Below are 57,671 nucleotides of genomic sequence, written 5' to 3'. Positions count from 1 at the left end.
ACTCGCATGGCTCGAACAACCCGTCCCTGCTGAAGGCGCGCCAGCCGTACCTGTGCAGCCAGTGCCACGACTTCACGCAGCATCCGGGCAACCCGTACAGCGGCCGCGGCCTGCCGACGACTGCCGGCGGCACCGCACCGGCCCAGCAACTGCTGCTCCGCTCCTGCGCAAGCTGCCACACGCAGGTCCACGGCACCAACCATCCGTCCGGCGCACGCTACACCCGCTAATCGCGAAGGAGAAAGAACATGACCACCAAGTTTCAACCGCGTCTGGTACGCACCATCCTCGCGGTTTCGATTGCAGCCATCGGTACGGCCGCCTGGGCGGAAGACGATGAAATCCGTGAACTGATCACCCCGACCAGCACCGTCGAAGTCGGCATGGGCTGGGTCTCCGACGACAGCTTCAAGTTCGGTGATTACACCGGCCTGAACCGTTCCGGCGCCCACCTGATCGGCAACGTCGAGCTCAACCGCCGCTTCAACGACGGTCCCGGCTACTTCATGCTGAATGCACGTGACCTCGGCCTGAATTCGCGCAGCCTCAACATCGAGACGGGCGAGCAGGGCAACTACGGACTCCGTCTCTCGTACGACGAGATCCCGAAGCTGTTCTCGGACTCGTACCAGACGCCGTTCCTGAACCCGGGCAGCACCAATGTGCTGCTGCCGCCCGGCTTCGTGCGCGGCGCCGCCACCACCAACATGACCACGCTGAACGCGAGCATGCGTCCGTTCAACGTCGAGTCCAAGCGCGAAGCGGTTGGCCTCGGCTTCGCCAAGCAGTTGCCCAAGGGCTGGGATGTGGACCTGCGCGTCAAGCGCGAGCACAAGGACGGCAACCGCTTCATCGGCGCCGTCATCGGCAACAGCGGCGGCAATCCGCGTGCGGCCATCCTGCCGGAACCGGTCAACTACACGACCGACGAGATCGAAGCGCTTGCACGCTACACCGACAAGCAGCTGCAGATGCAGTTCGGCTACTACGGTTCGTTCTTCCGCAACCAGAACAACGCCCTGACCTGGGCCAACCCGTTTGCCTCCTCGGTGTGGGTTGCGGCGACGACGCCGGGCGTGTCCGCCTACAACCAGGGCTCGCTCGCACTGCCGCCGGACAACCAGTTCCACCAGGTGAGCGCATCCGCCGGCTACACGCTGACCAAGGACACCCGCGTGTCCGGCAGCTTCAGCCTCGGCCGCATGCTGCAGAACGACGCCTTCCTGCCGTACACCGTCAACCCGGCGCTGGCAGCAACGGCAACACCGCTGCCGCGTTCCTCGCTGGACGGCCGCATCGACACCACGCACCTGGACCTGAAGATCGCGTCCAAGCTGATGCCGAAGCTGAATTTCCACGCGCTGTACCGCTATGACGAACGCGACAACAAGACGCCGCAGGCAACGTACGCCTACATCGGCGGCGACTCGCAAAGCCAGGCGGCTGCAGGCCTGGGCAAGGTCCGTACGAACCTGCCGGGCAGCAGCACCAAGCAGCAGATCGATGCCGAGTTCGACTACCACTACACGAACAGCACCACCTTCAAGCTCGGCTATGACTACGAATGGGCGAAGAAGACCTTCGAAGCCATCAAGGACGAGCGCGAGCACACCATCAAGGCGGACGTGCACCAGCACTTCAACGATATGGTGTCCGGCGGCTTCGGCTACGCTTATTCGGATCGCAAGACCTCCGAGTACGATGCTTCCGCACCGTTCGTTGCAGGTTTCTCACCGGCGTACGTGGCGACGCAGTTCACCACGACCCTGCCGCTGAATGGCCTGTGGGACAACGTCCCGGCACAGAAGAAGTTCTTCATGGCGCCGCGCAAGCGCGACAAGGTGAAGGCCTTCCTGAACATCACGCCGACCGAGAGCGTCGACCTGCACATGGACGTCGACTACAAGGATGACGATTACCACGCCTCGCAGTACGGCCTGCAGCGCGCGACCGGCTGGGCAGTCAACCTGGACGCTTCGTTCCGTGCAACCGATGCGCTCTCCGGCCACGTGTTCACCTCGGTGGACCGTTACAGCACCGGCCAGCGTTCCATCGCATTGGGCGGCAACCGTGCTGCGGTGACCAACCCCGGCTTCGACTGGACCGCCGGCATCGTCGACCGTACCGTGTCCTTCGGCGCCGGCGTGCGCTACGCTCCGGCCCGCAAGTACGAAGTCGGCGGCGACCTGGTGCGTGCGAACTCCACCGGCAGCGTGACCGTCTGGACCGGCCCGGCCATCGCCGCAGCCACCCAGGCAACGCCGTTGCCCGACCTGAAGACCAGCCTGCGCCGCCTCGACCTCTTCGGCACCTACAAGCTGCAGAAGGACGTGTCGGTCAAGGTGAAGTACATCTTCGAACGCTTCAGCTCGGCTGACTGGGCAATCGACCAGGTGGCGCCGGCGACGCTCGCCAACGTCATCGGGACCAACGAAACCAGCCCGAACTACAACGTGCATTTCGTCGGCGTATCGCTTTCTTATCAGTTCTAACCGGCCGCACCGGGTGCAGCATTGCTGCACCCGGGATGCCTCCCACCTGATTTGCGTCAATTTCTGGCGCGAAATTTGCATATCCCGGGCGGCATCTCATCGGCCTTACCCAGGACATCATGAATACCCCGTCTGCATTCCGAACAAAAATCACAGGGCCGCTCGGCAGCCTGAAGACATGGATGGTGGCCGCGGCGCTTTGCCTGACGGGCGCGCTGGCTACCGTTCCTGCAGAAGCCGCTTCCCATAAACTCGACAACGCAAGCTGCCAGGACTGCCATGGCGGCAAGAAGGGCAAGCTGGAAGCCAAAGGCGTCGATGGCGAAAAGCGGGAATTGTTCGTTATCGAAAATGAGAAATTCGGTAAAGGCGTACACGCAAAAATGGAATGCGTGGCTTGCCACACCGAAATCGTCGACAGCAAGGCCAACCACAAGATCGACCCCAAGGCAAAGAAGCCTGATTGCGCGACTTGCCACGAGGACCTCTGGGCCAAGGCCAAGAAGGACAACAAGGCCAAGGAGAAGGCACGCCTGGGCGTAGTCGTCGAGAATATCGACGCCTACAAGAAATCCTTCCATGCGAAGGAAAGCCAGGATGACGAGAACAAGGTCAACGCGACCTGCTCGCAGTGCCACAACACGCACACCTTCGACATCCCCCCCAAGGACACCGAAGCACGCAAGGAATGGCGCCAGAACGAACCGGCGGCTTGCGGCAAGGGTTGCCATGAGGACCAGCTCGAGGAATTCGAAGGTTCCATCCACGGTGAAAAGCTAATCGACGAAGGCGACAGCAAGGCCGCCAGCTGCTCGAACTGCCACACCGCCCACTCGGTCGGCAATACATCCGCCGTGACCTTCAAGCAAAAGGTGCTTGAGTCCTGCGGCGACTGCCACGACGACCAGTTCAAGTCCTACGAACGTACGCAGCACGGCAAGCTGGCCACGCACAAGGGCGGCAACACCGTTCGATGCATGGACTGCCACGGCAGCCACGGCATCTTCCTGGTGAGCAAGCTCAAGGATCCGCGCAAGATGGTCGCGCAGGATAACAAGATGTGCATCTCCTGCCATACCTCCGACAAGAAGTTCGAGAAGTTCGCACCGATGAAGGTGGGCGGCAAGGAAGGCGAGAAAGTCGCACGCCCCGACCTGGACGAGCAACACAAGTGGCTGCCGAACACCAAGCTGCACTGGCAGTCGGTCCGTTGCATCGATTGCCACACCTCCGCCGAGCCGGGGCTGTCGCATGAAATCCTCGGCGAGAAGAAGGCCCAGCGCATGTGCGTAACCTGCCACACCAAGGATTCGCAACTCGCGACGCGCCTGTACCGTCACCTGGCCGACGATGAAAAGCAGAAGTACGGTTTCGCCAATAGCGTCATCCTGTCGAACTCGTACGTGATTGGGGCAACCCGCCATCCGCTGCTGGATACGGCGATCCTGGTCATCGCGGCGCTGACTTTCCTCGGCGTACTCGGCCACGGCCTGATCCGCTATCTCGGTGCCAAGAAGAGAAGGAACAATGCAAAATGAGTGAACGTATCTATCTGCTGCCGCTGTGGCTGCGCATGTGGCACTGGACGAACGCGCTGCTGATCATCACCCTGACGGTCACCGGCATGAGCCTGCACTTCGCCGCGCCCGGCCGCTTCCTGGTCGAGTTCTCGCTGGCGGCGCGCATCCACGACATCGCCGGCATCGCGCTGGCCTGCGCGTACTCGTTCTACTTCATCATGAACATCTTCACCGGCAACGGGCTGCAGTACTTCCCGCGCTCGCCGGTGATCGCCGGTTGCATCAAGCAGGCGAAGTACTACATGTGGGGCATCTTCAAGGGTGATCCGCATCCGTACGCCGTGACGAAGGAAATCAAGTTCAACCCGCTGCAGGCGCTGCTGTACTGGATCATCATGTACATGGTGCTGCCGGTCGTGATCATCACCGGGCTGATCTACTTCTTCCCCAGCGTCGCGCCGGACAAGCTGTTTGGCATGGATGGCCTGCTGCCGGTGGCCTTCCTGCACTTCGCCAGCAGCTCGGCGATCTTCCTGTTCCTCATTGGTCACATCTACCTCGCCACGACCGGCGAAAAGCCGACCTCGATGATCAAGATGATGGTCACCGGCTGGCACGAACATTCCGAACATCATTGATACCACGCTTCATTTTTTTGGGAGTAACGCCATGAAATCGATCGCACTCAAACTGGCCCAAGTGTTTGCCCTCAGCGCCGCGCTGTCCGCGCCGGCCTTCGCCGCAATGTCCGACGCCGACGTCGAGCCGTACCTGAAGAAGCAGGGCTGCTTCAAGTGCCACGCGATGGACAAGACCAAGAAGGGTCCGTCGTACAAGAAGATCGCCGAGAAGTTCAAGGGCAAGCCGGACGCCGAAGCCAAGATCCTCAAGAACCTGACCACCAGCCCGACGGTGAAGCTCGAGGACGGCACGGAAGAAGAGCACAAGGAAATCGAGACCAAGGACAAGGGTGACCTGAAGGTCATCACCAACTGGATCATGACCCGCTGATTGACCTTCCTGCCCGGCGCACAAGGGCAGGATCCGGTTTCCGCTGATGGCGGAGCCTGGACAAAAAGAGGTCGACAGACCCGCACAAGAATCGCAGCGAGAGCAGCGTTCGGGACCGGCTTGCCGGTCCTTTTTCATTTGGGGGTGGCGCCAGGGGCGACTAGAGCGATTCCCGCTTAAGTCTTTTCCTCAAGCCTCACACGCGCCCTGCAAAGTGCTGAATGACCCATTGCTCACATGCCACCCACAGCAGCGGCGCGCCGCGCTTGATGGCGGGACCATACCGCGAAAAAACCTGTTCAAGTGACACATTGTTCTCGGTCCAGGTCCCTCCGCCGGTGAATATATTCACGAGGAGCGGTTGAAAACGATCGAGCGCCTTCGCAAACTTCGCATCTTCTGTCTCTGCGCGCTCGAATTCCTGCCACAAGGCGAGAAGGGCGTCGCCTTGCGGTCGGGGCAAGAGGCCAAACAATCGCTCTGCTGCCCTGGATTCCTGCTCAAGCTGTAGCGCGCTTGAAGATCCGCCGTGGATGGGATGGTCGCCGACGTCGATCTCGACGACGTCGTGCAACAAGAGCATCTGTATGACGCGATCCGTATTCACAGGTCCGCTGGCATACTCGCTCAACAGCAAGGCATACATCGCCAGATGCCAGGAATGTTCGGCCGAATTTTCTTTCCGGCTTTTGTCCAGCAGCGGCGATTGCCTTACAACGGTTTTCAGCCGGTCGATTTCCCGCAGAAAATCGAGCTGCTTCTCTAATGCTGCTATTTGCATTGTCATTTCACATCCAAATGTGACGCCATCCTTGCAAGCTTCGCTACATTTGCTGCGCGCCTGCGTTTCTTGGCAAATGCTACCATCAGGCGTTGGCTACTTCCCCGGGCTCGCGGCTCGCGACTTCGGACAGCAGAGGAAGAGCATGTTGCGAGAAGCACTCGCAATTGGATGCGCTTCTCCAGAGATGAAAAAATCATGCGAATCAAGGTATCGGAGTCCGTCGTTCTCGTCGTCGATCTTCAACATCGGTTATTGCCCGTCATTCATGGCGGGGACGCCGTCCTGTCCGAAGCGACCTGGCTTGTCGATGTGGCGCAAACAGTCCACGTCCCCGTGCTGGTGACGGAACATTGTCCTGCACGGATCGGCATGACGGATCAAGCCCTGCGTTCGCGCATTCCTGCCGACTGCATCGTGGAGAAAACACATTTCTCCGCCGTTGCCGACGATACGCTGCTTCAATTCCCTGGTGCAGACCGACAACAGTGGATCGTAGTCGGGACAGAGGCCCATGTCTGTGTCCTGCAGACCGTACTCGACCTTCTTTCCATTGGGCGGAACGTATTCGTCCTCGAAGAAGCTGTCGGCTCGCGGCGGGCACGCGACAAGGCGTTGGCCCTGGGGCGGATGCAGCAACATGGCGCCGAGATCGTCAGCCGTGAGATGGTGGCGTTCGAGTGGCTCGAGAGTGCGGACAATCCCAGGTTCCGAGATGTGCTTCACCGGTTTATCCGCTGATTGATCGCGTCTGGCGGCCGATTTCCGAACACGGTCGCTCCTCCTGTTTCCTCCTGCGGTCTCCCTTGCTTGTGCAATCAATTCCACGCTCGCGTGCTTGACAAGGAGAAGACCGTGTCCCAACACTGAGACATGAGGAAAGGAGGCCGCCATGACCATGTATCTCACCCGCTTCAGTTATACGCCAGAAACATGGAGCGCCATGATTGACCGTCCGGAAGACCGGCGCGACATGGCACGCGTCATCATCGAATCGGTCGGTGGCCGGCTCCACGGGTTCTGGTACGCCTTCGGCCAGTACGACGGATATACGCTCTGGGAAGCACCCGACAATACCAGCATGGCGTCCGTCGCCCTTGTTCTTTCCTCACGCGGGGCGATCAAATCGCAAGAGACGATTGTCCTTATGACTGTGGAGGAGACCCTTGCGGCGCTGAAAGGGGCTGCGCAAGTACCGTATCGCCGTCCGGCGCAGTGACTGGCGTCAATCGCATTCGTTGCGACCCAGCATTGAAGCGTAATGAGAAGCGAATTGTTGTAGCGCAGAACGGGGCGAGGAAAGAACTGCAAGACTGAGCACACACAACGCAAGCTCCGCGTGCCCGACTTCCCGCCGACACGAACGGAAATCGCGCCCACTGATCGAAGATCAGACATTGCTTCCTGTTTGCCTGGTAAGAATCTCTTGATGAAGAGTGCCCTCGACAGTCTTGCCTTTCTTGCTGAGGACAGCGAAGTCGCTTCGTTGATGCGCTCTTTCGACTGGACAACATGTGCAATCGGCGCTCCGGAGAACTGGCCCCCGACGTTGATTGCCTTGGTGAACAACATTCTTGTGTCCAGGGTGCCGATGATGGTCAATTGGGGCCCCCGGCTTCTTTCCATCTACAACGACGCCTACCGACACCAGTTTCTCGGCAGCAAACACCCCGCCGCATTCTGTCAGCCCTACCAGGACATCTGGCCGGAAATCTGGCCTCAACTTGAACCTGTCATTGAGCGAGGCTGGGCAGGCAAGACCACATCCTTTGAAAACGCACTCTTCACCTTCGAGCGCGGCGGATACAAGGAGCAGATATGGGCGACGTTCTCGCATTCACCTGTCTTTGACGGCGGAGTCGTTGTCGGCGCCTTCGGCGTCGGCATGGACGCGACCGCGAGCGTTCTCGCGGAACGGCGACAGGGCTTTCAGCTTGCTTTCGTCGACAAGTTGCGTGGGCTGACCGGTGCCAGCGACATTACTGCCGCAGCGACGCAACTGCTGGGCGAACATTTAGGCGCAACACAGGTTTTCTACTCCGAAGTTGACGATCAACTGGAAAACTTCTCCACCAGTGCGACGTGGTCGGCACTCCCGTTACCCGCGCTGCCGTCGGGCGGGCGGCTGAGTGACTATGGCGAAGAGATTATTGCCACCTTGCGTTCCGGGACGCCGTTGGTGATTGACGACGTTCGTCGCGACCGCCGTACGGTTGCCTATGCGGAGGCCTACGAAGGCTTGAACATCCGCTCGCTGCTGGTCGTTCCGCTCGTGAAATCGGGCCGCCTTATTGCCAATCTCAATGTGTCCCGCCGCGATCCCTATCATTGGACGAAGGAAGATATCGTTGCGACGCAGGATGTGGCCGAGCGAACGTGGGCGGCAGTCGAGCGAGCGCGCGCTGAAGCGGCCCTCGTGTTGGAGCGTGACCGCAGTCGCGACATCCTCGACAACATGGATGAGTGCTTCGTGCTGCTGGACCGTGACTTTCACGTGGTGCAGATCAATGCAGGCGCGCTGCGCCTCGAACAACGTGCGGCCTCGGAGGTGGTCGGACGTACTGTGTGGGAAGGCTGGCCTGGAATAGAACGCACGGAAATCGGAAGGCTTTACAAGCACGCGATGGCAGAGCGCGTTCGGGTCAAATATGGCCATACCTATACCTACCCCGACGGACGCACATTCTGGCTGGAGATGAATGCCTTTCCTTATGGCGATGGGCTGGCCATTTTTTACCGCGACGTCACCGACACCAAGCTTGCCGAGCAGCGGGTGCTTGCCGCCGCGCAGCACGACCCGTTGACCGGACTTCCGAATCGGGCCCTGGTATTCGAATATGCGAGCCGCTTGCTCGCCGCGGGCCAGCGCGGCCATGCGCATGGAGCCTTCCTGTTCATCGATCTCGACCGGTTCAAGCCGATCAACGATCTTTATGGACACGAAATCGGCGACCGGCTCCTGCAGGAAGTCGCCAAACGCCTGCTGACCTGCGTACGCAAGGAGGACCTCGTTGGTCGCCTGGGGGGCGACGAATTCATTGTTGTGCTCCACCAGGTCGGCAATGTGTATTCGTCTGCCACGGTAGCGCAGCATATCCTCGACGCGCTCTCGTATCCGTTCGAGATCGACACATTGGACCTCTCCATATCGGCCTGCATCGGCATCAGCGAGTTTCCGCAGCATGGCACAGACGTGGATACGCTGATTCATGCCGCCGACCTGGCCATGTATCAAGTGAAACACGAATGCCGCGGAAACTATTTCACCTACACGCCCGAACTGCATAATCGGGCCAATGCGAGCTCGGCAATCGAAGCGCGGCTAAAGCGTGCCCTGCAACGAGACGGCCTGGTGCTGCACTACCAGCCTGTTATTGACATGAAGACGGGACGCCTTGCCAATGTCGAAGCCTTGCTCCGGCTGACCGGAGACGATGGTCGAATCATTGGTCCCGACCAATTCATTCCCGTTGCTGAAGCCGCCGGGCTCATCTCCCAGCTCGGCGAATGGGTCGCCGTTGAAGCCTGTCGCCAACATCTAGCGTGGCAAAAAGAAGGCCTGCCGCCGATCAATCTGGCGTTGAACGTATCCCCACTGCAGTTCCGGCAGCGCGGTTTCGCGCAGCAGCTCCAGTCGATCGTCAAGGACGCTGGTCTGAACCCGGCGTGTATCCAGATCGAAGTGACCGAAAGCACCGTGATGGGGAATATCGATGAGGCGGTCAACACGCTGAATCACATCCGCTCCAGCGGCATCCAGATTGCACTGGACGATTTTGGTACAGGGTATTCCAGCCTCAGCCGTCTGAGCAATCTTCCGCTGGACAAGCTGAAGGTCGACCAGTCCTTTGTGCACCGGCTGGGACACGATAATTCAAGCAAGGCCATTACCATGGCGATTATTGCTTTAGGCCGAACGCTGAACCTGGAAATTGTCGGCGAAGGCATCGAGTCAGAAGAGGCGCTCGCCTATCTGGAAGAGCAGGGGTGCAACCAGGCTCAGGGGTATTTCATCAGCCGCCCACTGACGTCTCCCGAATTCGCCAGCTGGTACCGGGAAAGAGCCTTCACGACGAGCGGTTGAATGATCGCGGTCCTTAAGAATTCCTTCAGTTGTCGGAAATATCCTTTCGCTGTGCCCTCCGCACATGACAGCTCACATGATCGAAAGGAAGTACCATGAACAAGTCCACACTGAACGCGATTTTCGCGGCCGCATTGTCCATCGTGTCCTTCTCGGCGTTTGCCGGGAAACCTCCGCTGTCGTCGGAAGCGCCTGACCCAGTGATTGCGAGCTTCGATCGACTCCTGAATCATCCAGCAACGTTCATCGCTTCTACCGGGAAGACATTGCCCAAAGCTGACGCCGACCCATTGCGTGACAGTGTGAATGCCGTGCTGTGGGAGCAACCGTCGTATCATTTGCCCGCCAAATATGCTTTGCACGCGGCGAGGCAGAAACAGACGAACTGATGTTGGCCGATTGACCAGGGCGGTTTGCGCCGGACTGGTCTGTCAGGCCGAACCGCTACAGTCTCGCGTCGCGAGGACGCGGACGGCCAGACCACCCAGCGCGATCGATCGGTCGACCTGGATTTCAAATCTGTGGACCGCAGCAATCCGCCGCACAATCGACCAGCCTAGCCCGCTGCCGCTCTCATTGTTTCCCAGCACGCGGAAAAAACGGTCGCCCAGCCGCTTGATGTCGTCATCGGACATGCCGGGGCCGCTGTCTTCCACGCTCAAAGTCGCGCGGCCGCCGCCGCCGGAAAGTGCTACCCGGATGCGCGCGGATGGCGGCGCGTAGCGCACCGCATTGTCGACCAGATTGCGCACGAGCACCGTCAACAGTGCCTCATTGCCACGTATGGTGACAGGAGCGGGGGCATGGAGCTCGAGTGCCTGGTTCCTGGCAAGCGCTGTCGGCGCTACCGTCGCCGCGACGCGTTTCGCTATCGCGGACAGGTCCAATTCCTTCATCGGCGGCGCTGCGTCGGCTTCCATGCGTGACAGCGTCAGCAACTGTTCCACCAGGTGTGCCGCGCGGTCGCAACCCTGCAGTGTGTTCTGCAGCGCCAACCTGCGCATCGTGTCGTCCGTCTCAGCCAGTGCAACCTGCGCCTGGGCCCGGATCGCGGCGATCGGCGTGCGCAGTTCGTGCGCGGCATCCGCCGTGAAGCGGCGCTCGGACTCAAGCAGCGCGGCGATGCGGCCGAACAGCGCATTCAGCGCTTCCACCATCGGCAGCATCTCGGAGGGCGCACCGTCGACCCGCACGGCGTCCAGCATGTCGGGGCGGCGGCTGGCGAGCGCGCGGCCGAGACGGCGTAGTGGCGAGACCCCGCGGAAGACCGACCACCAGACTGCCAGCGCCAGCAGAGGCAGGGCGAGTGCCATCGGCCACATCGTGCTGCGCAATACCGCCCACAGGATGGACATGCGCGATGTCATCTGTTCGCCCACATACACCTGGACGTCGCGCTCGGCGCCGTAGGTCGCGAACACGCGCCAGTCGTTGCCGTCGATATTCACCGTCGCGAACCGGCTGGACTTGCGCGTGGACGACATGGGGCTCTGGGGCGCATTGGCAGATCGCAGGACGAGCTGTCCTTCGTGGAAGACCTGGAAGGCCACGCGCGGCGCATAGCGGTGCAGGAGCGGCGTGTCGATGGTGTGGTCGTCATCCTGCAGCGCTTTCGCCTGTTGCACGACGAGCAGTGCTGCGGCTTGCGCGAGGTGGCTGTCGAGCAATTCGTCGAGCTCATGGCTGACGTCCCGCCAGGTCAGTGCCGCCGCGCCCAGCCAGACGACGAGGACGGCCGACAGCACCAGCAGCACCAGCCGTCCCTGGAGCGATCGCGGCAGCCGCAGCGTCACCGTGGCGCCTCGCGCAGCAGGATGTAGCCGACGCCACGGACTGTCTGGATCAGTCCGCTGCCGAGTTTGCGGCGCAGGTTGTGGACGTGCACTTCGACAGCGTTGCTATCGACCTCCTGTCCCCAGCTGTAGAGGTGCTGTTCCAGCTGCTCGCGGGTGAGTACGTGGCCGGCGTTGAGAAGGAAGGTCTGCAGCAGGTCGAATTCGCGGGTGGAGAGCGCGACCGGCAGGCTGTCCTTGCGAACGGTGCGGGATGCAGGGTCGAGCACTATGCCCTGCGCCGACAGGATCTCCTGCGGCTGGCCATGGGCGCGACGCACCAGCGCACGCAGTCGGGCAGCGAGTTCATGCAGGTCAATCGGCTTGACCACGTAATCGTCAGCGCCGGTATCGAGGCCGCGAATGCGGTCGGGGATGGCGTCGCGCGCGGTCAGCACCAGAACCGGTGTCGTTACCCGCGCGCGGCGGACAGCCGACAGCGCATCGAGCCCATCCTTGCGCGGCAGGCCGAGGTCAAGCACGGCGGCGGCGTAGGGTTGGCCGCGCAGTTCGCGTTCGGCGGCTTCGCCGTCGCGCACCCAGTCGACCTGAAAGCCCAATTGCTGAAGGCCGGCCTTCAGGCCGTCCCCCAGCAGCAGGTCGTCTTCCGCGAGCAGGATACGCATGGTGCCAATTGTCTCATGCCGTGCTCAGTCGTCGTCGTGATGCTGGCCGTCATGCTTGACAGCGGCGACCGGCGTGATATCGGCGACCGGTGCTTCGCTCCATTGCAGCCACCAGAAACCGAGCACGGCGGCCAGCAGCAGCACGCCGGGCAGTGCCCGTGGACTGCGAATGGCGTCCGCCGGCGTCCCGCGCTTGCGGCCGTCAACCATCGCGCGCACCAGGTTTTCGCGGTGCAGGACACTGCTGAGCACGACTGCGGCGATATGCACGGCCACCAGTGTCAGCATGGCATTTGCCGCACCTTCGTGCAGTTCTTCAAACCATTCGCCCCCGATGTCGCTGTAGGTCGCCCAGCCTGAGGCCGTAATCGCCAGCGCCAGCGCCAGCAGCGCGACGATGGCCAGCGCCCCGGCGGGATTGTGTCCGGCGTGGTGTTCCGGCCGGCCGCTGATGAGCGAACCGAGGTAACGTGCGGCCGCTCTCGGACCACGCACGAAGCTGGTGAAACGCGCATGGCGGCTGCCGACGAGACCCCACAGCAGGCGGAACACGACCAGGCCGGCAACGGTGTAGCCAAGGGTGACGTGGACCAGTCGCCAGCGCTCGCTCTCCGCCGTCAGGAAGGCGCCGGCGAAACTCAGCGCCAGTAGCCAGTGGAATATCCGCACGGGCAGGTCCCAGACCAGGACCTGGCCAGCGGTGTCATGCGCCGTTTCAGCGCGGGATGCGGACATCGTGTTCATTGAATGCTCCTTCAGAGGCGTTGGGATGACAGGCACCGCAATTGGCCGGCGTCTTTACTGCCGCGCGCGTCCAGGCGGCGGACGGGACTTCGTCATGCTTGCGGATGAACCAGGCTGACTTCGTGATCCGGTCCTGTGGTGGCTCCTCGCGCACACGCTTGTAGGTGCCGGCATTGGCCGCCAGCCAGGTGCCGATCTGCTTTTGCGTGGCGTCGTCGAGAGAGGCATCGGTACCGTAATGCTGTCCGAGCTTGTTCATCAGGCGTTGCCAGGATCCGGCCGGCAGCATGCCGGGCGGATAGGGCGTGTGGCAGGAGCCGCATTCCTGCTTGTAAGCGGGCAAAAGCGGCACCCGAGCCTGGGCTTTATCGTCGGCGCGTGCGGCGCCGGGAAGCACATGCAGTGCGACAAGGCAGAGCAAGGCAGGGAAACGGAAGCGCATGGACATTCTCCTTAGGGCTTGAGGGTGAGCAGCCAGGCCAGTACGTCGGCCTTCTCGGCGGGATTGCATTCGCGGCCGACGACATCGTTGCAGTTACGGCGGAACCACTTCTCGACCTTGGCCGGGTCGGTAAAGCGTTCCGGATTGAAAGCCGGAGCGAGCGCGCGGATCGGCTTGCCGGTCGATGCATGCTTGCCCTCCTGGGTCGGAACTGCTCCGTGGCAGGAGGCGCAGCTCCAGTCACGCCCATGCCGCGCGGTGAAGAAGGCTTGGCCGCGCGCAGGGACTCCCTGAGCCTTGGCCAGGTCTGCGTAAGTGCCTAACAGCTCGGGTGGCGTCGCCGCCTGCGTGGTGGACCACGCCGCGGACGAGATGGAGAGAAGAAGGAAAATGATTCGTGACATGGCAACTCCTTGGTGTCGGTGTTGCCATGGTCGCGGCGCGAGCTTAAGGTTTTCTTAACGGTGTCTTCAGGATTCCTTGAGCGAGGCCCGGGACGATAGGCGGCTCAGGATGCCTGTTTGGCATCACGAACCGCCGTTTTCCTAACCTGAATCAAATTGCCCTACGGAAACCGATTTTTCCGTAATCCAGCCGTAAGCAAATACCCATAACTTGTCCATGGGCAATATTTTTTGCCCCTGCGAGCCGCTTTTCTCGTATGCCGGAGGCGTCAAGAATCCACGGCCGCGCAGCATAAAACAAGGAGGGGACAATGTTTAGCAACATGACTTTCACCATCGGCAAGAAGCTTGGCGTGCTTGCCGCAACCGCGGCGCTGGGCATCCTTTCGCTGATTGCGTTCTTTGTCGTCACCGAGCGCGCGCTTGTGCTGGAAGAGCGCAAGGCCAGCGTGCGCCAGGCGGTCGAAGCCGCGCACAACATCCTGGTCTACAACCACAGCCTGGCAGCCAAAGGCGTCATGAGCGAAGACGATGCGAAGCGCAATGCGATGGCGACCATCAAGGCCTTCCGCTATGGCGACGGCGAGTATTTCTGGATCAATGACATGCAACCGAAAATGGTCATGCATCCGATCAAGCCCGACCTGGATGGCAAGGACCTGTCGCAGAACAAGGATCCCAAGGGCAAGCTCCTGTTCATGGAGTTCGTCGACACGGTGAAGAAGAGCGAGTCGGGATTCGTGTTCTACATGTGGCCGATGCCGGGCAGCGACGTCGATGTCGAAAAGGTGTCGTACGTGAAGGGTTTTGCCCCCTGGGGATGGGTCGTCGGCTCGGGCGTCTACCTCGACAAGATCAATTCCATGGTGGTGAAGCGCTCGTTCAGCTTCCTGATCTTCGCCTTCATCACGATGGGCGTGCTGCTCGTCATCTGCTATTTCGTGTCGCGCAGCATCACCCGCCCGATGGGACATGCAATTCGGGTCGCGCAATCGGTCGCGGCGGGCGACCTGTCGACGCAGATCGAGGTGCGCAACCGCAATGAAACCGGCCAGCTGATGCAGGCGCTCAAGGACATGAACGCCAGCCTCTCGCGCACGGTCGAGCAGGTGCGCACGGGGGCGCACACGATCGCTGCGGCGTCGGGGCAGGTGGCGGCCGGCAATTTCGACCTGTCGTCACGTACCGACATGCAGGCGCGGGCCCTGGCCGATACCGCCTCCACGATGAAACACCTGACCGACACCGTCGACCAGAATGCCGACAGCGCACGGCAGGCGAACCAGCTCGCGGCGTCGGCGTCCGAGGTCGCGATCAAGGGCGGCTCCGTGGTGACGCAGGTAATCGAGACCATGGGGTCGATCAACGATTCATCGAAGAAGATCGTCGATATCATCGGCGTCATCGACGGCATCGCCTTCCAGACCAATATCCTCGCGCTCAATGCCGCCGTCGAGGCGGCGAGGGCAGGGGAGCAGGGCAAGGGATTCGCCGTAGTGGCGACCGAGGTGCGCAACCTTGCGCAACGCAGTTCCGCCGCCGCCAAGGAAATCAAGGCGCTGATCGGCGACTCGGTGGAGAAAGTCGATATCGGCAGCCGCCTGGTGGATCAGGCCGGCGCGACGATGGACGAGATTGTCGCGAGCGTCAAGCGCGTGACCGACATCATGGGCGAGATCACGGCGGCCAGCAGGGAGCAGAGCACCGGCATTGACCAGGTCAACCGCGCGATCGCCGAGATGAACGAGGTGACCCAGCAGAATGCGCAACTGGTGGAGCAGGCCGCCGCGGCCGCGGAAAGCATGCAGGAGGAGGCCGGCAACCTTGCCGGACTGATCAATGTGTTCAAGTTCGGCAATGAAGCGCCGCGTCCCGGCGCCGTCGTGACCCCGTTGCGGGCGGCGTCGCCGCGCCTCTCGGGACGGGACGCGCAGCCGGAACCGCGCCGTCTGGCGAATGGTTGAGTTGAATGGGAAGGCGCCCGTGCTGCCGGATCGTTCGACGTAACGGTTGCGGACGGTGTACGGCGGCGATGGCGCCTTTTTTGACGGCTTGAAGATCATGCCGCTGTAGCGTCGAACGCATGCGGGCGCTCCCGTATGACTTCTCTCCGCCATCTCCCCGTCGTTCCCGCGAAGGCGGGAACCCATAGTGAGGTGATCCATGCAAACGCAGCATGGGTTCCCGTATTCACGGGAACGACGGGCTACTTGATGAGGCAAATCGACCGTAGCCACCCGCCTTTTAACTCAAGTTGTAAAGATCCGGGCACAGGTCAGCGCCTTCGCGGGGGCAACGGGGACACGGCGTCGCATCATCGACCACTGATCCCGCTTAGCCGCACAAATCGGCGACTGATTCCAGCGCGACCGTCATGGCCGCGTCCAGCGCGTCGAGCATGTCCGGCACAGCATTCCGCGAACCTTGCGTCAGTGCGGATTCCAGCATGGACGACAGCCTGGCAACCTCGATGACGCCCAGGTTCGCCGACACGCCGCACACCTTGTGCGCCAGGGCGGATGCTTCGACATCCATCCCGGCATCGAACAGGTGCCGTAGTTCACGCGGCGCCGTTTCGTAAGTCGCGGCGAATTGACGGAGAAGGGAGATCCAGAATGGCGCGTCGCCGTCGAGCAGCTTGAGCGCGTTGCGTGCATCGATGCCCGGAAGGTCGGCGGGCAATCCGGCGCAGGGAGCCGCCAGAGCTGGAGTGTCCGCCGCCGCTGCATGGAAGCCTGGGACGTGCGCCAGCAGCGTGTCGATCATTACTTCCACTTCGATGGGCTTGGAAATATGCGCATTCATTCCGGCGCGCCGCGATTTTTCACGGTCTTCGGACATCGCATTGGCTGTCATCGCAATGATCGGCAGGTCGGCAAGTCCGAGTTCGCCGCGGATGGCCTGCGCGGCCTCGTAGCCGTCCATGACCGGCATCTGGATGTCCATCAGCACCGCGTGGAATCGCGTCGCGTCCTGCCGCAGGGCGTCGACCGCCTTGCTGCCGTCGGCGGCGACTTCAACCTGCGCACCCGCCTTGCGCAGGAACGTGCAAGCCACCTTCCGGTTAAGCTCGTTGTCTTCCGCGAGCAGGAGACGCATGCCGGCAAGACGTCCCGCGAGCGGTTCGGGATGCACAGGTTGCGGTCGCGGGAGTGCAACCGCGCCCGACGCCAGTCCGAAGCGTGCCGTGAAGCGGAAATCGCTTCCTTCGCCCTGCTCGCTGGAGAAGGAAATGGCTCCACCCATCAGGGCGACCAGGCGGCTGCAGATCGCCAGACCGAGGCCGGTGCCGCCATAACGGCGGCTGGTCGAACTGTCGGCCTGCGAGAAGGCCTGGAACAAGCGATCCTGGTGCTCCGGCGCGATGCCGATTCCGGTATCGCGCACCGAAAATTCAAGTGCGATCTCCTCGTCCGCAGGGGGCAGGCGATGCACGGCGATGTCCACGCGGCCGCGCTCGGTGAACTTGACCGCATTGCTGGCGAGGTTGAGCAGTACCTGCTGCAGACGCATCGTGTCCCCGACGAGCAGGCGCGGGACATCGCTGCCAACCTCGACGCGCACGTCGATCCCCTTGTCGCGCGCTTGCGGCAGGACGATGGTGGAGATGTTGCCGAGCACCTCGTCGAGTGAGAACGGCGCCTGTTCGAGGTCGAGACGGCCGGCCTCGATTTTGGAAAAATCGAGGATGTCGTTCAGGATGCCAAGCAGGGAGCGCGCGGAAACGGCTATCTTGTCGACGTAGTCGCCGCTCTGGGCATCCAGCGCTTCATCCTTGAGCAGGCGCGCCAGGCCGAGAATCGCATTCATCGGCGTGCGGATCTCATGACTCATGTTCGCCAGGAACTCGCTCTTGGCCCGGTTGGCGTCCTCGGCGCGGTCGCGCTCGACGGCGAGACGCCGGCCTTGCTCCTCCAGCTCCGCGCGGACTTCCGCCAGGCGGCGTTCGTCCCGAACGCGCTCGGTGACGTCATGGATGATGGCAAGGATCAATGTGCGGTTCTGCAAGCGGACCGGGCCTGCGTGCAGTTCCACGGTGCGGAGGCCTCCGTCGGCCAGGCGGTGTGTCACCTGGCACTGCGCGGGCGGTCCGTTGCGGCCTTTTTCCAGGCGCGCCTGCAGGATCTCCGGCGGCTGCGGATTGATGTCGGACGCCTTCATCCGGCGCAGCTGCTCAAGCGGGTAGCCGTAGAATTCGGCGGCGGCGGGATTGGCGTCGACGATGCATCCGTCGTCCGGGTCCACCAGCAGCTCGACTGCCGCCACGGCGTTGAACATTTCCTTGAATACCTCGGTTTGTCCAAGTTCATCCCGTGCCTGGTCACGCTCCGCCGTGCGTTTTGCCAGCAGCAGGGCAGCGGATTCCAGCGCGGTGGCGACCTCCTCGGCTTCGCGGATATGGAGCGGCGGGATGGATAGTGTCTCGCCTGCGCCGAGCGCGAGCGCCGGCTTGGTGAGCGCCCGGATCGATCCGGCAATGCGTTCTCCGGTCAGCGCGGCGAGCCCCAGTCCAATGGCAAAAAGACCGGCGATGCCGGATGCGAGACGCACCAGGGTGTTGTTGAATTCCGCTTCCAGGTCTTCGCGCGGAATGCCGATGCCTACGCTCCAGCCCGTCGCGGGAGAGCGGCTGAACACGGAAAAGACCGGGATTCCTTCGCGGGTTGTCGTGTTCATCGCCCCTTCGCGCGTTTCGGTCATGCGGCGGATGTACTCGGCGGTTCCCTTCTGTCCGACGAACTGCTCCGGCGCGTGCGTGCGCGCGACGATCGTGCCCGTGGTGTCGAAGACGGCGGCGACCCACGACGACGGCAGGGATTGCCGACGCAGGATGGCCTCGAAATCCTGGGGCTGGATGCCGACGCTCAGCACGTACGCCACCTTGCCCTCGACGAAGACCGGCACATCCACGCTGATGACATGGCGCCCGATGACGCCGCCGACGAACAGGTCGGAGATGACCGGCTTGCCGGTGGCAAGCACTTTGGTGATCTGGTCAGGCTTGCCGTGACGGGGCAGGGGGGTATTGAGCGGCCGCAGGGTGTTGACAAGCTGCTGGCCAGTCCTGTCGCTGAGGACGAAATTCATTCCAGGTTGTACGACATCGAGCATGGCGCGTGCGCGCGCATGGAACGCGGCGAGATCGTGGCGTGCCAGGGCACCGGACGTGGAGAGCGATTGCGCGGCCACGCGGGCGCCGAGCAGGCAGGCGTCGACCGTCTGCGACAGCGCGCGAGCGGTATGGAGGGTGTCGTTTTCCAGCTGCCGACGGCCGCTGTAGTAATCATGCAGATACAGTGCCGTGGCGCCGATCATGCCTGGAACCAGGCAGGCAATCACCAGCAGGGCGAGCAGCGTGCGGACCGACCAGCGCCACTGTGCCGGGTGGCGGGCGGGAGGAGGACTAGCGTCGTGTTGCACTGAACAGGCAATCCTTGCGGTTGCAGCGCTTGCTGTCCGTGCCGTCATCCGTGTCCGGAGACGAACGGCCGCCGGCCGCCAGTGTCCGGGTGCAATAGGACAACAGGTGGTTAAGGTGCATCCACTCGGGCGTGCAGAGGGCGTCTTGCGTGACAGGATGGATCGGGATCATTGCCGGCGTTCAGGGATCGATTGCGGATGGGGCAGTCCTCAGGCCTGCAGGCGCGTGTCGGTCGTGAGCAGCGCCAGCACCTCGTCGCCGCTCACCGGCCGGCTGAACAGGTAGCCCTGCATCATGTCGCACGCGTATTCCTTCAGGAAGGCCAGTTGCTCCTGCGTTTCCACACCTTCCGCGACCACCTTGAGTTTCATGCTGTGCGCCAGGGCGATCACCGCGGTCACGATTGCGCGATCGTCCGGGTCGGTATGGATGTCGCGCACGAACGACTGGTCGATCTTCAAAATCTGGATCGGCAGCCGCTTCAGGTAGGCCAGCGACGAGTAGCCGGTACCGAAATCGTCGATCGAAATCTGCACGCCCATCTTGTGCAGCTTTTCCAGGATGGCGGCCGTCTGCGACGTGTCTTCCATCAGGATGCCTTCGGTCAGCTCCACCTCGAGAAGGTCAGGCGGAAGCGCGAGATCGCGCAGGATGTCGGCAATCGTTTCCGCCAGGTCGCCCTGGTGGAACTGGCGTGCCGACAGGTTCACGGCCACGCGCATCGGCATGCCGGCCTGCTGCCACGCCTTGGCTTGCGCACAGGCCGTTCTCAGGATCCATTCGCCGATCTGCACGATCATGCCGGTTTCTTCCGCCAGCGGGATGAATTGCGCGGGCGAGATCATGCCGAATTCCGGATGTCGCCAGCGGATCAGTGCTTCCGTGCCATGGATGCAACCGGTGACGACATCGACCTGGGGCTGGTACTGCAGCATGAACTCGTTGCGCTCAACTGCCCAGCGCATCGCGCTCTCCAGCCGCAGGCGATGCATCATCGCCGCGTTCATGTCGTCGGTAAAGAACTGGAAGTTGTTGCGTCCCAGGTCCTTCGCGCGGTACAGGGCAATGTCGGCGTTCTTGATCAGCGCTTCGGCGTCGGCGGCATCGTTCGGGTACAGCGTCACGCCAATGGAGGTCGTCACATACAGTTCGTGGCCGAAGAGATGGAAGGGTTCCTTGAGCACGTCGAGCAGCTTTTCCGCCATGCGCGCCATGTCTTCGGGCTGCTGCACCTCGAGTGCAATGAGGGCGAATTCATCGCCGCCCATGCGTGCAAGCGTGTCGCCCTGGCGCGTACCGTTGAGCAGGCGCGCGGCCACGGCCTTGAGCAGCGCATCGCCGACCTCGTGCCCGAGCGTATCGTTGACCGTCTTGAATCGGTCCAGGTCCAGCAGCATCAGCGCAAAGGCGTTGTCCTTGCGATGGCGCATCGCGGCGGCCTGGTGCAAGCGGTCGTTGAACAGGCGCCGGTTGGGCAGGCCGGTCAGCGGATCGTGGAAGGCGAGGTGGCGGATGGTCTGTTCCGTCTGCTTGCGCTCGCTGATGTCTTCCGTGACGGCGACGAAGTGGGTGATGGTGCCCTGTTCATCCTTCAGCGGCGAGATGCATTCCAGGCACCAGTACATTTCGCCGTTCTTCTTGGTGTTGTGCAGCTCGCCGGTCCATTCCTTGCCGGACGAGATGGTTTCCCACAGGCGCTTGTAGGTTTCCGGATGGGTTTCACCCGACTTGAGCACGCGCGGCGTCTTGCCGATCACTTCGGCCGGGCTGTAGCCGGTGATCTTGGAGAACCAGGGATTGACGTATTCGATGATGCCGAAGCGGTCGGTGATCATGACGGCGTTCGCGCTTTGCTCCACGGCGCGCGACAGCTTGCGCAGGTTGTCCTCGGTCTTCTTGCGCTGCGCCTCGCGCTCGATATTCTCCAATGCAAACGAGACGTCCTCGGTCATTTCTTCCAGCAGGCGCAGCTGTGCTTCGTCGAAATAGTCCGCTTCCCGCGCATACAGGCTGAACATGCCGACCACCTTTCCGCCGGCGCGCAACTGCAGGAAGACATGCGACTGAAAGCCGGCCGCCTGCGACTGCGGGCACATGGCAGACCAGTGGGCGTGTTCCTGCACGACGCTGCTGCACACCTTGAAAATCGCGCCGTCCAGTGTGTTGAACTTGGTGGACAGGCAGGCATGGATGGTTTCTTCGCACTCGGGCAGCCCTACGTCCTGTCCGCATTTCGCGGTCCATTGCCATCCGCCGGTCACCGGGTCGATCAGGGCGATGCGGGCCAGCGGGAAGCCGCCGAGTTCGACCGCGACGTGGCAGATCTCGTCGAGCAGCTTGTCGCGGTCCGTAATCCGGACGATGGCGGCATTGGTATGGCTGAGCACGCTGTAGAGCCGGTTGATGTGGGCAAGCGCGTGCTGGGTGCGTTCGCGTTCCGCGACTTCGGCGGTCAGGGTGCGGTTTGCCTGGGCCAGGTCCTGGGTGCGCTCCGCAACTTCGCGGCGCAGCAGCAGCGGCTGCTTGAAGGTGGCGTGGGTGAACATCGCCACGACGGTGCTCAGCAGAATGGCGCCGCCGATCAGGAGCCAGGTCAGGGTGGGCTCCAGCCAGCCTTCGGCCGGTGCGATGCGGATCAGCCACTTGCTGTTCGGGACGTCGAGTTCGCGTACCACCGGGTCAGCGAACCGGGAAGTGCCCGAGCGCGCGAAGACGCGCAGCTCGCCGTCGGCGCCGCGCACCTGGGCCAGTTCGTATTCATAGCCGGCCTTGGCGAGTTCGGACAGGCCGCTGCGCTCGATCAGCTCCTGCACGCCGATCACGCTGGTGGCAAATCCCCAGAATTGTTCCTTGTCTTCGGTTTCGCGCAGGAAGATCGGCAAGCGGCCGATGACGGCCTGGCCGCCCTGGAGGAGTTCGACCGGGCCCGCCAGGGTCAGCTTGCGGGACTGGACGGCGAGAAAGGCTTCCTTGTTGCGGTTCGGGTCCTTCAGCAGGTCATGGCCGATAACCTGCGCATTCCCAACAAAGGGAACGACATGGGAAACGACGCCGCCCTTGGCCAGCTGGAGACTGCTGATGCCGCCATACATTTTCAGCATTTCGCTGGCCAGCGCGTCGAAATTGTCGATCGACCCGTTTCCATGGCGGAGGATCGAGGCGAGGGCGTAGGTGCTGGAAAGGCAATGGTTGAGGCGTTCCTGCAGCGCCGACGCATGGTTGGCCGCAATGACTTCTGCTTCCTTTTGCTGGCGTTCGACATGGAGATGCGAATACAGCAGGAAGAAAGCCAGGCCGACCAGCATCGACAGGACAAATGACAGGATCGTGAACATGCGCAGCCGAAGGCCGAGTTTTGCCTCGTCCCTGGTCTGGCCCATCAGAGCATTGACTATTCCATTCATTCTTTCAGGCTCCGATGCCGACAGCATGGGCCCCAGGCCCGGAAGGGCAGGGGCGGCTGTTCCATTTCCGGCCGTTCCTCCAATAGTTCACGGAACGACCCTCCCTATCGTTGTTCATGCAAAAAGCCGGTGTTCCTCAAGCATAGTTCATGCCTGCCAGCAAGTACATCATCCTGTTCATGCGGCCAGCCTTGGCGGTTCCGCCCGGACCGGAATGGCAACAACATTGCCGTTTGCCCCCGGCTGTCCATCAGCCGTTTCGCGTAGCCGGAACACGCTGACCATCTGTGCCAGCTTTGCCGCCTGGTTCTGGAGGGATTCGGCTGTCGACGCCTCTTCCTCGACCAAGGCGGCGTTGCGCTGGGTGACTTCATCCATCTGCGCGATCGCCCGGTTCACCTGCTCGATGCCCGAGCTTTGTTCCTGGCTGGCCGTGGTGATCTCGCTCATGATGTCCGTCACGCGCTTGACGCTGGCAACGATCTCGTTCATGGTCTCGCCGGCCTGGTCCACCAGGCGTGCGCCATGGTCGATCTTGTCGACCGAGTCGGAGATCAGGTCCTTGATTTCGCGTGCCGCCGATGCCGAACGCTGGGCCAGTTGCCGCACCTCGGCCGCCACCACCGCGAAGCCCTTGCCCTGTTCGCCGGCGCGGGCCGCCTCGACCGCGGCATTGAGCGCGAGGATGTTGGTCTGGAAGGCGATACCGTCGATGACGGCGATGATGTCGACGATCTTGCGTGCCGAGTCGTTGATCGAACCCATCGTGCCGACCACTTGCGTGACGACGTCGCCGCCCTTGACGGCGACCTGGGACGCGGATACCGCCAGCTGATTCGCCTGGCTGGCGTGGTCCGCGTTCTGCTTGACGGCGCTGGTCAGCTCTTCCATGGCCGATGCGGTTTCCTGCAATGAGCTCGCTTCCTCTTCGGTGCGTGCCGCGAGATCGAGGTTGGCGTCGGCAATCTGTCCGGACGCGGCCGCAATCGTGTCGGTACCCTGGCGAACCTGGCTGACGATGCCGAGCAGGCCGTCGTTCATCTCGCGCAGGGCGCGCAGCAACTGCCCGGTTTCATCGGTGGTCTTGACTTCGATCGTGCTGGTGAGGTCGCCGGACGCGACGGTGTTGGCAATGGCGACGGCGCGCTCGAGCGGCCGCGTGATGCTGCGGGCGATCAGCACGCAGACGGCCAGGAGGATGCCGGCCAGGAGCAGGGCGCCAGCGGAGAAGGCGATGAGCCGGCTGACGAAGGTTTCCTGCACCGCGTCCATGTAAATGCCCGAACCGATCACCCAGCCCCAGGGAGCAAAGCCTTTCACGTAGGAGATCTTGTTGCCAAGTTCATCGCTGCCCGGCTTGTTCCACATATATGGCACGAAGCCGGCGCCGTCGGCCTTGACGACTTTGACCATTTCCTGGAACAGGAACTTGCCCGTCGGGTCCTTGTTTGTCGTGAGATCGGCGCCGTCCAGTTCCGGCTTGAACGGATGCATGACCATGCGCGGATGCATGTCGTTGATCCAGAAGTATTCCTTGCCGCTGTAGCGCAGCGTCCGGATGGTGTCCATCGCCATCTGCTTGGCGTCATCTTCGCTCATCATGCCTTTGGCGGCCTGCTCATGGAATCGGGCCACGATCCCGTGGGCCGCCTCCACCGTCTGGCGCACGCTGGCCTCTCGTTCGCTGGTAATCAGCTTGCGCTCGGACAGGAGGAAGATCGCCGTCAGGATGACGACGCCCAGTGTCGCGCATGCAGCCAGCAGCCACAGTTTTTTTGCAATGTTCAGTTGCAGCAGTCTCTCAAGCTTAGCCATGGTTCTTTTTATCCTTGTTCTTGTAGTTCGTTAGGGAATTACTTCATGCAGCAGGTCTTTCGGTTGGAACGGGTTCGAGATCGGTGTTCATGTGCGGCAGCCAAGGTGCGCGCAGGAAGAAGCCTTGTTGTCAAGCAACAAACAGGCCAGATGTGAGGTGCCGGGGCAGCAAGGGCGGGGCTGCACGCCGGCGGTTTAAACGGGAACCGCCTTGGGTTTTCCCTCAGCGATCAGTTTCGTCGCTTTGTCAGCGGGAACCGGCCGGCCGAGAAGATATCCCTGGCCGACGATGCCGCGGTACTGCTTCAACAGATGGAACTGCGATTTATCCTCGATACCCTCGGCGACCACGCGCAGGCCCAGCTTGTTGGACATGGCCACGATGGCGCCGACAATGGCGGCGTCGTCCTGATCCGTCGGCAGATCACGCACGAAAGTGCGGTCGATCTTGAGCGCATGGATCGGCAACTTCTTCAGGTACGCCAGCGACGAGTGTCCTGTGCCGAAATCATCGATCGAGAATTGTACGCCGAGCTCGGCGAGCTGATGCATGATCGCAATGCTCGTCTCGAGGTTCTGCATGACCACTGTTTCGGTAATTTCCAGCTCAAGGCAGAAGTGGGGCAGGCCGCTTTGCTGCAGGGCCGCCGATACCTGTTTCGCCAGGTCCGCGCACTGGAACTGCCGGCCGGACAGGTTCACCGCCATCAGGCGGTGGCCCGGGAAGTCCCGTCGCCATTGTTGTGCCTGGGCGCACGCCGTGTGCAGGACCCAGTCGCCAATCGGGACGATGAGTCCGGTTTCCTCCGCAATCCCGAGGAAGGCATCCGGGCCCAGCAGGCCGCGCTCGGGATGACGCCAGCGCAGCAGGGCCTCGAAGCCGATCAGCTTGCCGCTGTCGCACTCGAACTGCGGCTGGTAATGCAGTTCCAGCTCGTCGCGCTCCAGCGCCTTGTGCAGCGCCGTTTCCATCGTCAGGCGCTGGCTGGCCGCGTTGCCCAAACCTTCGTCGTACAGCTCGAACCAGGACCCGCCGGCACCCTTGGCCCGATACATCGCCATGTCGGCATTCTTGAGCAGGATCTCGATATTGCTGCCGTCTTCCGGATAGACGCTGATGCCGATGCTGACGGACACGAACACTTCTTCGCCGTTCAGCGAGAAGGGCGGACGGAAGGCATCGAGGATCTTTTGCGCGACGTTGCCCGCGTCCTTGCCGTCGGCGATCTCCGACAGCACGATGGTGAACTCGTCGCCGCCCATGCGCGCCACGGTATCCGATTCGCGCACGCTGCCGCGCAGCCGGTGAGCGGCCTGCTGCAGCAACTGGTCGCCGGCGTCATGTCCCATGCTGTCATTGATGAGCTTGAAGCGGTCGAGGTCGAGGAACATCACCGCAAAGTGATAATCCTTGTGGCGCTTTGCCATGCCGAGCACCTGGTTCAGGCGGTCGGTGAACAGCACGCGGTTGGGCAGGTCGGTCAACTGGTCGTAGTAAACCTGGTGGAGGATGCGTTCCTCGGCCGACTTGCGCTCGGAAATATCGCTGAACACGCCGACATAGTTGCAGACATGTCCGTTGTCGTCGAGGACCCGGCTGATATTGAGCCATTGCGGATAGATGTCGCCGTTCTTGCGGATGTTCCAGATCTCGCCCTGCCACTTTCCCGTCTCGTGGATCGAACGCCACATGTCGTCGTAGAACTCGCGCGACTGCCGGCCCGAGCTGAGCAGGCGCGGATTGCGTCCGAGCACTTCATCGCGCTGATAGCCGGTGATGACGGTAAACGCGCTGTTGACCGTCAGGATGTCGCCGTTGGCATCGGTAATGGCGATGCCTTCGAGCGAGTTTTCGAAGGCCTGGTTGGCCAGCCGCATTGATGTTTCGGCGCTCTTTCGCTGGGTGATGTCTCGAATCGTCAGCTGGACGGTGGTCCGTTCGCCGAGGAGGGCGACATCGATCGCCAGTTCGGCGGGGAATTCACGGCCGTCGGCCGACTTGAAGTGCCATTCAAAGCGCTGCGATCCCGATTTGAGGCTGCGTTCCAGGCGATCGCGCAATGCCGGCCCGGACGCCGTACCGTCGGGCTGGTGCGCGGGCTGGAGCCGTTCCAGCTCAACGTCGGACTCGACCGGCGCGAGCGGCAATGCGAAGAGCTTGATTGCCGCGCGGTTGACGTCGGTGACGCGTCCTTTGTTGATCAGGAGCACGCCGTCATTGCTGGCCTCGAACAGGGTGCGGAACAGCGTGTGCTCGCGGTCGAGCTCCGCCGACTGGCGCCGTCTTTCCATTGATTCGCGATAGGTCAGCCAGGCGGTCACGCAGAAGAAGACTGTTGCAAGAAGGGACATCGCCAGCAAGGTGCTGCGCGCCATGCGGTTGTCGGACACGGCCTTGTCGTACGCCTGCTGCTCGGCCTGGATCGCCTCGGGGGTGAATTGATGCAGTGTCGAAATCAGTTGGTTGTAGAGCGGCAGGGTGGTGTGGGTGTGGAAGCGGTAGGCTTCCGAGGGGTCGGTCGCCATCAGGGTCATCGCATGCTGACGGCTGGAAATCACGCGCGAGTGCAGATGGGCGACATGCGCCCAGTGCTCGCTGTGTTTCGAATCCCGCTGGAGGCGCGACAGCAGCGCGTCGAGGTCGGTATCGACATGGTGGAGGGTTTGCTTGTCCGCGCCGGTGAGTTGCTGCTTTTTCAGGGCATCGACGAACACGGCCTGGCAGCGCAGCATCAGGCGCTCGACTTCGGAGACGTCCCTGATCACGGAGCCGCTGCTGCGGTAGAGCAGTTCGAGGTCCTTTTCACCCTGGTACAAGCCCCACCAGCCGATGTTGCTCATGAAAAAGCCCGATGCCGCGCCCACCAGGAACATGATCAGGAGGAGATTCGAAACGATCAGCTTGCGCATGGTGGTTCCCATGGTGTGTGGCGCTGCGTGCGGCTGCTTGGTGCTTTTGCGGATCGGCACTGCGGTCTCAATGCCGGTTCGCAAAAGGACGGGCGCCTGCCCGGTGGAGGAGGAAAGCGCCAGGCGCTTTCCTCGAAGCCGAATTACTTCGACTGGGCAACCATGTATGCAACGGCTGCGGTCACGTCAGCGTCGGACAGGCCGCTGTTGCCGCCCTTGGCAGGCATCACGCCCTTGCCCTTGAGGGCAGCGGCGTTCAGTGCAGCGTTACCGGTAGCGATGCGCGGTGCCCAGGCTGCCTTGTCGCCAAGCTTCGGTGCGCCGGCGGCGCCGGTAGCGTGGCATGCTGCGCAGGTGGCGTCATAAACGGCCTTGCCGTCGGCGGCAAAGGATTGACCAGCGATGACCAGCAGACCAGCGGCAACAGCGGTACCGACAAAACTCAGTTTCATATCTTCTCCTAGGGGTTCAAAGCAAAAAGGGGGTAGTGCAAAGCGGGTACTCTGCGATTGCCTTAATGCAATAAATATGCCAAATGCATTGCCCCATGGAAACGTCGGGAGCCGGCGAAACTTTCCTTCCCTGGATCAAGCGTTTCCCGAAAATGGTAATCAGCCCTCCCGAATATTTCCAATTGCTGGAAAGAATGGGCGGCAAAACGTGCCGCCCGGCGCTCAGGGCTTTTGTGCGGTGGCGGGTTGCGGCTGGCTTTTGCCGACAGGATGGAAGGCGCGCGCGATATACGCGATGAGGGCTTCGATGTCGTTGTCGGAGAGGACGGACTTCCAGGCTGGCATCGACGTATTGGGCAGGCCCTCCTTGATGACGCCGGCGAGGCGTTCGGTGGTCATCGCGGACATGAACTCCGGCGCCGTGAGGTCGCGCGGATGCGGCTCGAGGAAAGTGCCGATCCAGTTGCGGCCCGTGCCGTCGGCGGCGTGACAGAAGGCGCAGTTCTGCTGGTACAGTCCTTCGCCTTTCTTTTCCTTGGCCGTCAGGCCGGCAATCTTCGGTACGCGGTCGTGGATGTGGTAGGGCGTCGCGCTTGCGACGCCGTCCACCTGCTTCGGCGGCCAGTCGCCCGGCTGGAAGCCCATGCGCGGATAGGACAGCGCGCGCGAATCCCAGGGAATGCCTTCATTGTTGACTTTCGCCCGGTCGTGGCAGCTGATGCAGGCCGTCATGAAGAGCTTGCGTCCGGCGCGCTGTTCCGGCGTCAGCTTGTCCGCCGGTGTGTCCAGGGTGACCTGGCCGGTGGCGAACGGGAAGGCCGGGGCGTAGCGCTCATGGTCGGGCCAGCCGTTTTCCTTGGTGTGGTAGGCCGTGTTGCGCGCCTTGGAAATCATGAACTCCTGGCGGACAAAGTCGGTGACGGCGGCAATTTCGTGCGGCGGGAGGATGTCGGCAAAGCTTTTCATCGCCGTGCCGGGACGGCCGTGGGTGATCGTCTCCAGCATCCTTTCGCGGCTGAGCTCCGCCGGCGAGACCTTGGTGAAATCCCGCGGGCGAGGCGACAGATAGGTGCTGGCGAGTGTCTTGGCATCGCCGGAATAACCGTGGCAGAAATAGCAACGGAAGTTGTAGACCTTGCGGCCGAGCTCCAGGACTTCAGCCCTCGGTGCGGGCTCGCTCGCTGCCGTTGCCGCGCCTTGTGGCGCGGGCCGGTCGGAGCAGGCTGCCAGCGACAGCAGCAGCCCAAGCAATGCCAGAAATTTCATTCTTTACTTCGATGCCTTCGCAGTGTCGGTCGACTTGATGAAGCGCGTGAACACGAATTCTGTCACGTCCGCGATTTCCTGGTCGGTCATCACCTTGCCCCATGCCGGCATTTCGGTGCCGAGCTTGCCTTCTGTGACCGCCTTGAAGATGGCCGGGCGGCTGAGTTCGGCGCGCGAAGCGTCGTGCTGGAAGTTGCGCGGCTTCGGATTGATGAAGTACGCGCGCGGTCCCCGTCCATCGCCGGTGGCGCCATGGCAGGTAGAGCAGTTGCTCATATAGAAGGCCGCGCCCTTGGCAGCGTCGCCCTTGAGGCTCTTGGGCATCGGGGCATTCATGTTGACCGGCGCTGCCGGTTTTGCGGCCGGTGCCGGTGCTGCCGCGGCGACCTGCGGTGCAGGGGCTTGCGTCGCCGGCAGATGCCCGCGATTGCCAGAGGTTGTGCCTGAGATATCGGACACGTTCGATGATTCCATGAATCCGGTGCGGACGTAATCAACCACGGCCAGGATGTCCTTCTCGCTGAGCTGCGACTTCCAGCCCACCATCGCGGTCTCCGGTCGGCCGTAGGTGACCGATTTGATCATGCGCTCGCGCGACAGTTCGGCTTTCGCCGCGGCGTTGGTGAAGTCGCGCGGCGGCGGCATGAGGCTGCCGGAGGCGCGGCTCTTGCCGTTGCCACGCTCGCCGTGGCAGACGGAGCAGTATTCCGCGTAGATCTTACGGCCGCGGTTGTTCGAATCCGAGGTGGCGGCCGGCATGAAGGTGTTGCGGACGTAGTCGACCACGCCTTCGATTTCCTTCTGCGTGAGTTGCGACTTCCATGGGGTCATCGCCGTGCCCGACTTGCCGTTGGCGACCGCATTGACCATCTGTTCGCGGGTGAGCGCGTAGGCGACGCCAGGGTTCGTGAAATCCTTCGGCGGCGGGACCATGCTGCCCTTTGCGCGACTATTGCCGTCGCCGCGGTCGCCGTGGCAGACGGAGCAGTAGTTGTGATAGATCGCCGCCGGCGACATCGCTTTGTGTCCCTTGTCTCCGGGCGCTGCGGCGACGGCCGGCGACATGCTTGTGAGGCCGAGGATGAGCAGGCTGGTTGCGCTGAGAAGGGTCTGTCCGGCGAGCATGGTGTGTTTTGTCATGTCTGTTGATTGCAAGGCGCTGTGGTCGACCGCAGCACTATATATCGAAGGAACGGTGTGCCTCAGGAGCAAGAATGATGCCTGTTGTAAATTCGTCCTCACCCTTTTCCTGCTGGAAGCAGGATGGTACGTTGCTTGCTAGCCAGATTCGATTCCGCAACTTGCACTCGGTCCCCGTCGGGACGTTTTCATTGAAGGATGCAACGATGAGCATGAAATCGCTGGTTTCTCGCAAAGGGCTGCTGGCTGCTGTCCAGATAGCTGCTGTCTTGATGGTTGCTGCCTGCGGCGCGCCTGTCAAACGTGAAGACGCGCAACTGCCGGTCTTCCCGCCGCCTCCTGACGAGCCACGCTTCTATTTCGAGCGCTCGATCTACTCCACGGCCGACGTCACGAAGGAGGGCAAGAGCTCCGACATGAAGCGCATGCTGACCGGCGAGGTGGAGTCCGGGGATGGCATGACCAAGCCCTACGGCGTTGCTGTATACCATGGCCGCGTGTTCGTGACCGATTCCGGAGCCCGGTCGGTCATTGCCTTCGATATCCCGCAGCAGCGCACGTTCCGCTTCGGCGAGAGCGGGGATGGCGCGCTGGGTATGCCGCTCGGTATTGATACCGACGGAAAGGGCAACGTCTACGTCGTCGATGCCGCGGCCAAGCAAGTGCAGATGTATGACAAGGATGGCAAGTTCGTCAAAACGCTTGCCGCCGGTTCTCGGCTCTCGCGTCCGTCGGGCATCGCCGTCGATAACGAAGGCGCGCGGATGTACGTGGTCGACACGGGCGCCGTGACGAACGAGAAGCACCGCGTGATGGTGTTCGACGTCGCGGAGAACAAGCATTTGTTCGATATCGGAAAGCGCGGTACGGGCGAAGGTCAGTTCAACCTGCCGCGTGACGTCACCATCGGGACGGACGGCTTGCTGTACGTCGTTGACGGCGGCAATTTCCGCGTCCAGGTCTTCAAGCCGGACGGCACCTTCGTTCGCGTCTTCGGTTCCATCGGACGCCAGTCGGGTCAGTTCTCGCGGCCCAAGGAAGCGGCGATCGATCCGGATGGCAATGTCTATATCGTGGACGCTGCGTTCGGGAATTTCCAAATCTTCAATACGTCCGGCCAGCTGCTGCTGGCCGTCGGCAGCCGTTCCGAACAGGACAAGCCGGCCAAATACATGCTTCCCTCCGGAATCGCGATTGATGGCGATGGCCGCATCTATATGGTCGACCAGTTTTTTCAGAAGCTGGACATCTATCGTCCCGCCAAGCTGGACCCGAACGGTGGCTTCGCCGCGAAGAAAGCCGCGCCAGCTGCCAAGGGCGCGGCCGGCGGTTGATGCGGAATTGATCTCGACCCATATATCCCGCCGAATTTCTTGTGCGTAGGAAGAATTTCCGGTTTGTGGGAATGTGGAAATAGGGCGGTGAAGCAGGGTATGGCGATAGAGGGATGAGCAGGTAGGCCAAACCCTGTATTGAGAGTGAGAGGGCAGAGAAAGTTCGCTCGATTCGCTGTGGTCAAGGTGGCATTCAAGGCTGCCAAACCGCTTCCGCAGCGAAATTGGGCGCCTGATCCGGGTCAATTTGCAGGCTGGCCCGGCTCTTGCTAGATGTTGATTGCATTTAATGTTTTTTTCGGGAATCTCCTCTCGGTCTAATAAAAGAAAGGCGGGTAATAATCATGGGAAACAAACTCGGAAAGGGGCTGGCGCAGGTAGTTCAACGTGCCAAGTACGCAGCGATCGTTGTTATCGGAGCTGCTGCTCTTGTTCAAACTGCAAGCGCTCAGGTTGTTGATACCAAGCACAATCTGTCCGCAACCGCTCCTGGCGCCAACACGCCCGGATCGACGCGCGTCAACTATATGACGGGCGATGGCGCAACGACGCAGGTTTGCGTGTTCTGCCACACGCCGCACGGTGCGGCATCCGCAGAAGCACCGCTCTGGCAGCGTACCCTCGCCACCGCGACGTCGTACTCCACGTACGGCTCGGTCAACGCCTCGACGTCCATGGATGCAGAGCAGGGCGCAGGTGTTTCCGTTGGTTCGATCTCGCTCGCCTGCTTGTCGTGCCACGACGGTACCCAAGCAATGAACACGATGTCGAATACGCCTGGTTCGGGTAACCTCGCGACCGGTAAGGCTGCCGGCGACTGGGCTGCCAATGGTCGTAACACCGACGGCAAGCTGACCGGCATCGCCAACCTCCTGGGTGACAACAAGAGCCTGCAGAATGACCACCCGATCGGCATTCGTTACGCTGGCGGCTTCACCTACAGCTCGAGCGCGACCACTGTTGCGAACACCGCGTTTGCTGACAAGGAGTTCCGTACTGTGAATCAGGCGTCGATCAACAGCGCGCCGGTATGGTTCGTTGAGCCGAAGTCGGGCGCGTCTGCGAACTCCGCACGCGACAAGAACGACATCCAGCTGTACACCCGTACGATCGCGGCCGGTAACTACCAGCCGTACGTTGAGTGCGCAAGCTGCCACGATCCGCACTCCAGCGCAGAACTCTTCATGCGTGTGCCGGTTGCCGGTAGCGAAATCTGCCTGACTTGCCATATCAAGTAACAGGCTGGATTCAGGTGGTTCAACGAGCGGGGCAGGCAGGTTTTACTTGTCTGCCCCATCGTTCGAAGGGGCGCTCCAGGAATGACGGTTTGTGCCGTTATTCCTGGAATGGATCCGGCGGAGCGACTCCGCCAGCAAAATTGAAAGGTTGCGCCGCTATGAAAAAGTCGATTCACACCGCTTGCCATACGGTTCTGTTGTCTGCCCTGATCGTGGCAGGCATTGGCGTTTCTGCGCACGCGGCGCCGAAGCAGGTGGAAAAGGCAGCCAGCAAGCCGGCTGCCAAGGCGAGCGCCAAGGCGTCGCCGAAAGAGGTGCGCAATGACGCGGCGTCGTCGGCCGCCGCGGCGGCACATCAGGCCGCGCCAAACGACGGCGGCATCTTTGCACGGATTGGTGACCACGTGATCACCTTTGCCGAATATGACAATGCGTTTCAGGCGGCGGCACGCGGCAAGTTCTATCACGGTCGCGCGCCGGAAAAGGATCTGGCAGCCATGCAGCGCACCGTGGCCGAGGACCTGGTCAACCGTGTCCTTCTGGCGCGCGAAGCCAAGCGTCGCGGCGTCGAGCCTGACCATGCCGCCGTCAAGAAGCAGCTTGATGGATTCGAAGCGCGCTACGGCAAGAGCGATCAATGGAAAAAGAACAAGGACGCAATCCTGCCTGTCCTGACGGCGAAGCTGGAAGAAGACAGTATCGTCGAGCAGCTCGAAAAGACGGTGCGTGCCGTGCCTGATCCTGAGCGCGCCGAGGTCATGGCCTATTACAATGCCAATCCCGAAAAATTCACCGAGCCGGAGCGCGTGCGCGTCTCCGTGATCCTGGCGCCGGTGCCGCCGAATGCGATGCATGAGGAATGGGACAAGGCGGCTGAATCGATCACCGCCGTCCTCAAGCAGATCCGCGAAGGCGCTGATTTCGCCGAAATGGCGAAGACGCATTCCAAGGCGCCGTCCGCGGCACAGGGCGGCGATATGGGTTACCTGCACAAGGGGATGCTTCCCGAACCTGTTCTTGAAATGCTCGGCACCCTGAAGGTCGGCGAGGTTTCCGAAGTGCTCCGGCTGCTGGAAGGAATCGGCTTGATGAAGCTGACGGAGCGGGTCGAGCCGAAAAAGCATGATTTCGAGCGTGTCGAACAGCGCGCCCGCGATCTCCTGAAACGTGACAATTCCGATGCGGCATGGAAGGGCCTGATTGCAGAACTGCGCAAGGCCTCTCCCGCGGAAATTGACGAAACGCGTTTCCTGCCGCTCGCGGCGGATAGTGCCGGGAACAACGCCGCACCAAAGTAAGGTCGGCCTGGTTCTCCGGGTGAACAAGGTTGGAAGTGAGGAATGCTGTGGCAGTAATGCCCGCAAAGCGTGCCGGATTCTCGCCCTTGCTATGCATGGCGCTTTCGGCATTGCTTGTCCCCCGCAGCGCACTCCCTGCGCTACCCCCTGCCAGCGTGGGCTCCTCGACACAGAGTGAGCCCCGCACCGCTTCGCCCGTTTCATCCGCAACCAATCCGAACGGAGCCGCCGAAGAAGAGTCGGCGTGGTGGCAGAAGATTGGCATCATTGCACCGCGTTATGCACTCTATGGCAGCGTCGGCTACGAATGGTTCCGTAATTCTGGTGGAGGTTTCAGTTCGACGGATCAAGGCCTGGCCTCCATCGTTGGCGCGCGCTTCAACACCTACCTCTGGGAGCCGTGGTTCGGCCGGTTTTTCGGAGACTTGCGTCTCCACGTGAACCAGAACAACTCCCAGAACAGCGGTAGCGAGGCCGCGTCGTCATCCGGCAACCGCAATATTCAATTCAGCGGAAACGGACGCGTGTCGCTGATGTACCGCAGCCGCTTTCCCCTGGACGTCTACTTCGACCGCACCTACAGCCGCACGACGGCGGAGTTCTCGCCCGTGGTGGGTTCGGCGCTCAGTACGCGCTACGGTTTCACGCAAAGCTACACCCATGAGAACGGCGCCACTGCATCGCTCGACTGGAACCGCAGCACGCAGGGCGCCGCCCTGGACTTCGGCGGGTCGCGCATGGATGCGCTGCAGCTGACACTCTCCCATCACCTGCCCGAGCATTCGATGAGTGCGAGTCTCGGAACCAATACGGTTACCCAGAACGGTCTCGACAGCCGCTCGCGCCAGACCAACGTCGCGCTGTCGCACAACTATTCACCGGAAGACGAGTACTACACGGTCGACACCTCGGCCAACATCAATACCTCCGGATTCCGGCTGCAGGGGGCCAACAGTGACTTGCGGCTCACGCAGATCAGTTCAGTGGCGACCTACCGGCCCGAAGAGGATCCGTACACCATCACCGCGTCCGTGCGCGCCCTGGGACTTGCATCTGACCTTAGCGACCCGTTTGGAGCGACCTCCAACAACAACCGGAAGTTGCAGACCACGAACCTGTCGCTTGGCATGACTTACACGCTATCGGCGGACACTTATGCGAGCGGCTCCGTCAATTTCAATTCGTCAACGGCCAACGACAAGAAACTCAACTCGGCGAGCGAAGCGGTCTCGATCACGCACTCGCCGCAAGGCACGACGATCGGGGACTTCGTTTATCGCTGGTCGACCACGGGCTCGGCCAACCACGCGACCGAAGGAAACGGCAACGCATCGGCAGGCATTTCGCTTCAGCTCAGCCACTCGCTGAGTCACAACCTGGAGCTGGATAGCGGCGGACGCGTCAACTTCAGCCTTGCACAAGGCTTGTCTGCCGCAGTGCAGAGCCGCCGTCGCAATGCGCAGGAGCAGCCGGACATCCAGGAAATCCTGACCCCGAAAGGCAGCCGCCGCGTGACGCATAACGCCGGCGTGTCGTGGTCATCCGAGGAAGGCATCGCCAACACGATGATCCACGCCGGCTACAGCGATTCGCGTTCGCTGACCGGGCCGTCCGAAGTCTTCCAGATGCTTAACCTGCAATTCACCGGGAACATCCAGCCGGGCGGACACAGTACCTGGACCGGCAGTATCGCGATCCAGGCGACGAAGCAGGATCTCGGCGATCTCCAGATCAGTCTCGGTTCGTCTCCGTTGAACCAGAAAGACGTGACGATTTCGTCCAATGGCAGCCTGAGCTATCGCAATGGCCGGTTGTTCGGCGTGCGCCGGCTGACACTGAATTCAAGCGTTCGCATGTCCAGCAGTGCCTTGCTGCCCATGCTGGGCGGTGCAACGGATTACGAAACCGCAGCCTGGGATACCCGGCTGGACTACACGATTGGCCGCATGATCCTGCGCGCCAATGCAGTGATTTCGCGGAACGTGACGCCGGTCATCCGGCGCACGACTGAAGGATTTGAATTGACGGAAGGAGAGGCAAGGCTGAACAAGTCGATCATGTTTACGGTCACGCGCACCTTCGGGTACTGATTTTTCTGATTTTTGTGTCGCTGTTTGAAAGGTAGGGAGTAATGATAAGAGTAATGGAGTTCAGCCGGGTCTTCAGGACGATCCTGCTGCTAGTTCTAGTCCTGGCAGCCGGCCTGGCCGACATGCGGAGCGCACGCGCCGAATACGGCGACGTCGTCATCAACAACTACTCGGATGGTGCCGGCATGCGTCCCGCGGTGTTCCCGCACTGGTTCCACCGTATCCGCTTCCGCTGCAAGGTGTGCCACGCTGACCTCGGCTTCAAGTTCAAGGCCGGCGGCAACGACATCAACATGGTGAAGATCATCGACGGCCAGTACTGCGGCGCCTGCCACAACGGCAACATCGCCTGGTCGATCGAGAACTGCAACCTGTGCCACTCCGGCAAGCCGGGCACGCCGACGCAGGTGCATGAAAGCACCATCAATTCGCTGGTCGTCCCGGCGAATGCGGCGAAACCGCAGGCGGCGCAGCAAGCGCAAACCCAACAGCCGAAGAAATAGGAGCAATCATGAAAAAGTCTCTCATGCTCCGTGCCGGCCTCTTTGCATTGGCAACAGGTGTCATGTCGTTGTCCGCAGTCGCGGCCGACCTGCCGAACGGAAAAGCAATCTATGACGCGGGCTGCGTGGCCTGCCACAGCACCGGCGCCGCCGGCGCACCCAAGCTCGGCGATGCCGCTGCCTGGGCGCCGCGCGTCAAGACCGGCGCTCCGGCGCTGTACACCAGCGCCATCAAGGGCAAGGGCGCAATGCCTGCAAAGGGCGGCAATGCAAGCCTGTCCGATGCGGACGTCCGTGCGGCGGTCAATTACATGATCAGCCAGTCCGAAGGCCCGAAGGGTGCGGCAGCCGCCAAGGCAGCGCCTGCTCCCGCGGCTGCACCGGCACCCGCCGCGGCAGCACCGGCACCGGCACCCGCGCCCGCACCGGTCGCGGTGGCTCCCGCACCGGCCGCGGCTCCCGTGGCAGTGGTGGCACCGGCATCGGCAGCAGCTGCCGGATCCGGCCCCGCCAACACCTTCAACCGCTTGATGAAGCCCGCAGCGCAGCGCAACCTGCCGCCGCCGCAGGATGGCATCCACGATCCGGAAAACGATGGCACGCACTCGCTGCAGCCGCCGCTCGCCGCGTTCAATGCCTTCGTGCGCAACAATGACGGCAACCGCGTCGACTGGGTGAAGACACTGGGTGAGAACCGCATCCAGCCGCGCTTCGACCGCAACGATCCCAACGCCAAGCCGATGGTCATGGACATGAACATCGTGCGTGAAGTGAAGGGCACGATGCCGGACGTGGTCTATCCGCACAAGCAGCACACCGAATGGCTGGATTGCTCGAACTGCCACCCGGCGATCTTCGTTCCGCAGAAAGGCGCGAACCAGATCTCCATGGCGTCGATCCTGCTCGGCCAGGCCTGCGGCGTTTGCCACGGCAAGGTCGCGTTCCCGGTCTCGGAATGCCGCCGCTGTCACTCGAAGAGCAAGGCCCTGCCGGTGAAGGCGGAAGCCAAGCCATGACCGTGAAGGGCAGGAAATCCGGGCTGCCCCTGGCCGCCATCGTGCTCGCCGGCGCCGCGACAGCGGCCGGCGTGGCGATGCCGGCCATGGCACAGGCGCCTGCGGGCGCCGATGCTTCCGTTTCCTCCCAGGCTCTGCTCGAAAGCAAGGTCCGGCTCGTCAAGCTGCTGTTCTCGCAGTCACCGGCGATGCAACGCATCCCCCAAAGTAACAACGCGCAGGCGAAGAAGAAGCTCGCCGACGCGCAGGCGCTCTTTGCCAAGGCAACTTCGGAAGCCGAGGCAGGACGCCAGGCGTCGGCGATCAAGCTGCTCGACGAAGCCTTGCGCGAAATCGTGACGGCATCGCGCATGGTTCCAGACGCGGCACAGCTCGCATCGCAGGAGCGTGCGCGCTACGCCGGCATGAGCGAAGCGACGCGCACCTTCCTGAATCTCTACAAGGGCGTGTCAGCGAAGATGGCAGGGAAGGGCGGGGCAGCGTCGCTCGATGTCAATGGCGTCAATGCGGCGATCGGCAAGGCGGAATCCCTCGCCGCCGCCGGCAACCACAAGGACGCCAATGCGGTGCTCGGCGAAGCGTACAAGACAGTCGTCGGCGCCTTGAACCGCATGCTGATGGCCGAAACCATTGTCTATGACCAGAAATTCGAGACGCCGGCCGAGGAATACAAGTACGAACTTGCACGGAACAGGAATTACGAAGAACTGGTGCCGCTCGCCATTGCCCAGCTGAACCCGTCGCGCGACAGCGCCGCCGTCAGCGAGAGCTATGTGCAGCAGAGCAGGCACTTGCGCGACGCCTCCCAGAAGCACGCGGCGTCGGGCGACTACACGAATGCATTGAAAACCATCCAGGACGCGACACTCCACCTGCAACGCTCGCTGCGCGTGGCCGGCGTGATTGTGCCGCAAACTACAGAAAGCAAACCATGACTATCCAACGTCCCCTGAAGACCGTCCTCGCCGCATTGATCGGCGCGCTATTCCTGCACACCGGCGTCACCATCGCCGCGGATGCGCCCGCAGTCGAAGGCCAGTCCGTGCGCCCGGCGCGTCCGCCGGAGACCAAGGAACAGATCGAGCGCCGCCTCACCTCCGTGTCCACGCTGCTGGAGACGTCCTCGGGCGCCAAGCAGATCGAGACCAGCGGCAATGCGCAGGCGCAGGCGCAGCGCGCCAAGGCACGTGACCTGCACAAGCAGGCGGACGCCGCCTATCAGAAGGGCGACCTGCCGGCCGCATCCCGCTTGCTGGACGAAGCGGCCAAGACCATGTTCGACGGCGTGCGCCAGGCAGCGCCCGAGCAGGTCAGCGCGGAAAAGAAGCAGCGCGATTTTGACAATCGCCTGGAAAGCGTGAAGGCCCTGCTGTCCGCGCAGAAGCGCATCAGCGCCGAGAAGAAGCTGGGTGCCAAGGGCGCCGAAACCACCGCCAAGATCGAAGCGCAGATCCGCGAGGCGCAGGCTCTGGCTGCCTCCGGCAAGATCGACGAAGGCAAGGCTGCACTCGACAAGGTGTACGGCGCCACCCGTGCCTCGATTGAAACGATGCGCGAAGGCGACACCCTGGTCCGTTCGCTGAACTTCGCGACCAAGGAAGAGGAGTACCATTACGAGATCGACCGCAACGACACGCACAAGATGCTGGTCAAGGTCCTGCTCGAAGAAAAGCGAGCCTCCAACCCGAACCTCGAATCCATGGTCCAGAAGTATGTCGAGCAGGCAGCGACCCTGCGCACCAACGCCGAAGGTATGGCGGCGAAGAAGGACTATGAAGGCGCCATCAAGGTGCTGGAAGACTCCACCAAGGAACTGGTGCGCGCGATTCGTGGCGCGGGTGTCTACATCCCGGGATAAGCAATGCGCAACCTGAGCCTGAGGCGTGTGTTCAACTGGCTGGGCCTGGCGCTCGCGGCGATGATCGCCTTTTCGGCAGCCGTGCACGCGCAGATCCCCGGCCTCGCACCCACGCAGCGGCCGACGAACATGCCGTACCCGGTTCAGCTTCTGCTGAACAAGGACGGCGTGCATGACCCGGCCGGCCCGGGCATCAAGATGCTCCAGGAGCCCCGCGAGGGGCTTTCCGCGTTGCCCAAGGATTACCCCGGGAACGGCGTGCATTGGGTCAAGGCACTGCGCGAAGGCGTCATCCAGCCGCGCACGAACATCTTGCCGGGCACCGAAATCCGCGTGCTCGACCTCGATATCCTGCTCTCCAACACGGGCGAGATGCCCGTCGTCCTGTTCCCGCACCGGCAGCATACGGAGTGGCTCGACTGCAGCAACTGCCATGAGCGGCTGTTTGCGTCGAAAAAGGGCGGCACCAAGGGACTGAACATGTTCTCGGTGCTGCAGGGCGAATTCTGCGGACAGTGCCATGGCGCGGTCGCCTTCCCGCTGACGGAATGCTCCCGCTGTCACAGCCAGGCACGGAAATGAGACACCCCATGTCAGACTTCGACACCCGTCCTCGCCGCACGCTGATGCACTTGCTGACCGCGCTGGTGGCGCTCTGGCTGGCGCTGCTGTCCCTGCCGTCGCATGCGGAATACGCCGACGTCGTCCTTAACCGCCGTGCGGAAAAGGAGGGCGTGCGGCCCGTGGTGTTCCCCCACTGGTTCCACCGCATGCGTTTCCGCTGCAAGGTGTGCCACTCCGAACTGGGTTTCAAGATGCGTGCCGGCTCCAATGACGTGACCATGGCCGACATCATCGATGGCAAATTCTGCGGCATGTGCCATAACGACCAGATTGCCTGGGGCGCGGCCAATTGCGACTTGTGCCATTCTGGCAAGAAGGGGCTGCCGTCGGGAATCTACGGCGGCTCGTCAACCACCGGTCCGGGAAAATGGTAGAACGACATGGGCGCTGATCACACGACATTTTCTGCGTTCAGGCGCGCCTGCGTTGGCGGCCTGGCCCTGTTGTGCCTCTCTGCGGCAGGCTGCCTGCAAGCCGCGGAGCCAGGCGCACCGCGTCCGCTCGTGTCGCGCGCGCAGGTGCTGATCGGCGCTCAGCTGGCCAGCGAGCCAACCGGCATTTTTCCGCAGACCCGGCCCACGGTCACGGGGCACCTGCCATTCAAGACACCCGTGGCGGTGGCTGCCCGCAACAATATCGTCTACATCGCGGACTCCGGTTACCGCCAGGTGTTTCGCTACGATCCGGCGACGCTGTCGATGCTCCGTTTCGCGGACATGGCAAGCGGCACGGCGTCCGCGCTCACGGTCGGCCCTGACCTGTCGCTGTACGTCGCCGAGGTCGGCACCGGACAAGTGATGCATTATTCCTGGGATGGCCGGCTGCTGCCGTCGTTCCGGCACGACACTGCGATGCGTCAGCCGGTGAGTGTTGTCGTCGACGAATCCGGTGGGCAAGTGTTCATTGCCGACAGCCTGTACAATCACGTCGTGGTCTTCAACGGACTCGGACGCGCGCTCGACGTGCTCCGGCCCGACGAAGCCCAGAGCATCGAGTCGATGGCGCGCGGCCCGGACGGTTTGTATCTGGCCGATCGCATCGGACGGCAGGTGGTGGTCATGGCATTCGACGGCAGGGACTTGTACACGTTCGGCAACGACGTGCTGAACATGCCCCACGCGATCGCGGTCGACCGCTTCAATCGCGTGTTTGTCAGTGATGATTTTGACAATACCATCAAGGTATTCCAGGATCGGGAGCTGATCGCGACCATTGGTGGAAGCGGTGCCTCGCCGGCCAGCTTCAACCGGATTGCCTTCCTGTCGCTCGACCGGAACACTCTTTATGTCGCAGACAGTCTGAATGGCCGTATCCAGTCCTTCCTGCTTTCCACAGTCGCTCCACGCCGCCCTGGCCAGTAGCATCTCCCGCCTTTCCCTGCTGGTGGTACTTGGGGCGACCCTGCTCGCCGGTTGTGCCGAGACGAAGTACCGCATGCATCTCGACCCGGAGCCGGTTGCCAGGAATGCCGCGCTGGTCTGGCCGGCGCCCCCCGAAACGGCCCGTTTCCGTTATGCCGGACAATTGACCGGGGAGGACAACTTCGTCCCCGACAACGCCCATGATCCCGGCCTGGCGGTGGGCGTATTGAAATGGCTGGTAGGCATTTTCGACGCCGCCGAGGACAAGGTCGTCCTCAAGCGCCCCCAGACCGGGATGGTTGATGAACAGGGACGCGTCCTCGTGACCGACATCGGAAACCAGGCGGTTTTCGTTTTTGACAATGTGAACGCGCAACTTCATGTCTATCGGCAAGCGACGGAGCTGCGCAATTTCGTCACGCCGATCGGCATTGTGCAAGGGCCGAACGGGCAGATCCTGGTAGCCGACGCCGAACTCGGCGAGGTATTCCGGCTGGGTGCTAACGGCAAGCCGCTGGGAAGCTTCGGCAAGAATGTGCTGAACCGGCCCACGGGACTTGCGCGCGATCCCGAAAGAGGACTCGTATACGTCTCCGACACGCATGCGCACGACGTCAAGATTTTTGACGATGACGGCCGGCTCGTCGACTCGATCGGCAATCGCGGCGACGACGAAGGGACGCTCAACTTTCCGACCCATCTGGCGTATGCGAAGGACAGGCTGTACGTCACCGACGGCATGAATGCGCGCGTGCAGATTTTCGATACGCAGGGCAGGGTCATTACCACTGTGGGGCGCCGCGGACTGTACGTAGGCGAAATGACACGTCCGAAAGGAGTGACCGTCGATACCCACGGGAACATTTACGTGGTGGAATCTTTCTACGATAATCTTCTCGTCTACAACAGTCAGGGACAGTTTTTGATGCCCATCGGCGGAACCGGCAAGGAAATCGGCCAGTTCTATTTGCCCGCGGGTGTCTGGAGTGACCGGCAGAACAGGATTTACGTGGCCGACATGTTTAACGGACGCATCGTCATCTTCCAGCTGATCGGGGGGGCGTAATGCCGTCGTGGCCCAAGCGTACCGCCGCGGGACTGCTTGTCCTGTTGCTATTGCTGTTGACCGTCCTTGCGCAGGCGGCCATCACGGCCACGGCCAAGGTGTCGGATGTGCGCGGCACCAAGCATAACTTTTCTGCAACACCCGATGGGACGGCCACCCCATCCGGCGGCACGGTACCGGTGCGCACCGTCAAGGCCAGTTCGGAGACGCAGGTGTGTGTGTTCTGCCACACGCCGCACAACGCGGAAGTCGGTCCTCTCGGCACTGGCACAAACCTGTACAGCGCTCCCTTGTGGAACCGCAAGCTGTCCCAGGAAACCTACCAGACCTACGATTCCGGTTCGATGAACGCCGCGACAAGCGAATTGACGGCCGGTCCCGGCGGCGGGTCGAAGCTATGCCTTTCCTGTCACGATGGCACGATGGGCGTCGACAAGGTCGGCGTGCTCAATGGCGTGCAGAATCCGACGATCAACATGGCCGGCGGCACGACAAACGTGAAGATGCCTGGCGACTCGACAACGGGATTCACGCGAAACCTCGGCACGGAACTGAAAGCCGACCATCCCATTTCGTTTACCTATGACTCGACGCTGGCCAGTGCGGACGGCGAGCTGCGCGCGCCGGACGGCGTCATCGTCGGCAACCGCGTTGGAGGCACCACGCCGCCCAAGCTCCCGCTCGACAAGAACCAGATGCAGTGCACCACCTGCCACGACCCGCACCTGCGCGACAACGCTGCCGGTAACGGCAATGCCAAGTTCCTGCGCCTGAACCGATTTCAGGTCGACCAGCCGACTGGCGGGGCCTTCAACGCGACCAACGACATCGTTTGCCTCGCGTGCCACGATAAAGGCGGCGTGTCGTGGGCATTTTCGGCACATGCCAATCGCAGCGTCGCCACGCATACCTACAAGGGGGATGCTGCGCAGCGCCGGGAATTCCCGTCTTCGCTTGACACCCCGGCGAACACGAATCCCGAGGTATGGCAGGTGTCGTGCCTGAATTGCCACGATACGCACACGGTACAGGGTGCACGCCGCCTGCTTCGCGAAGGGACCGACAGCACCAACACACCAAAGACTGGAGGTAATCCGGCCCTCGAGGAAACCTGCTTCCAGTGCCACGCGACGACGACGCAGTCGATCGTCAACTACACCGCTCTGACCAATGCGGCGGTGCCCAACATCAGGTCGGACTTCGAAAACCTTGCCCGCCGCATGCCGATCAAGAGCACCGAGCAGCTCGCATCAACCGAAGTGCACGACATCGGAGGCATCTTCAATGATTCCCTTGAGGCGGACTGCTCAAAGGCCACAGGCCAGTGCGGCAAGGACTTCCTCGAATCACGCGCCAAACTCGGTTTCGGGGCTGGCAACAACCGCCATGCCGAGTGCACCGACTGCCACAATCCGCACCGCGTGATCAAGGCGCAGAACGGATTGCCCGGGAACCTCACGGCAAGCAATACGAACGACAAGGCCGGTACCCACAGGCACGAGAACGCCACCGGCTATGTCCACAGCAACCTCATTTCCGGCGTGTTGCGGGGAACCTGGGGCATCGAACCCATCTATCCGAACAACTCCTTCCAGTCGATGCCGTCCGACTTCACGGTCAAGCGCGGAGACCCGGGCGGGAATACCGGCAACCTTGTGACCGCCACTTACGTCACGCGCGAATATCAGATCTGCCTGAAGTGCCATTCCAACTACGGATACACGGACGACAACATCTATCCGAACGGCCTGACTCGCCCCCTGCTCGGCGGTGGCGGACGGACGCCGCAGAACGCCAACGGGCATAGCAGTTTCACGCGCTATACCAACCAGGCAAAGGAGTTCCAGGCACCTTCCAATCATGCGGTACAGGTCGGGTCCGTCAGCCGGGGCTTTGACGGCGGCGCCGGCTCATCCGCCGCAGTAACAGCCACCAACAACAACAATCATCGCTCGTGGCACCCGGTCATGCGTCCGACAGGTCGTACGTCCCGTGCGGCAGGCGGATTCCTTCCGCCATGGAACAATGCCGGCGCGCTTGGTAACCAGACCATGTATTGCTCGGACTGTCACGGGTCCGGCACGGCGACCGGCACGGCGATGCCGACGGGGAATACCGCGACGATGGAAGGCGGAAATGCCTGGGGGCCGCACGGATCCAATTTCAATTTCCTGCTAAAGGGTGATTACAGCACCACGACCGGCGAGGGGCAGGAGACGGATGGCCTGTGCTTCCGTTGCCATAGCTATAGCCGCTATGCGACGGGTGGCGGCGGCACCGGTTTCCAGACCGATCGCGGAGACGGACACGCGGTGCATACGGACAGGATCGACAACGCGATGAAGTGCAACTTCTGCCATATTGCGGTGCCCCATGGCTGGAAGAACCGTGGCCTGCTGGTCAACCTGAATGACGTCGGTCCCGAGGCCGGCCTTGCTGCCGGGACCGCCGTCAGCTATACCAACAATGTCGGCTATACCAATGGGCCGTATTACCGGAAAGCATTCCTTCGCATCGTTTCCTTCCCGAGCGGTCAGTGGACGGAGGCTAACTGCAATGGCGGCAGCAAGTCGACGATGAAGACGAATTGCGAAGTGCCCAACTGATGTTGCGCGGATGCGTTTCGTTCTCGCCCTTGCTTCGCTCAAGTTCACGCCGGTCGGGCTCGTCCTGCTCGGCATCGCTTCCGTTGCGGTATACAAGTTCGACCATGGCGCCACGCCCTGGCTTGCCTTGCCCCTGTTCCTTCTGGCAATCAACCTGATCGCTGCGGTCGCGACCAACGGCGTGTTCCGCAAGCAGATGCCCCTCCTGGTTTTCCATCTTGCGCTGATCGTTCTCGTCATCCTTGCCGCCGTGGGGCGCCTGACCTACCTGAAGGGGAATGCGGAGATAACCGAAGGCGCTGTCTTCAGCGGCCTGAAGGATGTCGACGCGGGGCCCTTGCATCAGGGGCGGATTGAGGACGTCGCGTTCATCAATGAGGGCTTCGACATCGAATACATGGCCGGCCCGATCCTTGACCGCATCGCCAACCGGGTGCGATGGCGGGATGCCAGTGGGGCGGAACGGGTGGCTGAAATCGGTCACAACATGCCGCTGACGCTTCATGGCTATCGCATCTACCCGACATCCAACAAAGGCTTCGCCCCTGTCTTCGCCTGGCGTCCTGCTTCCGGTAATCCGATGCTGGCCGCAGTTCACCTCCCGAGTTATCCGGCCAATGCCAGTGGACAGGCGCTGGCTTGGCGGCCGGCGGGTGCTGCCGAAGAATTGTGGGTCATGCTGGACATCGCCGAAACGCTGATTGCGGAAGACAAGCCGTCGCACTTGCGCCTTCCTGCAAATCAAAAGATCGTGCTGAGGCAAGGGCAGGAGCGGACCGAAATGCAACCGGGCGACACCATTACGCTGCCGGACGGTCAGCTGGAGTACCAGGGATTGCGCACCTGGATGGGATACCGTTTTTATTACGACTGGACCATTCCGTGGATGCTCGCCGCCTGTGCCGTCGGCGTGCTGAGCCTCTCCTGGCACTTCTGGCGCAAGTTTGCTGCGACGCCGTGGAACCGGGATAATGCTTGAATGGAAATCGAACTGAAACTACTCTGGGCCGGCATCATCTGCTACGTGCTCGGCGGCATTATCGCGATCTGGTCCGTGGTCATGAAGCGGCGACCGGAACGCACGGTGCTCGCATTGATGACCATCGGCTGGCTGCTGCATACCGCATCGCTGCTGGTGCGTTGGGAGCGTCTCGGTCACGGGCCCTTCGTGACCATGTTCGAAATCCTGTCGAGCAATGTCTGGAGCCTGATGCTCGCCTTCATCATCGCCTTCTGGCGCATTCCGCAAATCCGTGCCTCCGCCGCCGTTGTCATGCCCATCCTGTTCGTGATGATGGGCTGGCTGGTGCTGTCGAGTCCGGGCGAAGTGCATTTTCCGCGCTCGTTCCGCACACCATGGCTCTATATTCACGTGGGGCTGGGCAAGGTATTTCTCGGCGCGATGCTGGTTGCCGTCGGGCTTGCGGGAGTCATCCAGCTGCGGCGGACCGAACGCGGAATGGGGTGGTTCCAGCGTTTGCCCGATGACAAGCGCCTCGATGACCTGGCGTACCGCTGCATGGCGCTGGCAATGATCTTCAACGGCTTGATGCTGGTCGCCGGTGCTATCTGGGCGCAAGATGCGTGGGGACGTTACTGGGCCTGGGACCCGCTGGAAACCTGGGCTTTCATTACCTGGCTCGTGCTTGCGGTTGCGCTGCACGTACGGATTACCTTCAAACCATCGCCCCGCCTGTCCTCGAGCATGGCTTTCGTGGTGTTCGCGATTGCCTTCCTGACATTTTTTGGCGTGCCTTTCCTGACCGACAGGCCGCACCAGGGAACGTTCTAGTTTCCCTTGGCCTACTATTTGCACTGCAACCCCAGTTATGGATTCTGTATTACGTGATGATCACGCCGGCATAGGCCGGTTCGCCGCCGGCTGGCTCTACCTGGCGCTGGCGGCGCTTGCGCTGTCGACCTTCTGCGCCGTCCTGCTCGTGTCCGCGCGCGCGCCGTTACCCGGGGCGCTCGCCGCATCCGGTGAACTGTTCAGCCGGGCGCTGGTGCTGCACGTCACTTTTGCTGTCGTGGTCTGGTTCCTCTCCTGTACTTCGGCCATTTGGGTCATGGCGGCCGGCGGTGCCGCCGGAACCGGGCACTGGACCGCGCTGGGCCTTTCCGCGGCGGGCCTGGCGGCGATGGTGTTGCCCCTGTTTTCGTCGGCAGCGCAGCCGGTGCTGGCGAACTACGTTCCGGTGCTGGAGCACCCGATATTCCTTGCGGGCCTGGTGCTGTTCCTTGCCGGCATCGCCTTTTGCGGCGGCGCGACGGCGCTTGAAGCACTGCGGCGAGTAAAGGATGGCAAACCGTGGCGATTCGGGGCCGTGCTCTCGATGGGCGTGGCGGCGATCGCCTTTGCCGCGCTTGGGTTGTCGCTCGCCCAGATGGGCCTGCCGTCCGGGCATCCCGCATTCGAAGCCATTGCCTGGGCGCCCGGTCATCTCCTGCAGTTCGTGCATGTGCTGCTCATGATGAGCGTCTGGACCGTGCTTGGCGAGGATGTGCTTGGCGCCGAGCTTGCGCCGCGCGCCTGGGTGCGTACGCTGTTCCTGCTCGCGGCATTGCCGGCGCTGGCGGCGCCAGTCATCTACCTCAGCCATCCTGTCGGCAGCCTCGAGTTCCATCGCGCGTTTACACGCCTGATGGCATGGGGCTGCTGGCCGGCTGCCGCCGTACTCGGCGTGATCGTGCTGCGCAAGATGGCCGGGGCCGGGCGCCAGGTGTTGCGGTCCCCCTTGGGGCCGGCGCTGTTGCTTTCGGTGGTGCTGTTCCTGCTCGGATGCGTGCTCGGTGCGCTGATACGCGGCGAGTCGACCATGGTGCCCGCGCATTACCATGGCACTGTCGGTTCGGTCACACTGGCCTACATGGCGCTGGGCTACCGGCTCCTGCGGACCTACGGCACAGGCAACGAGACCGGGGAACGCAGGCAGACGGTGATGTACGGGACTGGTCTTGCGGTGCTTGCCCTTGCGCTGGCCTGGTCGGGATGGATTGGCGTGCCGCGCAAGACCTTGCATGCCGACGTGATGATGGAATATCCCGCTTACTTCGCTGCAATGGGACTTGCCGGCCTCGGCGGCTTGCTCGCCATCGCCGGCGCAGTGCTGTTCCTGGTGAATGTTGTTCGCCGTCTGCGGGGCGCCCGTCAGGCTTCTGCACGCCCCGCACGGCGTGACGTACGTGCAGCCGCGATGCTGCTGACGACGCTGCTCACGGTGGCGACCGGCCTGCTGATCGCCTGGTGGCCGAATGAGATCGGCACCGTGACCGCACCGGCTGCGGATGCCGTGAAGAATCCGGTCGCACATGTGAAGCAGAAACGCCAGGAAGAAGTCGCGCGCGAATTCGCCGAAGGTGTTCGCCTGCTGGCTGCCAAGGATTACCAAGCTGCGGCAAGCGCACTGCATCGTGTACTCGAGTTGGCGCCAAGGATGCCCGAGGCGCACGTCAACATGGGCTATGCCATGATCGGCCTGAAAAACTTTGCGTTCGCCCGGGACTTTTTCGAAGCCGCCATTTCGCTCAGGACCGAGCAGATGAATGCCTATTACGGCCTGGCCGTCGCCCTTGAGGGTATCGGCGACATGGAGGGCGCACTCGGCGCAATGCGCACGTATGTCCATCGCATGGATCCGAACGATCCCTTCGCACGCAAGGCCAACGCCGCGATCTGGGAGTGGGAAGCAGCGCTGGCGAAGAAGCGCTCTTCAGATACGCCGCCCACGGCCGCCATTCCCGAAAACGGGAAGGGTGCGATCCGCTATCCCATTCCCGAGAAAAAACTCAACTAGGTCTTGTCCTGCCTCAAGTCGCCGGCTCCCAAGGGAGTCGACGGCCTTCCATGCTCCGGTTTTTCCACATGGAACCGAAATTGCTTGCCTGATGACTTGCAGCAAATTCAATATCGCCTGTCGTTCCTGATGAATGCAAAGGCGAAGGAATACGGGGCAGGGTGCAGGAGGAGTCAACGTGCCGGTCACCGTCGGGCTTGTCGATGAGGAAGAGAGGATCATGGATCCGGAAAGCTATGGCCGTAGCGGGCAGTATTTCAGGTTGCCCTACAGGCTGTACTGGGCAGGAGTGGTCATTGTCGCCACTCTGGTGATGCTCGTCGTCGAGTATCTCGAAACGCCATCGCTGGTACCCAACATTCCGTTCGAAGACCTGTTTGTCTTCAAGCTGCTCGGCTACGGCAACCTGTTGCTGATCGCGTCGACAGTCCTTTACGTCAGCCATCTCTGGTTTACGTCGGAAACGGTCGGCCGCTGGGCATCGCTGCTCGCGGGACTGGGTGCGCTGGCCTCCATCCTTGCGCTCGGCACGCGCTGGATCGAGATCCTCTGGTTGCACCGCCCCGGGCACTTCGCCCTGAATTCCCTTTATGAAATGGTGACGCTCTTCGGTGCCCTGACGGTGGTCATCTACCTCGTCATGGAACGCGTCTATCGCACCCGGTCCGCGGGCGCCTTCGTGATGCTGATTGTCCTGGCGGCCGTGCTGTTCCAGATTTCGCTCGCCAGCAAGGAATCCGCCATTCCGGGCAGCCATACCCGCATCCTGCGCGCCTACTGGATGTACGCGCACGTGCTCGGCTCCTTCGTCGGGTACGGCGCTTTTGCCGTGGCGTCGGCCATGGGCGCGGCCTATCTCGTCAGGGCGCAGTCGCAGGGCTTTGGCGCCCTTGCGCGGGCATTCGGCATCCGCTCATTGCCCGAGCCCGAACGGATCGAACGCCAGATGCACCGCGCCATCATGCTCGGCTTCCCGGTGTTCACCCTGGCAACCGTCCTCGGTGCTGTCTGGGCCTACGAAGCGTGGGGCAGGTACTGGGCCTGGGATCCCAAGGAAACCTGGGCGTTGTTTGTGTGCCTCATCTACGCTTCCTATTTCTTTTTTCACTACGTCAACCACTGGAGCGGCACCCGCATGGCATGGTGGAGCATCGCCGGCTTTGGCATTACGTTATTCTGCTTCATCGGCGTGCGGGCCATCTGGCCGGGCGTGCATGAGGCGGTGCCGATGGTGACGCAGGACGACAGTTCCCGGCATTGGCTGGCGGCGATGATTTTCTCGATGATGCCGTAGCCGGCTGTTTTGACGGGATTGCAAGGTCATGAAACTCAATCGATTTTTCTTGTTTTTTGCTGCCGCGCTAATGTCGGCGGCACTAAGTGGTTGCGGCAAGGAGCCGCCGCCGAAGCCGGAGATCACGGAAGGAAAACCTTTTCCCGCGATTTCCATGGCCAATTCCACGATGAATGCGCTGGATGATCCGGCATTGCGCGGAAAGATGCTCATCCTCAACGTGTGGGCGACGTGGTGTCCGCCATGCCGACGCGAGATGCCGGGGCTGGAGCGGCTCAGCAAGACGCTCGACCCCGCGCGCTATGTAGTGCTTGGCATGTCGACGGACCAGGACGAGCGGCTGGCGGCGGAATTCCTGACGCAGAACGGCATTACCTTTTTCAATTTCTTTGACCAGAACGGCCGCCTGTCGCGAGAGTGGAATCTGAAGGTGTATCCCGAAACCTTCGTGATCGCGCCCGACGGCACGCTGCTTCGCCGCATCCCCGGCCTGCGTGAATGGGACAGTGCGGAAATGCTTGCCGAGCTGGAGTCCCTGTACCAGGAACACCAGGGCAAAGCAGGCACGAAGACCTTTGTCAAATAACAGATTGAACGGACAAGCCTGGTGAATTCGATACGGAAGTTCTTGAACGCAATGCAGGATCGGCTACTCAAACGGGAGTCAGTCGCAGGGGAGGGCGCCGCGCAAGCCGGCAAGGCGCCAGGCTCCACCGTCTTTTCCGTCAGGACAAAGGGCTTGATCGTATTCGGCGCGCTGATCGCCTATGCCGTGATCATTGCGCTGTTCGTGTTCCACCAGAAGAACCAGTTGCTGCGGGACTTCGAGGTGATCCAGAAGTCGCTGGAGGTCGACAGCATGCTGAAGCAGGCCGATACAGCCGCCTTCCACGCCGTCATGGGCGTGTTCGCCAACGTCGATTCGTCGGATCGTGAAGCGGGCATGCAGCGCATCCAGATGCATTACCAGATCCTGCGCACCAAGCATGCCGATCTCCAGCAGGCGATCCCCGGCTTCGATGTGCGGCTGGACGGCGCCGATGCCGCGCTGGACGAGGCGTTCCGCGATGCCTCGCGCGAGAACCTGAGCCAGCTGATCGTCGAGCTGATCAAGACCAAGAACGAATTCACCAACCTTGCCGAGCAGTCGCAGCACGCACGCGAGCGCATGTCCGACCGCTATCGGATGCAGACCGATTCGGTGGCCATGACCACGATGTTCCTCGGCATGATGGGCCTGGCCTTGCTGGGCACCATCATGGCCTTGTTCTTCAAGCAACTGACCGAAGACCTGGGCACCCTGCGGGAGCGCGCCATCGAGATCGTCAACGGCTATCGCGGCGCGCCGATCCCGATCCGCCGCCACGACGAAGTCGGCCAGCTGATGGCGGCCGTCAACAGCATGGCCACCGCGCTGGACAAGCGTGAAAAGGAACTGATCGTCGAGCGGCAGAAATACTTCCACCAGGAGAAGATGGCCGCCATCGGCGCGCTCGCAGCCGGCGTCGCGCACGAGATCGGCAACCCGATCGCCGCCATCTCCGGGATCGCCCAGGACATGAAGGAGCGCCGTGATGCCGGGCTCGGCTTCTGCGCCGCGGATTATTGCAAGGAATGCCGTCCCGACCTGATCCAGGCGCAGGCCCAGCGGCTGGCCGCCATCACCCGTGAAATCCAGGAGTTCGCCTCGCCCCAGCCGGCGGAGCCGCAGTTGCTGGACCTGAATTCCCAGCTGCGCAGCACGACCAGCCTGATCCGCTACGACAAGCGCCTGCGCGGCGTGGAGCTGCGCCTCGACCTCGACCACAACCTTCCCGCCATCGAAGGCGTCGCCGATCAGCTGACGCAGGTGATCATGAACCTGCTGATCAATGCGATGGATGCCCTCGAGTCTGTCAAGGATCGGCCCCCGACTGTTGTAATATCCACACGGCAAGAGAACGATCGTGTGTGCATGACCGTTGCCGACAACGGCTCCGGTATGGAAAAGGAGGTTGTCGAGCGTGTATTCGAGGCGTTCTACACCACGAAACCTGCTGGCAAGGGTACCGGCTTGGGCTTATCCTTGTGCTACTCCATCATGAAAAACCATGGCGGCAGTATCGAGATCGATTCCACCCCGGGCGTGGGAACACAAGTCAAAGTTTATTTTCCGTTAAATGAAACCTAACGATACATCCATGAAATCCCTGGAGGTCCTGGTCGTCGACGATGAGCCGGCTATCCGCCAGATCCTCGCCGCCCACCTGGGCAAGTCCGGCTGCAGCGTCTGCCAGGCCGCCAACGGGACCGAGGCGCTTGAACGCTTGTCGAAAGGAGACATCGACGTAGCGATCAGCGACATCAAGATGCCGGACTTCACCGGCATCGAACTCGTCCGCCGCGCGCGTGCCGCCGGCATCGAGACGAGCTTCATCATGATGACGGCCTATGCGTCGGTCGACACCGCCATCGAGGCGATCAAGGCAGGCGCGTCCGACTACATGATCAAGCCGGTTCGCAACGAGGAGGTCCTGCACCGCCTGATGAAGGTCCGCGACCTCCGTCGTCTCAGTTCTGAGAATCGGGTGCTGCGCAACCTGGTCATGGGCGCCCGCGAAGACCACTTCGTCTTCGAGTCGGCGGCCATGAAACAGCTGGAACGCCTGATCGCCAAGGTCGCTCCGACCGACAGCACGGTGCTGGTCACCGGCGAAAGCGGCACGGGTAAAGGCGTGATCGCCCGGCAGATCCACCAGCACAGCCAGCGCGCCGACGGGCCGTTCATTCCGGTCAACTGCGGCGCCATCCCTGAAAACCTCATGGAAAGCGAGCTGTTCGGCCATATCAAGGGCTCGTTCACCGGCGCCGACAAGGCGCGCAAGGGCCTGTTCCTCGAAGCCGACAAGGGCACTATCTTCCTCGACGAAATCGGCGAACTGCCGCTGGCGCTGCAGGTCAAGCTGCTGCACGTGATCGAGGAAAAGACCGTCCGCCCCGTCGGCGGCGAGCAGGCCAAGCGCGCCGACGTGCGCATCGTGGCGGCGACCAACCGAGACCTGTCGCAGATGGTGGCCGAGGGCCGGTTCCGTGAAGACCTGTATTTCCGCCTCTCCGTTTTCCATGTTCACGCGCCGCCGCTGCGCGAACGCCGCCAGGATATCCCGGGGCTGGTGCGATTCTTGCTGCAGAAAGGAGCGAAGCGTCTTGGCAACACTGGAGGCATCTCCATTGATCCGGACGTGGAAGACATCCTGAGCGCCTATGAATGGCCGGGTAACGTCCGGGAGATGGAAAACGTGGTTGATCGAGCATTGATTCTGGCCGATGAAGGCCGTATTAGCCGTGAGGACCTGCCGCCGCAGATCCTGCGTTCGTCGCCTGCCGGGAAAAACGGCGCCGCCGTCGCTGAATCCGGCGACAGCCTGCGCGAGCAGGTACGACGCTTCGAGGCATCGGTCATCAACAAGGCCATCGCCGACGCCGGTGGTGATCGCCGCGCGGCAGCGCAAAAGCTCGGCATCGGCTTGTCCAGCCTGTATCGCAAGCTGGAAGAGTACGAAGCGCTCGGCCTGGTTCAGGATGGCGGCAAGGTGTAATCGGATCTTGATCGTTTCATTCGCGGGAGGCGGAATACAAATGGCAACAGGGAAGGATCAGTTGAAACGCACAGTTAAACGTTCTTTGTCACGACTGGCCGGGGCGCTGGTGTTGGCAGCTGCCATGTCGCCCGCCTACGCGGACATGGCCGAGGACCATGAGAAGGCCATCCAGATGTGGCAGATGGGGAACGTCGTCGATGCAATGGGCACGTTCACGGTCAATGCCGAGAAGGGGTATGCGCCGTCCCAGGTCTGGCTGGCGAACCTGATGGACCAGGCGCAGCAGGATGAAGGCGCCGTCAAATGGTTCACCAAGGCGGCCGAGCAGGGCTTCGCGGCCGGCGAATACGGACTTGGCGTCATGTACGGCAAGGGCGAGGGCGTCAAGCAGGACAGCGCCAAGGCTATTGAATACGTCACGCGCGCCGCAGAGAAGGATTACATCGACGCCGTGGTCGCGTTGGCGGGCATCTACTCCAAGGGTGGATTCGGCGTGGAGCCCAATGCGGAAAAGGGGGAGTACTGGACTGCCCGGGCAGCTGCGCTGGCCCCGAAGGAAGAACAGAAGCAGGAAACTGGCAAGAAAAAGCGGCGCAAGTAAGCGCCGGTGCCACCGAGGATCCCCGTCATGGTCTCAAAAATGGGAATGGATAACACCCGGCTTGTCCGGACAATCAACGTATTGAAGTTGCTCGCCACGCTGCTGGTTGCCGCCGTGGCTGCCGGATTTTCCGGCGACCTGTATGCCAGCGACATGTTCAAGGGCAAGAAGCTGTACAACTCGCACTGCGCGCTTTGCCATGGGATGGGCGGCCAGCCGACCATGCCCGGCGCGCCGAACTTCCTGCGCCAGGAAGGCATCCTCAAGCCCGATTTCACTCTGCTGGCCACGATCCGCGCCGGAAGGAATGCCATGCCTGCATACCAGGGCATCCTGACGGACCGCGACATCATGGACGTCATCGCTTACATAAGGACCATGAATTGATGCATCTATCCCGCTTGTTGTTGTTACCCGCACTGTTTACCGCTTTCGTCGGTTCATCCGCTGCACAGAACAAGGCCCCAGCTCCCGTCGCCGCCAGCCCCACCCAGCCGAACGTCATTGAGACCTTCGCGGTGGGCGATCACGTTTACGTGCGTGCCCTGGCCATGGAGCCCAAGACCAACACCATGTGGGTCGGTACTTCCACGGGCGTTCACGAGATCGACCTTGGCAACAGCAAGCCGCGCAACACCTTCACGCGCGACAGCGGACTGGCCAACGAGTATGTGTTCGCAGTAGGCGTCGACAAGGAAGGCTACAAGTGGTTCGGCACCAACGCAGGCGGCGTGTCGCGCTACAAGGACGGCAAATGGAAGACCTTCTTCCCGATGCATGGCCTGGCCGACTACTGGGTGTATTCCTTCGGCAGCCAGAAGAACGGCGACCTGTGGATCGGCACCTGGGCGGGCGTCAACGTGGTCGACCTGAAGACCCTGAAGATGCGCACCTACGTGAAGGAACTCATCAACGAATGGGTGTACGGCATCTCCGTGGATAACCAGGACCGCGTCTGGTTCGGCACCGAAGGCGGCGTGTCGATGTTTGACGGCAAGGTCTGGAAGTCCTGGACCCACAAGGACGGCATGGGCGCCAAGAACGACAAGAAGCTGATGACCAGCCCGAACACCGGCCTGGGCACGCGTTCGCGCCACGATCTCGGTTTCCGCACCGACGACGGCTCGGCCACCTACAACCCGAACTATGTGTTTTCCATTCTCGTCGCAAAGGACCAGCAGGTCTGGGCCGGTACCTGGGGCGGCGGCGTCTCCCGGTTCGACGGCAAGAAATGGAACAACTACTCCGTCAAGGACGGACTTGCCGGCGACATCGTCTACAGCATGGTGCAGGACGCCCGGGGCGTGCTCTGGTTCGGCACCAATGGCGGCGTGTCGCGCTTCGACGGCAAGAACTGGAATACGGTCGACGTCCGCACCGGCCTGCTGGATAACAACGTCTACGCACTGGCAGTCGCTCCCAACGGCGATATCTGGGCGGGTACACGACGCGGCGTCGCACACCTGGGTCAACCAAAAGGCAAATAGGAGAAATCACAGTGCAGTTGAATAAAATATCCGGCGCGCTCGCCGCAGTCGGCCTCGTTGCCCTGATGGGTGTTGCCTATTACATGGGCGCCAAGAACCGCGAGCAGCAGGCTGCCGCACCGGCCGTGCGCCCGATGCAAGGACCGGTATCGCCCAATGCGCAGATGCCGCAGACGCAGAACCACGCCGGCCTGCAGCAGCAGGGCCAGGCCGTCCCCCCGCAGGGCGGCAAGGTGGAAGTCGATCCGAACGCCAAGTTCACACATTTCCGTGTCGGCAACCGCAATGTCAAGGCGATCTTCATGAAGGGCGACGTCGCCTGGGTCGGCACTTCCGGCGGCGTCGTGCGTTACGACACCAAGACCGACGACTACCGCCTGTTCGACGTGCGCAACGGCCTGCTGTCGAACGGTATTTTCAGCATCGACGAAATCGGCGGCCGCATCATGGTCGGCACCTACGGCGGCGGCATGTCGCTGTACGACGAAAAGCAGGACAAGTGGGAAAACTTCAACATTCCCCAGGGCCTGGGCGATGCCTTCGTCTATCGCGTGATGCAGGCATCCAACGGTGACGTGTGGGTCGCGACCTGGTCCGGCGCCAACCGCATCCGCGGCGGCGCGCTGACCGACCGCTCCAAGTGGGATCTCTACACCGTGGAGAACACCAAGGGCGGGCTGATCAACGACTGGGTGTACGGCCTGGCGGAAGGCAAGAACGGCGACATCTGGATGGCGACCGAAGGCGGCCTGGTGCTGTTCAGGAATGGCAAGTGGGAAAACTGGAACCACGCCAAGGGCCTGGGGGCACCGTATGAAAAGGTGAAGAACGACATCAAGTTCACCAACGATCCGGCGCAGCAGTCGACCCACCACGCCAAGCAGAAGGAAGAGATGGGCCTGCAGGGCATCAACGTTGCCTTTAACCCGAACTACATCGTGTCGATGGTTGTCGACGCCGAAGGCGTGGTCTGGGCCGGCACGTGGGGTGGCGGCCTGTCGCGCTTCGATGGCAAGAACTGGCGTCATTACACCGTCGCCGAAGGCCTGCCGGGCAATCACGTATTCATGCTGCACATCGACAAGAAGGGCCAGATGTGGGTCGGCACCAATGCGGGCCTGGCGCGCAAGGATGGCGAAAAGTTCATCGTCATGACCACCGAGCACGGCCTGTTCTCCGACACCGTGTTCTCCATGGCCACTGCCGAAAACGGCAACCTGTGGGTCGGCAGCTTTGGCGGCGTCGCACGCCTGAAGAGCGGTTTGTAATGTCACACCACCCCTCTCCCACAGGCGGGAGAGGGGCAGGGGTGAGGGTGATTGCCAAGGGCTCATTCAGTTTTTGCCAACGCCCTCATCCCCAACCCTTCTCTCGCCTACGGGAGAGGGGTGCTAATCAAGAGAAAGTCTTCCATGTCATCCAAGTTTGCCCCCCTCCAGAACGATACCTTCCTGCGCGCGCTGCTGCGCCAGCCGACCGAGTACACGCCGATGTGGCTGATGCGCCAGGCCGGCCGCTACTTGCCGGAATACTGCGCCACCCGCAAGCGCGCCGGCTCCTTCCTCGGCCTGG

The 57,671-nt window shown here is 62.0% G+C and carries 49 protein-coding genes (1 of these 49 running past the window's edge); 35 read left to right on the top strand and 14 right to left on the bottom strand.

Features of this window, described 5'->3' with window-relative positions:
• The 5 genes from ACNOHI_RS22850 to ACNOHI_RS22830 form a co-directional block, all read left to right on the top strand.
• Positions 1–230, top strand: partial view of a DmsE family decaheme c-type cytochrome gene (locus ACNOHI_RS22850; RefSeq protein ID WP_420477022.1) — the 3' portion only. Its footprint begins 718 nt before the window's first position; 230 of the gene's 948 nt are visible here — the last part of the coding sequence; its start codon lies off the left edge, out of view; its stop codon occupies positions 228–230.
• Positions 231–248: 18 nt separating this feature from the next.
• Complete coding sequence (locus ACNOHI_RS22845; RefSeq protein WP_420477021.1) at positions 249–2,492, top strand: MtrB/PioB family decaheme-associated outer membrane protein; 2,244 nt, start codon at positions 249–251, stop codon at positions 2,490–2,492.
• A gap of 119 nt (positions 2,493–2,611) precedes the next feature.
• A complete protein-coding gene (locus tag ACNOHI_RS22840; protein ID WP_420477020.1) occupies positions 2,612–4,030 on the top strand; it encodes a cytochrome c3 family protein in 1,419 nt (472 codons plus the stop codon).
• Positions 4,027–4,650, top strand: a complete 624-nt coding sequence (locus tag ACNOHI_RS22835) for a cytochrome b/b6 domain-containing protein (RefSeq protein WP_420477019.1) — start codon at positions 4,027–4,029, stop codon at positions 4,648–4,650. Before ACNOHI_RS22840 ends, ACNOHI_RS22835 begins: the two co-directional genes overlap by 4 nt.
• A gap of 31 nt (positions 4,651–4,681) precedes the next feature.
• Positions 4,682–5,023: a c-type cytochrome gene (locus ACNOHI_RS22830; protein ID WP_420477018.1), complete on the top strand. Its 342-nt coding sequence runs from the start codon at positions 4,682–4,684 to the stop codon at positions 5,021–5,023.
• Positions 5,024–5,219: 196 nt separating this feature from the next.
• Here the strand turns inward: ACNOHI_RS22830 and ACNOHI_RS22825 are convergent, their stop codons facing one another.
• Positions 5,220–5,804, bottom strand: a complete 585-nt coding sequence (locus tag ACNOHI_RS22825) for an HD domain-containing protein (protein WP_420477057.1) — start codon at positions 5,802–5,804, stop codon at positions 5,220–5,222.
• A gap of 198 nt (positions 5,805–6,002) precedes the next feature.
• Between ACNOHI_RS22825 and ACNOHI_RS22820 the strand changes: the two genes are divergently transcribed.
• From ACNOHI_RS22820 to ACNOHI_RS22805, 4 genes are all read left to right on the top strand, one after another.
• A complete protein-coding gene (locus ACNOHI_RS22820; protein WP_420477017.1) occupies positions 6,003–6,545 on the top strand; it encodes an isochorismatase family protein in 543 nt (180 codons plus the stop codon).
• Positions 6,546–6,696: 151 nt separating this feature from the next.
• A complete protein-coding gene (locus ACNOHI_RS22815; protein ID WP_420477016.1) occupies positions 6,697–7,023 on the top strand; it encodes a GYD domain-containing protein in 327 nt (108 codons plus the stop codon).
• A 210-nt stretch (positions 7,024–7,233) separates the two neighbouring features.
• Positions 7,234–9,888, top strand: coding sequence for a putative bifunctional diguanylate cyclase/phosphodiesterase (locus ACNOHI_RS22810; RefSeq protein WP_420477015.1), 2,655 nt, complete (start codon positions 7,234–7,236; stop codon positions 9,886–9,888).
• Between the two features lie 95 nt (positions 9,889–9,983).
• Positions 9,984–10,277: a hypothetical protein gene (locus ACNOHI_RS22805; RefSeq protein ID WP_420477014.1), complete on the top strand. Its 294-nt coding sequence runs from the start codon at positions 9,984–9,986 to the stop codon at positions 10,275–10,277.
• Positions 10,278–10,319: 42 nt separating this feature from the next.
• On the opposite strand, the gene ACNOHI_RS22800 is transcribed toward ACNOHI_RS22805, so the two are convergent.
• From ACNOHI_RS22800 to ACNOHI_RS22780, 5 genes are read right to left on the bottom strand one after another with little or no spacing between them, the layout of a single operon-like run.
• Positions 10,320–11,675 carry an ATP-binding protein gene (locus ACNOHI_RS22800; RefSeq protein WP_420477056.1) on the bottom strand — a complete coding sequence of 452 codons (1,356 nt, stop codon included), beginning with the start codon at positions 11,673–11,675 and terminating at the stop codon, positions 10,320–10,322.
• A gap of 2 nt (positions 11,676–11,677) precedes the next feature.
• On the bottom strand, positions 11,678–12,346 hold the full coding sequence (locus tag ACNOHI_RS22795; RefSeq protein ID WP_420477013.1) for a response regulator: 669 nt from the start codon (positions 12,344–12,346) through the stop codon (positions 11,678–11,680).
• A 24-nt stretch (positions 12,347–12,370) separates the two neighbouring features.
• Complete coding sequence (locus ACNOHI_RS22790; RefSeq protein ID WP_420477012.1) at positions 12,371–13,090, bottom strand: cytochrome b/b6 domain-containing protein; 720 nt, start codon at positions 13,088–13,090, stop codon at positions 12,371–12,373.
• Positions 13,062–13,532 carry a diheme cytochrome c gene (locus ACNOHI_RS22785; RefSeq protein ID WP_420477011.1) on the bottom strand — a complete coding sequence of 157 codons (471 nt, stop codon included), beginning with the start codon at positions 13,530–13,532 and terminating at the stop codon, positions 13,062–13,064. Before ACNOHI_RS22785 ends, ACNOHI_RS22790 begins: the two co-directional genes overlap by 29 nt.
• Positions 13,533–13,543: 11 nt before the next feature.
• On the bottom strand, positions 13,544–13,936 hold the full coding sequence (locus ACNOHI_RS22780; protein WP_420477010.1) for a DUF1924 domain-containing protein: 393 nt from the start codon (positions 13,934–13,936) through the stop codon (positions 13,544–13,546).
• A 311-nt stretch (positions 13,937–14,247) separates the two neighbouring features.
• Here ACNOHI_RS22780 and ACNOHI_RS22775 point away from each other — a divergent pair, with 311 nt between their 5' ends.
• Complete coding sequence (locus ACNOHI_RS22775; protein ID WP_420477009.1) at positions 14,248–15,900, top strand: methyl-accepting chemotaxis protein; 1,653 nt, start codon at positions 14,248–14,250, stop codon at positions 15,898–15,900.
• Between the two features lie 370 nt (positions 15,901–16,270).
• Here the strand turns inward: ACNOHI_RS22775 and ACNOHI_RS22770 are convergent, their stop codons facing one another.
• The 8 genes from ACNOHI_RS22770 to ACNOHI_RS22735 form a co-directional block, all read right to left on the bottom strand.
• Positions 16,271–19,357 (bottom strand): ATP-binding protein, encoded by a 3,087-nt coding sequence (locus ACNOHI_RS22770; protein WP_420477008.1) that lies wholly within the window; start codon positions 19,355–19,357, stop codon positions 16,271–16,273.
• Entirely contained in the window at positions 19,341–19,529 is a 189-nt protein-coding gene (locus ACNOHI_RS22765) for a hypothetical protein (protein ID WP_420477007.1), read from the bottom strand. The genes ACNOHI_RS22770 and ACNOHI_RS22765 overlap by 17 nt, the downstream gene beginning before the upstream one ends.
• 38 nt (positions 19,530–19,567) lie before the next feature.
• Positions 19,568–22,762, bottom strand: coding sequence for a bifunctional diguanylate cyclase/phosphodiesterase (locus ACNOHI_RS22760; protein WP_420477006.1), 3,195 nt, complete (start codon positions 22,760–22,762; stop codon positions 19,568–19,570).
• Positions 22,763–22,939: 177 nt separating this feature from the next.
• Positions 22,940–24,577, bottom strand: coding sequence for a methyl-accepting chemotaxis protein (locus ACNOHI_RS22755; protein ID WP_420477005.1), 1,638 nt, complete (start codon positions 24,575–24,577; stop codon positions 22,940–22,942).
• A gap of 195 nt (positions 24,578–24,772) precedes the next feature.
• On the bottom strand, positions 24,773–27,547 hold the full coding sequence (locus ACNOHI_RS22750) for an EAL domain-containing protein (RefSeq protein WP_420477004.1): 2,775 nt from the start codon (positions 27,545–27,547) through the stop codon (positions 24,773–24,775).
• Between the two features lie 83 nt (positions 27,548–27,630).
• Positions 27,631–27,939, bottom strand: a complete 309-nt coding sequence (locus ACNOHI_RS22745; RefSeq protein ID WP_420477003.1) for a c-type cytochrome — start codon at positions 27,937–27,939, stop codon at positions 27,631–27,633.
• A 222-nt stretch (positions 27,940–28,161) separates the two neighbouring features.
• Positions 28,162–29,205, bottom strand: coding sequence for a c-type cytochrome (locus ACNOHI_RS22740; RefSeq protein WP_420477002.1), 1,044 nt, complete (start codon positions 29,203–29,205; stop codon positions 28,162–28,164).
• Between the two features lie 3 nt (positions 29,206–29,208).
• Entirely contained in the window at positions 29,209–30,345 is a 1,137-nt protein-coding gene (locus ACNOHI_RS22735) for a c-type cytochrome (RefSeq protein ID WP_420477001.1), read from the bottom strand.
• A 206-nt stretch (positions 30,346–30,551) separates the two neighbouring features.
• Between ACNOHI_RS22735 and ACNOHI_RS22730 the strand changes: the two genes are divergently transcribed.
• From ACNOHI_RS22730 to ACNOHI_RS22610, 25 genes are all read left to right on the top strand, one after another.
• The gene (locus ACNOHI_RS22730; RefSeq protein ID WP_420477000.1) at positions 30,552–31,679 is read left to right on the top strand and encodes a 6-bladed beta-propeller; all 1,128 of its coding nucleotides are present in this window, start codon (positions 30,552–30,554) and stop codon (positions 31,677–31,679) included.
• 344 nt (positions 31,680–32,023) lie between these two features.
• The gene (locus ACNOHI_RS22725) at positions 32,024–32,917 is read left to right on the top strand and encodes a cytochrome c3 family protein (RefSeq protein WP_420476999.1); all 894 of its coding nucleotides are present in this window, start codon (positions 32,024–32,026) and stop codon (positions 32,915–32,917) included.
• A gap of 158 nt (positions 32,918–33,075) precedes the next feature.
• Positions 33,076–34,215 (top strand): peptidylprolyl isomerase, encoded by a 1,140-nt coding sequence (locus tag ACNOHI_RS22720; protein ID WP_420476998.1) that lies wholly within the window; start codon positions 33,076–33,078, stop codon positions 34,213–34,215.
• A 56-nt stretch (positions 34,216–34,271) separates the two neighbouring features.
• Positions 34,272–36,305 carry a hypothetical protein gene (locus ACNOHI_RS22715; protein WP_420476997.1) on the top strand — a complete coding sequence of 678 codons (2,034 nt, stop codon included), beginning with the start codon at positions 34,272–34,274 and terminating at the stop codon, positions 36,303–36,305.
• Between the two features lie 53 nt (positions 36,306–36,358).
• The gene (locus tag ACNOHI_RS22710; protein WP_420476996.1) at positions 36,359–36,808 is read left to right on the top strand and encodes a c(7)-type cytochrome triheme domain-containing protein; all 450 of its coding nucleotides are present in this window, start codon (positions 36,359–36,361) and stop codon (positions 36,806–36,808) included.
• An 8-nt stretch (positions 36,809–36,816) separates the two neighbouring features.
• Positions 36,817–37,824 (top strand): c(7)-type cytochrome triheme domain-containing protein, encoded by a 1,008-nt coding sequence (locus tag ACNOHI_RS22705; protein ID WP_420476995.1) that lies wholly within the window; start codon positions 36,817–36,819, stop codon positions 37,822–37,824.
• Positions 37,821–38,759, top strand: coding sequence for a hypothetical protein (locus ACNOHI_RS22700; protein ID WP_420476994.1), 939 nt, complete (start codon positions 37,821–37,823; stop codon positions 38,757–38,759). Before ACNOHI_RS22705 ends, ACNOHI_RS22700 begins: the two co-directional genes overlap by 4 nt.
• A complete protein-coding gene (locus ACNOHI_RS22695) occupies positions 38,756–39,682 on the top strand; it encodes a hypothetical protein (protein WP_420476993.1) in 927 nt (308 codons plus the stop codon). Before ACNOHI_RS22700 ends, ACNOHI_RS22695 begins: the two co-directional genes overlap by 4 nt.
• A gap of 3 nt (positions 39,683–39,685) precedes the next feature.
• Complete coding sequence (locus ACNOHI_RS22690) at positions 39,686–40,264, top strand: c(7)-type cytochrome triheme domain-containing protein (protein WP_420476992.1); 579 nt, start codon at positions 39,686–39,688, stop codon at positions 40,262–40,264.
• A gap of 8 nt (positions 40,265–40,272) precedes the next feature.
• Positions 40,273–40,680, top strand: coding sequence for a c(7)-type cytochrome triheme domain-containing protein (locus ACNOHI_RS22685; protein ID WP_420476991.1), 408 nt, complete (start codon positions 40,273–40,275; stop codon positions 40,678–40,680).
• A gap of 6 nt (positions 40,681–40,686) precedes the next feature.
• On the top strand, positions 40,687–41,667 hold the full coding sequence (locus ACNOHI_RS22680) for an NHL repeat-containing protein (RefSeq protein WP_420476990.1): 981 nt from the start codon (positions 40,687–40,689) through the stop codon (positions 41,665–41,667).
• Positions 41,609–42,733 (top strand): 6-bladed beta-propeller, encoded by a 1,125-nt coding sequence (locus tag ACNOHI_RS22675; RefSeq protein ID WP_420476989.1) that lies wholly within the window; start codon positions 41,609–41,611, stop codon positions 42,731–42,733. Before ACNOHI_RS22680 ends, ACNOHI_RS22675 begins: the two co-directional genes overlap by 59 nt.
• A complete protein-coding gene (locus ACNOHI_RS22670) occupies positions 42,733–45,339 on the top strand; it encodes a hypothetical protein (RefSeq protein WP_420476988.1) in 2,607 nt (868 codons plus the stop codon). Before ACNOHI_RS22675 ends, ACNOHI_RS22670 begins: the two co-directional genes overlap by 1 nt.
• 10 nt (positions 45,340–45,349) lie before the next feature.
• Positions 45,350–46,318, top strand: a complete 969-nt coding sequence (locus tag ACNOHI_RS22665) for a cytochrome c biogenesis protein ResB (protein WP_420476987.1) — start codon at positions 45,350–45,352, stop codon at positions 46,316–46,318.
• Positions 46,319–47,131 carry a cytochrome c biogenesis protein CcsA gene (gene ccsA / locus ACNOHI_RS22660; protein ID WP_420476986.1) on the top strand — a complete coding sequence of 271 codons (813 nt, stop codon included), beginning with the start codon at positions 46,319–46,321 and terminating at the stop codon, positions 47,129–47,131.
• Between the two features lie 37 nt (positions 47,132–47,168).
• Positions 47,169–49,136: a tetratricopeptide repeat protein gene (locus ACNOHI_RS22655; protein ID WP_420476985.1), complete on the top strand. Its 1,968-nt coding sequence runs from the start codon at positions 47,169–47,171 to the stop codon at positions 49,134–49,136.
• Between the two features lie 178 nt (positions 49,137–49,314).
• On the top strand, positions 49,315–50,430 hold the full coding sequence (ccsA, locus tag ACNOHI_RS22650; RefSeq protein ID WP_420476984.1) for a cytochrome c biogenesis protein CcsA: 1,116 nt from the start codon (positions 49,315–49,317) through the stop codon (positions 50,428–50,430).
• 28 nt (positions 50,431–50,458) lie between these two features.
• Complete coding sequence (locus tag ACNOHI_RS22645; protein ID WP_420476983.1) at positions 50,459–51,016, top strand: TlpA family protein disulfide reductase; 558 nt, start codon at positions 50,459–50,461, stop codon at positions 51,014–51,016.
• Positions 51,017–51,067: 51 nt separating this feature from the next.
• A complete protein-coding gene (locus tag ACNOHI_RS22640) occupies positions 51,068–52,600 on the top strand; it encodes an ATP-binding protein (protein ID WP_420476982.1) in 1,533 nt (510 codons plus the stop codon).
• A 10-nt stretch (positions 52,601–52,610) separates the two neighbouring features.
• Positions 52,611–54,008 carry a sigma-54-dependent transcriptional regulator gene (locus ACNOHI_RS22635; RefSeq protein WP_420476981.1) on the top strand — a complete coding sequence of 466 codons (1,398 nt, stop codon included), beginning with the start codon at positions 52,611–52,613 and terminating at the stop codon, positions 54,006–54,008.
• A gap of 124 nt (positions 54,009–54,132) precedes the next feature.
• Positions 54,133–54,612, top strand: a complete 480-nt coding sequence (locus ACNOHI_RS22630) for a tetratricopeptide repeat protein (RefSeq protein WP_420476980.1) — start codon at positions 54,133–54,135, stop codon at positions 54,610–54,612.
• A 45-nt stretch (positions 54,613–54,657) separates the two neighbouring features.
• The gene (locus tag ACNOHI_RS22625) at positions 54,658–54,999 is read left to right on the top strand and encodes a c-type cytochrome (protein WP_420476979.1); all 342 of its coding nucleotides are present in this window, start codon (positions 54,658–54,660) and stop codon (positions 54,997–54,999) included.
• Positions 54,999–56,099 carry a ligand-binding sensor domain-containing protein gene (locus tag ACNOHI_RS22620; RefSeq protein ID WP_420476978.1) on the top strand — a complete coding sequence of 367 codons (1,101 nt, stop codon included), beginning with the start codon at positions 54,999–55,001 and terminating at the stop codon, positions 56,097–56,099. Before ACNOHI_RS22625 ends, ACNOHI_RS22620 begins: the two co-directional genes overlap by 1 nt.
• Before the next feature lie 11 nt (positions 56,100–56,110).
• Positions 56,111–57,367: a ligand-binding sensor domain-containing protein gene (locus tag ACNOHI_RS22615; protein WP_420476977.1), complete on the top strand. Its 1,257-nt coding sequence runs from the start codon at positions 56,111–56,113 to the stop codon at positions 57,365–57,367.
• Positions 57,368–57,511: 144 nt separating this feature from the next.
• A partial coding sequence (locus ACNOHI_RS22610) for a uroporphyrinogen decarboxylase family protein (RefSeq protein WP_420475782.1) occupies positions 57,512–57,671 on the top strand: 160 nt, incomplete at its 3' end.

It is taken from the genome of Noviherbaspirillum sp. ST9 (assembly GCF_048799745.1).
Classification (GTDB): Bacteria; Pseudomonadota; Gammaproteobacteria; order Burkholderiales; family Burkholderiaceae_D; genus Noviherbaspirillum.
Note: the sequence above shows the minus strand (reverse complement) of the source record. Positions and strands in the feature narration are given on the sequence as shown.

Coding starts and splice junctions, on each gene's coding strand:
- ACNOHI_RS22845 (WP_420477021.1), top strand. CDS start 249: ATGACCACCAAGTTTCAACCGCGTCTGGTACGCACCATCCTCGCGGTT.
- ACNOHI_RS22840 (WP_420477020.1), top strand. CDS start 2,612: ATGAATACCCCGTCTGCATTCCGAACAAAAATCACAGGGCCGCTCGGC.
- ACNOHI_RS22835 (WP_420477019.1), top strand. CDS start 4,027: ATGAGTGAACGTATCTATCTGCTGCCGCTGTGGCTGCGCATGTGGCAC.
- ACNOHI_RS22830 (WP_420477018.1), top strand. CDS start 4,682: ATGAAATCGATCGCACTCAAACTGGCCCAAGTGTTTGCCCTCAGCGCC.
- ACNOHI_RS22825 (WP_420477057.1), bottom strand. CDS start 5,804: ATGCAAATAGCAGCATTAGAGAAGCAGCTCGATTTTCTGCGGGAAATC.
- ACNOHI_RS22820 (WP_420477017.1), top strand. CDS start 6,003: ATGCGAATCAAGGTATCGGAGTCCGTCGTTCTCGTCGTCGATCTTCAA.
- ACNOHI_RS22815 (WP_420477016.1), top strand. CDS start 6,697: ATGACCATGTATCTCACCCGCTTCAGTTATACGCCAGAAACATGGAGC.
- ACNOHI_RS22810 (WP_420477015.1), top strand. CDS start 7,234: ATGAAGAGTGCCCTCGACAGTCTTGCCTTTCTTGCTGAGGACAGCGAA.
- ACNOHI_RS22805 (WP_420477014.1), top strand. CDS start 9,984: ATGAACAAGTCCACACTGAACGCGATTTTCGCGGCCGCATTGTCCATC.
- ACNOHI_RS22795 (WP_420477013.1), bottom strand. CDS start 12,346: ATGCGTATCCTGCTCGCGGAAGACGACCTGCTGCTGGGGGACGGCCTG.
- ACNOHI_RS22790 (WP_420477012.1), bottom strand. CDS start 13,090: ATGAACACGATGTCCGCATCCCGCGCTGAAACGGCGCATGACACCGCT.
- ACNOHI_RS22785 (WP_420477011.1), bottom strand. CDS start 13,532: ATGCGCTTCCGTTTCCCTGCCTTGCTCTGCCTTGTCGCACTGCATGTG.
- ACNOHI_RS22780 (WP_420477010.1), bottom strand. CDS start 13,936: ATGTCACGAATCATTTTCCTTCTTCTCTCCATCTCGTCCGCGGCGTGG.
- ACNOHI_RS22775 (WP_420477009.1), top strand. CDS start 14,248: ATGTTTAGCAACATGACTTTCACCATCGGCAAGAAGCTTGGCGTGCTT.
- ACNOHI_RS22765 (WP_420477007.1), bottom strand. CDS start 19,529: ATGATCCCGATCCATCCTGTCACGCAAGACGCCCTCTGCACGCCCGAG.
- ACNOHI_RS22760 (WP_420477006.1), bottom strand. CDS start 22,762: ATGAATGGAATAGTCAATGCTCTGATGGGCCAGACCAGGGACGAGGCA.
- ACNOHI_RS22755 (WP_420477005.1), bottom strand. CDS start 24,577: ATGGCTAAGCTTGAGAGACTGCTGCAACTGAACATTGCAAAAAAACTG.
- ACNOHI_RS22745 (WP_420477003.1), bottom strand. CDS start 27,939: ATGAAACTGAGTTTTGTCGGTACCGCTGTTGCCGCTGGTCTGCTGGTC.
- ACNOHI_RS22740 (WP_420477002.1), bottom strand. CDS start 29,205: ATGAAATTTCTGGCATTGCTTGGGCTGCTGCTGTCGCTGGCAGCCTGC.
- ACNOHI_RS22735 (WP_420477001.1), bottom strand. CDS start 30,345: ATGACAAAACACACCATGCTCGCCGGACAGACCCTTCTCAGCGCAACC.
- ACNOHI_RS22730 (WP_420477000.1), top strand. CDS start 30,552: ATGAGCATGAAATCGCTGGTTTCTCGCAAAGGGCTGCTGGCTGCTGTC.
- ACNOHI_RS22725 (WP_420476999.1), top strand. CDS start 32,024: ATGGGAAACAAACTCGGAAAGGGGCTGGCGCAGGTAGTTCAACGTGCC.
- ACNOHI_RS22720 (WP_420476998.1), top strand. CDS start 33,076: ATGAAAAAGTCGATTCACACCGCTTGCCATACGGTTCTGTTGTCTGCC.
- ACNOHI_RS22715 (WP_420476997.1), top strand. CDS start 34,272: ATGCCCGCAAAGCGTGCCGGATTCTCGCCCTTGCTATGCATGGCGCTT.
- ACNOHI_RS22710 (WP_420476996.1), top strand. CDS start 36,359: ATGGAGTTCAGCCGGGTCTTCAGGACGATCCTGCTGCTAGTTCTAGTC.
- ACNOHI_RS22705 (WP_420476995.1), top strand. CDS start 36,817: ATGAAAAAGTCTCTCATGCTCCGTGCCGGCCTCTTTGCATTGGCAACA.
- ACNOHI_RS22700 (WP_420476994.1), top strand. CDS start 37,821: ATGACCGTGAAGGGCAGGAAATCCGGGCTGCCCCTGGCCGCCATCGTG.
- ACNOHI_RS22695 (WP_420476993.1), top strand. CDS start 38,756: ATGACTATCCAACGTCCCCTGAAGACCGTCCTCGCCGCATTGATCGGC.
- ACNOHI_RS22690 (WP_420476992.1), top strand. CDS start 39,686: ATGCGCAACCTGAGCCTGAGGCGTGTGTTCAACTGGCTGGGCCTGGCG.
- ACNOHI_RS22685 (WP_420476991.1), top strand. CDS start 40,273: ATGTCAGACTTCGACACCCGTCCTCGCCGCACGCTGATGCACTTGCTG.
- ACNOHI_RS22680 (WP_420476990.1), top strand. CDS start 40,687: ATGGGCGCTGATCACACGACATTTTCTGCGTTCAGGCGCGCCTGCGTT.
- ACNOHI_RS22675 (WP_420476989.1), top strand. CDS start 41,609: ATGGCCGTATCCAGTCCTTCCTGCTTTCCACAGTCGCTCCACGCCGCC.
- ACNOHI_RS22670 (WP_420476988.1), top strand. CDS start 42,733: ATGCCGTCGTGGCCCAAGCGTACCGCCGCGGGACTGCTTGTCCTGTTG.
- ACNOHI_RS22665 (WP_420476987.1), top strand. CDS start 45,350: ATGCGTTTCGTTCTCGCCCTTGCTTCGCTCAAGTTCACGCCGGTCGGG.
- ccsA (WP_420476986.1), top strand. CDS start 46,319: ATGGAAATCGAACTGAAACTACTCTGGGCCGGCATCATCTGCTACGTG.
- ACNOHI_RS22655 (WP_420476985.1), top strand. CDS start 47,169: ATGGATTCTGTATTACGTGATGATCACGCCGGCATAGGCCGGTTCGCC.
- ACNOHI_RS22645 (WP_420476983.1), top strand. CDS start 50,459: ATGAAACTCAATCGATTTTTCTTGTTTTTTGCTGCCGCGCTAATGTCG.
- ACNOHI_RS22640 (WP_420476982.1), top strand. CDS start 51,068: ATGCAGGATCGGCTACTCAAACGGGAGTCAGTCGCAGGGGAGGGCGCC.
- ACNOHI_RS22635 (WP_420476981.1), top strand. CDS start 52,611: ATGAAATCCCTGGAGGTCCTGGTCGTCGACGATGAGCCGGCTATCCGC.
- ACNOHI_RS22630 (WP_420476980.1), top strand. CDS start 54,133: ATGTCGCCCGCCTACGCGGACATGGCCGAGGACCATGAGAAGGCCATC.
- ACNOHI_RS22625 (WP_420476979.1), top strand. CDS start 54,658: ATGGATAACACCCGGCTTGTCCGGACAATCAACGTATTGAAGTTGCTC.
- ACNOHI_RS22620 (WP_420476978.1), top strand. CDS start 54,999: ATGCATCTATCCCGCTTGTTGTTGTTACCCGCACTGTTTACCGCTTTC.